We start from the raw sequence: 54,928 nt of genomic DNA on the forward strand, positions 1-54,928 counted from the left end.
ACCGGGCAAGCTGCTGGCCGAGATCGAACGCTACGTGGTTTACGTGCGCCCGGTACTGGCGGGCCGCCCGGCCAAAGCCACTAAGGCTGCCGCCAAAGTGGCAGACAAGACGGCCAGCGCCGACGCTGCAGTTGCCGCCACCCCAGCCAAAGCCGCCAAGACCTCGGCCAAGGCCAGCAAGATGAAGGCCGCCGCCAGCCAGGCCATCACCGAGCTGTCGGCACAGCTTAACGCGGCCGTAGCTCCGGAGGCGGCACCGGTTAAAAAGTAAACCGGCACCGCCCACCCCACCGCAGCCCGGCGCTGCGGTTTTTTTTTGCCTCGCCGGCCCGTGCGGCAGCAGGTACAGGAACCTGCGCCACCAGACGGAGTCTGTGCCCGCTGGGGCCGGCAGACGGCACCCGCACTTACCTACGGAAACATCATGTTCAAGAAACTGCTTGCCTCTATCGGCGTCGGTGGCGCCAAAGTCGATACCCAGCTGGACAACCCGCGCCTGCGCCCCGGTGACATGCTGACCGGCCGCGTGGTGGTACAGGGCGGCAATGCCGACCAGGACATCGACAAGATCGAGCTGGTCTTGATGGTGGAAGCCGAGCAAGAATCTGGCGACCACGAAGTACGCGGCGCGCTACCACTGGGCAGCATTCTGGTCAGCCAGCGCTTTACGGTAAAAGCCGGCGAAACCCGCCAGTTTCCGTTCCAGCTGCAGCTGCCGGCCGAAACGCCGATCAACGCGCTGGCGCACTACGGCCGCCCGCTGGCGGTGTGGATCCACACCGACCTGGCCATTGCCTCGGCTGTGGACGCCAGCGACCGCGACCTGCTGGAAGTGCACCCCACCGCGCAGGTCGCCGCGCTGTTGGCCGCATTCGAGCAGCTGGGCTGGGGGCTGTACAGCACCGATGTCGAAGTGGGCACCGCGCGTATCGGCAACGTGGCCAGCACCCTGGGCTGCTATCAGGAAATGGAGCTCAAACCGCGCGGCGGCAACTTCCGCATCCAGGAAATCGAGCTCACCTTCCTGCCGTGGGGCAACGAGACCCACGTACTGATCGAGGTGGACTCCCGCTTTGGCGGCGACTTCTACCGCTCGCTGGCCATGGGGCCGGACTTTGCCGGCCGCAACTGGGCCGACGAGCTGCGCCGCCAGCTGCCGCTGTAAATTTTTGCCAGCGCCAGCCCCTGTGCTCTCGCCAGCATTGATATAAAGAAGACATGCATCAGCACAGGGATTTGACAGGCTAGCGTAAAAAAACCAGCCCGCTGCGGGCAAGCGCGTACAATTAGCCCATTCGGCCGGAGCCCTGTGCTGCCGGCCGCCTTCTTTTGTCTGCGAGAACACCATGTCCACCCTGACCGAACTGCTTGTAGCCGCCGACGCGCACCGCGCCGCGCTACTTACCCGCCTGGCCAGCGAAGAAACCGATACCTACCGCCTGTTCCACGGCAGCGCCGAAGGCCGCCCGGGCCTGACCATCGACCGCTACGGCGATGTACTGCTGCTGCAAACCTTCCACACCCCGCTGAGCGAAGAAGAACACCAGGCCATCCTGGCGCACTACGCCCCGCTGGGCCTGACTGCGGTGTACAACGACCGCAGCGGCGCCAACTCGCGCATCGGCAACCGCCTGCCGGAAGACCAGCTGGAAGCCGCCCAGGCGCCGCGCACCATCCGCGAGCTGGGCGTGAAGTACCACTTCCAGGCACGCCACCAGGGCCAGGACCCGTGGCTGTTCCTCGACCTGCGCGCCGGCCGCCGCCGTGTGATGCAGCTGGCCGAAGGCAAGAGCGTACTGAACCTGTTCGCCTACACCGGTGGTGTGGGTGTGGCTGCCGCCAAGGCCGGCGCCAGCTTCGTGATGAACGTGGACTTTGCCGAATCCAGCCTGCAGGTAGCGCGCGCCAACGCCAAGATCAATAGCCTGGCGACCCGCCCGCGCTGTGTGGAAAGCGACTGCTTTGCCGCACTGCGCCAGCTGTCCGGCATCGGCCAGCCCAAAATGGTACGCGGCAAGAAAATGCCCCCGTTCCCGGTGCTGGAAGCGCGCCAGTTCGACCTGGTGTTCCTGGACCCGCCGCGCTACGCCAAGAGCCCGTTCGGCGTGGTAGACCTGATCAATGACTACCCGGCGCTGTTCAAGCCGGCGCTGCTGGCCACCGCGGAAGGCGGCATGCTGATCTGCTGCAACAACGTGGCGCAGGTAGACCGCGACACCTGGCTGGCCCAGCTCAAGCGCAGCGCCGAGAAAGCCGGCCGTACCGTACGCGACGCCGAGTGGATCACGCCGGAAGACGACTTCCCCACCTTTGACGGCAACCCGCCGCTGAAAATGGTACTGCTGCACGTATAAGCCACATCGCCGGGCAAAAGCCCGGCTGCCGCCAGCCGCAAGGTTGGCCGCAGCCGGGCTTTTTTGCTATGTTGCATGCAGTATCGATACAAAAATCCTTACTGGCAGTCGGTGCAGGCCGTACTGCCATGCGGCGAGTCCAGACGGCATACTGCCAGCCGGCCGCGCACCGCATCAGCCCGACCGCCCAGCCCTGGAGAGGCGCATGCACACACCCGACCCCCCGCCGCACGAGCAAGCCCGGCAGGCATTGCTGGCGCGTACCGCCTTGCTGGACACCCCGGCCGAGCAAGCGTTCGACCGCGTGGTACAGCTGGCCTCCGCGCTGTTTGGCGTGCCCGTGGCCCTGATCTCGCTGGTCGACAGCGAACGGCAGTGGTTCAAGGCCAAGGTCGGTGTCGATGTCTGCGAAACCCCGCGCGCCATCTCGTTCTGCAGCCACGTCGTGTCGCAGGGTGACATGCTGGTCGTCAGTAATGCCTTGCAGGATGAACGCTTTGCCGATAACCCGCTGGTAAACGGCAAGCTGGGCATCCGCTTTTACGCCGGGGCGCCACTACGCCTGGACGCGCAGCATGTCATCGGCACACTCTGCCTGCTGGACCACCGCCCGCGGCGCTTTGGCCCCCGCCAGCAGGCCCGGCTACAACAGCTGGCCGACACCCTGTGCGAGCTGATACGCCAGCGCATGCTGCTGCAGCTGGCCGAACAGCAAAGCAAGCTGCTGCTCACCGTCAATCAGGCGCAAAGCAGCTTTCTGCTGGACCGCGACCTGGGTGCCGCCAGCAGTACCATCCTGCACTCGCTGCTGGCCATGAGCCAGACCACACTGGCATTCATTGCCAGCTGCCAGGTAGACGACCGCGACAGCTGCTACCTGGACATCCCCAGCATTGCCCACCTGGACGCTGCAGCACTGCAATGGCTGATGCCGCAGCTCAGCCATGATAGCCGTGGCTACCGCCTGTACGGCTTCGACCATGTCTACGGACAAGCCATTGCCGAGGGGGAGCCGCTGGTCATCAACCAGCCCGCGCTGTACGACGACAGCGGTGCGCTAGCCGGCGTCCAGTCGCTACTGGTCATCCCGTGTTTCTTTCATCTGTCGGTCATGGGGGTACTGGTGCTGGCCAACCGGGCAGGGGGCTTTGACCAGGAGATCGTCGATCACCTCACCACGCTGTCGGACGGTATCGGTACCCTGCTACACGTGTGCGGGCTGGAAGTGGCGCGCCAGGCCGCCGAAGCCGAGCTGGCCCGCCAGGCGACGCTGGACCCGCTTACCGGCCTGCTCAACCGGCGGGCTTTTCTGGAGCACTGCCAGCAAAACCAGCAACGTTTCACCCGCTATCAGCAGCGCTTCAGCCTGCTGATGCTGGACCTGGACCACTTCAAGGTGCTGAACGACCGCCTGGGCCACCCGGCTGGCGACTACGTGCTCAAAGAAATCAGCCGCCAGCTGCGGCGCACGCTACGCGAAATCGATAGCCTGGCGCGCTGGGGTGGCGAAGAATTCTGCATCATGCTGCCGCAAGAGCAGGAACAGGACGCCATGCAGCTGGCGCAGCGGCTGTGCCATACCCTGGCCAGCCTGCCGCTGCAATGGCAAGGCGAGACGCTGCACATTACCGCCAGTATCGGCGTTGCCACACTCAATGCCTCGGGCGAAAGTACCGATAACCTCATCGCCCGTGCCGATGCCGCCATGTACCAGGCCAAGGCCGCCGGGCGCAACCGCACCTGGCTCGCCGCGCCGTGATCTTGCCGCACACTGGCAAGCATGCTGGTCGCCACGCCTGACGGAACAGCCTGTTGCCCAGCCGCATGGCAACGGACAACTGTAGGTGATGGCGCGCAGTACCGGCTGCCAGGAAAAGACACCACACCCGGGGCAGGAAAGCCATGCCCGTGCACCCTGCAGTACGCTGCGTCGCTACCGCGTATCCCGCCGGCGCACCTGCACCAGCGCAGCCTCATGCTACCGGTAGCGTGCTTTCTGGATGAGGCCCAGCGGCTGACCAGCGCAATTGCGGTATCATCCGGTGATTAACCCTGCCGGAATACCATGATGAGCGATACCACCAGCCTGAAACCCTGCAACAAGTGCGGCGCCCCGGCCGAAGTGGTCAAGGCAGGCTCGCGCCGCTTCTGGGTACAGTGCACCCGCTACGCAGGGCAAGGCACCTGCAGCGCCATCGGCCCGCAAGCCGACAACAAGAAAGACGCCATCGCCGGCTGGAACAAGACCCGCTAAAGCGGAAGAGTGATGCCATGGAGAAGTTTTCCAAACTGCTGACCAAGCTCAAGCACGTGCTACACGAAGACGCGCCCGAGCACGATGACGGCCAGACGGCCGCCCCCGACCAGCCCGAACCCGCCCCCGTGGCCATCACGCCGCGGCCGCCGCGCCGCACGCTGGGTGCCCCGGAAGAGGCGCCGCCCACGGTAAGCACTGGCGCAGCCACGCCAGCACCGCGCGTGCCCGGGGCCAAAGCGGCCGCACCCGCCGAGATCATCGACCAGCTGCCGCGCGCGCTGCCTCGCTACCAGCGCCAGCCCAAGGCGGCGCCCGCCAGCCACAAGGGCGCAACGCCCAAGCTGCCGGTCATCGGCCTGGACGACGTGCAGCGCAACCTGCGCCGCGACCTGACCCGCCGCGAAAAGATCGCCGCCTACGACGGCAAGCCCGTCCTCCAGCCGCGCGACCTGCCGCTGATCGACCCGCGCGAAGTGCGCGCCAACGTGCAACAGCTGCATAGCGGCCGCCAGCCGGCCAAGCCCGCGCCGCTGCCGCCCGTGATCCTGCAGCCCACCCCGGTGATGAAAAAAGCCAGCGCGTCCACACCGCTGCCGCTATCGCCGCTGGCCCAGCAAGAACGCGAACGCGCCGCCGCCGCGCTGTTTGGCGCGCAATCCAGTTTTGCCCAGGCCAAAGCCGACGCCCAGGCACCCCGGCCCACCAGTACCACACCTGTCGAGGTCCAGGCAGACTGGCGCGGCGCCAGCCACGCGGCAGAAGCCCGCGCCGCCGGCATGCCGCTGCCAGCGCAAGCGCCTGTCGAGCCAGTGTTCGAGCCGGCCAGCAGCGACACCGACACCCACGCCCCGCCAGACAGTGCCACCGCGTACCAGCAGCACGACGACTTCGTGCTGGACGACGACTTTGCCCTGCCCGGCGAGGCCACAGATGAAGCGGCCAGCCACGATGAACCCGCACCGGTAGCCGAGCCCGGCAGCGCCAGCACACCGCCAGGCGCGCGCTGGCAACAACTGCGCCAGCCCGTAGCCGTACCGGCCGCCCCGCCGGTATGGCAGGGCATTCGCCTGCGCCAGGCTATCGGCACACCCGCCAGCGCCGAGCCCGCCGCCATGCCGCAGCAGGCCGCCAGTGCGCCGGCAAGCGCGGCCAGCACCCCGGCGACACAGGCCAGTTACCACAGCACGCAGCACGGCGATATCGTGTGGCACCTGCTGGACGACGAAGCCGACAGCGCGCCCGACGTAGCGCCCGCTGCGGCCAACCCTGGCCTGGTATGGCAGCTGCTGGACGATGCCCCACAGGCCGCGCCAGCCCAGCCGGCCGCAGCGAGCCCCGTGCCTGCCGCGCAGATCAGCCAGGCACTGCACACCCTGGCCGCCGCCGCACAACCCAAGCCGCACGCCATCCCCGTGGTATACGGCGACGCCTGCCTGCCGTCGCTGGACCTGCTGCGCCCGCCCGAGGTACACAAGGCGGTGCAGAGCGAAGACTACCTGATCGAACGCGGCATTCTGATCGAAGAAAAGTGCGCCGAGTTCAAGGTAAAAGTGGCCGTAGTAGACGCCTACGCCGGCCCGGTAATTACCCGCTACGAAGTGGAACCCGCCGTCGGCGTGCGCGGCAGCCAGGTAGTGAACCTGGCCAAAGACCTGTCGCGCGCGCTGGGCCTGGCGTCCATCCGCGTGGTGGAAACCATCCCCGGCAAAACCTGCATGGGGCTGGAGCTGCCCAACCCGCAGCGCCAGATGATCCGCCTGTCGGAAATCTTCAGCGCCGACGTGTTCCAGCAAAACGCCTCCAAGCTCACGCTGGCACTGGGGCAGGACATCAGCGGCGCCCCCGTGGTGATGGACCTGGCCAAGGCACCGCACCTGCTGGTGGCCGGTACCACCGGCTCCGGCAAGTCGGTGGGCGTCAATGCCATGATCCTGTCCATGCTGTACAAGGCCACGCCGGACGAAGTGCGCTTCATCATGATTGACCCCAAGATGCTGGAGCTGTCGGTGTACAACGACATCCCGCACCTGTTGGCACCGGTGGTCACCGACATGAAGCTGGCCGCCAACGCGCTGAACTGGTGCGTAGGCGAGATGGAAAAGCGCTACCGCCTGATGAGCCACCTGGGCGTGCGCAACCTGGCCGGTTACAACGACAAGGTGCGCGCTGCCGAGGCGCGTGGCCAACGTTTGGTCAACCCGTTCAGCCTGACACCGGAAACGCCGGAGCCGCTGTCCACGCTGCCGTTCATCGTGGTGGTGGTCGACGAGTTTGCCGACCTGATGATGGTGGCCGGCAAGAAGATCGAGGAGCTGATCGCCCGCCTGGCGCAGAAGGCCCGCGCCGCCGGCATCCACTTGATTCTGGCCACGCAGCGGCCGTCGGTGGACGTGATTACCGGCCTGATCAAGGCCAACATTCCCACCCGCATCGCGTTCCAGGTATCCAGCAAGATCGACAGCCGTACCATCCTCGACCAGATGGGCGCCGAAAGCCTGCTGGGGCAGGGCGACATGCTGTTCCTGCCGCCGGGCACCGGCTACCCGCAGCGCGTGCACGGGGCGTTTGTCACCGACGAGGAAGTGCACGCCATCGTGGAAGACCTGAAGCAGTGGGGCGAGCCGGACTACGTGGAAGGCCTGCTCACCGGCGAATCGGTGGCCGACGACGACCAGGCCGACGCCAAGAGCCGTGCGGCAGCCGGCAGCGAAGCCGACCCGCTGTACGACGAGGCGGTGGCCATCGTGCTGAAAACGCGCAAGGCGTCCATTTCCTCGGTGCAGCGCCAGCTGCGCATCGGCTACAACCGCGCGGCGCGGCTGATCGAGGACATGGAAGCCGCCGGCATCGTGTCGTCCATGGAAAGCAACGGCAACCGCACGGTGCTGGTACCCGACCGCGAGTACTGAGCATCGCGGCTGTCAGCAAGCAAAAGGCCCCGCCAACTGGCGGGGCCTTGTGCTTTGTACCGTGTATGCAGCGGCGCTTACTTGCCCTGCAGCGCGTCGGCCGCCTGTTTCACCGCGTCCACCTGCTGTTTGGCCTCGTCGATCTGCTGGCCCAGCTCCGGGTTCAGGATAGCCGCCGCCGCGCCCACGCGTTTGGCCACGCCCAGTGCGGCGCTGGCTTGTTCTTTCAGCTTGCCGGCACTGCCCATTGCGGCGCTAGCCTGCTGTTTCAGCTCGCCCAGCGGCGCGCTGCTGTCCTGCACCACCTGGTGTGCGCCACCAATGGCCGCCGAGGCCTGCTGCTGCAGCTGGCTGGTCTGCTCGGCCGTGCACCCCGCCAGCGCGGCGGCGGACAACAGGGCGATCGTCAGCTTGTTCATGCCTTTCTCCTTGAGTATGCGGCCGGGCAGTGCCCATGCACCTTGCGGCCAACTTGTCGCGTTCAGCATAGAGTAAACCACGCTGCCGACAGTTCCATCACCCGTCTATGCTGAAAGCTCCCCACCTGCCGGAGACTTGCCCCATGGATACCAGCCTTCACACCCTGTGCACCCTGTTTGCCCAGCTGGGCCTGCCGGACAGCCCCACCGACATCCGCGCCTTCATCGCCAGCCACCCCTTGCCGGCCGATACCGCCATCGAGGACGCGCCGCTCTGGACCAGCGCCCAGGCCGCTTTCCTGAAACAGGCGCTGGACGACGACGCCGACTGGGCCGAGCTGGTAGACACGTTGGCCGCGCGCTTGCAGCAAGCCTGAGTGCATTTGCGCAAGTGACTGATTCCGCTATACTTCCGCCCCTTGCCACACCACCCACCGCAGGAAGTACCAGATGAGTCTGTTGCCGCACCAGGTCGAGCTGCTCTCGCCCGCCAAAAACATCGACATCGGCCGCGAAGCCATCCTGCACGGCGCCGACGCCGTGTACATCGGCGGCCCCAGCTTTGGCGCGCGGCACAACGCCTGTAACAGCGTGGCCGATATTGCCCAGCTGGTGCAGTTTGCCCACCGCTACCACGCGCGTATCTTCACCACGCTGAACACCATCCTGCACGACGCCGAGCTGGACGCCGCCCGCACGCTGATCTGGCAGCTGTACGACGCCGGCGTGGACGCGCTGATCGTGCAGGATATGGGCATCCTGCAGATGGACCTGCCGCCGATCCAGCTGCACGCGTCTACCCAGTGCGACATCCGCGACGCCGACAAGGCCCGCTTCCTGTCCGACGCCGGCTTTAGCCAGATCGTGCTGGCGCGCGAGCTGACCATTCCGCAGATCGCCAAGATCTCGCAAGTGGTGGCCGAAGGCGCCGACCCGGCCGCCATCGAATACTTCATCCACGGCGCGCTGTGCGTGGCGTTTTCCGGCCAGTGCTACATCAGCCACGCCGACACCGGCCGCAGCGCCAACCGTGGCGACTGCTCGCAGGCCTGCCGCCTGCCGTACACGCTGACCGACGAAAAAGGCGGCGTGGTGGCCTTCGACAAGCACCTGCTGTCGATGAAAGACAACAACCAGAGCGCCAACCTGGAAGCGCTGCTGGACGCCGGCGTGCGCTCGCTGAAGATCGAAGGCCGCTACAAGGACGTGAGCTACGTGAAGAACATCACCGCCCACTACCGCCTGCTGCTGGACGAAATCTTCGAGCGCCGCCCCGAGCTGGCCCCGGCCGCCAGCGGCAGCAGCGAAATCTTCTTCACGCCCGACCCGGACAAAACCTTCCACCGTGGCGCCACCGACTACTTTGCCACCGGCCGCAAGCAGGACATCGGCGCCTTTGACTCGCCCAAGTTCGTGGGCGTACAGCTGGGCACCGTGCACCAGGTAGGCGACGGCTGGGTGGACATTGCCACCGCCGAGCAGATGAGCAACGGCGACGGCATCAACTTCATGAAAAAGCGCGACGTGGTGGGCATGCAGCTCAACACCGTCAAGCAGATCGGCCACGTGCCGGGCGGCGACAAGCTGTGGCGCTGCGTACCCAACGACCCGGTGCTGCTGGCCGGCCTGAAACCCGGCACCGACATCAGCCGCAACCGCGACCACGCCTGGGAGCTGGCGCTGCTGAAAAAATCCGCCGAGCGCCGCATCGGCGTATGGGCCACGCTGGCCGACACCGCCAGCGGCCTGACGCTGACGCTGACCGACGCCGACGGCTGTAGCGCCACCGCTGCGGCCAACGTAGCGCTGGAGCCGGCCAAGGACCCCGCCCGCGCCGAAAGCAGCCTGCGCGACGCCGTGGCCAAACTGGGCAACACCCTGTTCTACGCCCACGACGTGGCGCTGCAGCTGGCACAGCCGTGGTTCGTGCCGGCCTCGGTCATCAACGGCCTGCGCCGCGACGCGGTAGACAAGCTGGAAGCCGCCAGGTTGGCCGCATGGGCGCGCCCGCAGCGCAAAGCCGAGCTGCACCCGGCACCGCGCTTCCCCGAGCAAAACCTGAGCTACCTGGCCAACGTATACAACGCGCTGGCGTGGGACTTCTACAAAAAGCACGGCGTGGAAGTCATCGAGCCGGCCTACGAAGCGCATCAGGAAGAAGGCGAAGTATCGCTGATGATTACCAAGCACTGCCTGCGCTTCTCGTACAACCTGTGCCCCAAGCAGGCCAAGGGCGTGAAAGGCGTGATGGGCCAGGTGCGCGCCGACCCCATGGTGCTGAAATCGGGCGACGAAACCTACACGCTGAAGTTCGAATGCCGCCCGTGCGAAATGCACGTGATGGGCAAGATGAAAAAGCACATCCTGAAAACCCCGCCGCCAAGCGATATCCCCGCCACCGCGCCGATTACCTTCTTCAAGCAGCGCCCGGCGTCGTAAACCGGGCCCGCGGCCAACCTTGGCCGCAGGGCAGGGAGCCAGCGCATCACCAAGGTACAAGGGCAAGCCGTCTGGCTTGCCCTTGTTGCAGGCGCCTATCCACTGAAGCGGCAGGGATAGGGCAGGCAAAGGCCACAGGCCGTGCCCACCAAACTGAGCGAGGCCTTGTGGGCACGCTGCGCTTTGCCCACCCTGCTTGCTGCTGGCACAATGCCATTTTCATTGCGCCCGGCCTGCCGGTGCGGCCAACCCGGAGCCCTGTCATGAAGCACCCGCTCGCCTGTCTGTTCGCGCTGCTGCCACCGCTGGTGCTCGCCAGCGAGATCGTCGTGACCGCCCCGGCGCCCGAGGCCGCAGCAGCGCGTACGCCGCAAACGTGCGCCTTTCCCGGCCTGCAGCTGCCGGCCAACACCGTGGTGTACGCCGCCGGCGGCTACAGCGGCAAAGCGCTGGATTACGAGATCGACCAGAGCGGCAACAGCGCCGGCATGATGGACGTCACCGTGCACAACCCCGAGCAACCGGTGGTGCTGATGCTGGGCGCCTACGACCCCACCGTGTGGCGGCTATACCGCAGCAGCAGCACCCGCATCCTGGCGGTATTACTCACCGGCTACCACCGCCAGGCCATGGTCGGCCTGCCGGCCGGTACCCCCACCCTGATCAGCTATTACGACAATAACGGCGCCTGTGGCTCACACTATGTGGATGCCGATAACCTGAAGCCGCTGAACCCGCTATCGCGCCAGCTATTCGGCCGCGCCGTCAGCCGCGTGTACCTGGCGCAGGAAGGCAGCATCAGCATCGGCGTGCCCATACCTGCCGGTACCGTGCTGCAAAGCGAAAACAGCCAGCAGTCACAACCGTTCCGCGACCGCAGCGCACCGCTGGCCGGCGCCGCCGGGTTGGTGCAAGCGCTGCAACGCGGCCAACTGCGCCGTGCCGGGCCCGCCGACGCCCAGGCCTGGGCCAAAGCTGTAGCCAGCAAACAGCCGCCTGCCGATGTGCCACCAATCGCCGGTAGCCGCGCCGGCAGGCTGAAAGTGCCCGAATTCCACGACGGCTACGTGGTGCTGCGCCGCTTTACCTACCCCGCCGGCCTATACGGCGCCCATGCCGTCACCTTCTTCATCCCGGCCGGCGTGCCCACCCCAAACGGCAACCCCGGCCACTCGGCGGTATACGACTTCAACACCCTGCAATGCCACGGCGGCCTGTGCGATGCACAGTAAGCGCCCCGCGAAAGAACACCCTATGGCACGCTGGCGCTCGCCCTGCTACCGGCCGGCGCCACGCAGTGGCCAAGCGGCCACTACCTGCACAAACATCAACGCTGAGCCCGCCATGCCCGACACCTTCTTCGATCGCGCCCATCACCACTGGCAACAACACGCGCAGCCGTGGCTGGCACAGCTGGACGCCGGCCACCATGCCGGGTGCTGGCACGGCGCCGCAGCCAGCCTGCAACACGCCATCACGCTGGCCGACTGGCAAGCCGCCCTGCAAGCGTTGCCACCGCGACAGCCACGGCAACGCTTGGCTTGCCAGCACTACCGGCAACCGCCCGCTGCCGCGCCGTGCTGGGTTTACCAATGCCTCAGCGGCAACGATGAGCACGCGCACTGGCAGGAAACCCTGACCCTGCAGCAGCAAGCCGACGGCCGCTGGCAAGTAGCCGGCTACTTTGTCCGCCCCGCAGACGGGCAGCAGGGTTGAACCCGGCAGTGCCCGGCCTTGGCCACAAGTGACATTGCCGGCACCGATGATGCTAACCCGGTTCAACGAGCTGCGCCTTTTCCGGGGCTAGACACTTATGCAATAACGCCCAGAATAGGGGTAATAGGTGATTTATGAAGAATGTGATGGCATTTTTTCTGTTACTTGCTTTTTAAGCAAATGGCTATGCAGTAAACATTTTGAAGCCGATTGTCAAATCCGCTGCGAATGATTGTGAAGTTGGATTTTCCCTAACAAAACCGATGCACGGCTATTTGTTAAGTTTAGAATCCGCATCAAAGGATGGTTTTGGTTTGCGGTACCAATTGTCTTTTTCGCACGATGACGATTTGCCTAAAGGTACGACGTTACTGTTCAAGTTAAAGGGGCTCTATCTAGCATACGGGCGCTACGCAATGACCCTGTCAAAATTCGGCGTCTCGGGTTATATGGAGTTCAACTTTTATAGACAGGGTTCTATGGGGGTAGTAGATGTTTTTGACTTTCAACCCGGCTCTTCTGGCTATGGCGATTTTTCGAAAAAAATAGCGACTTGCAAGTTTGCCCTGTAAACCGTTCCGGCTCGGATAAGCCCTCGGCGTACCCGGAAAGCTGTTATCGATAGCGTGACGCACGCGCCATACAGCTGCGCCGCACCCTTATCAGCACAGCGTTTTACCCCACTGTGCATGTTTTGCACCACGGCGTGTGAACTGTCATCTTGCAGTCATGTTGCCGCCGTAGCCTGCGCTCAGGTGGTGCCGCAGGCACGGCCTGAGCTGGCTGGGCAGCCTGCATCACCCCGCCATCAGCCCTTTGCCCCCGGCACCGGTAGCACCCGCAGAGGTGCATGCTGAAGGGGAAATCGTCATGCTCACATTTGTCTTGCTGTCTGTCCTGCTCACACTGGCTTGGGGTTGGAGGCTGTACCGCAGTTATCGCCATATCCGCCTGCAATCGCGGCTGGCTTTTCTGGCCTACACTCCGTTACCGGATGGCGTTCGCCAGCGCTGGCGCGCCCGTTACCCTGCGCTCAGCCCGCAAGAGGCAGCGCGGGTAGAGCAGGGCTTGCAGCAGTTTTTCCGGCTGTTTGCCCGTAACAACAAGCAGGCACTGGCCATGCCGTCGCACACGGTAGATGCACTGTGGCACGAGTTCATCCTGGATACCCGAGCCTACCAGGCATTCTGCCAAGAGGCGTTTGGTCGCTTCCTGCACCACACCCCTACCGACAGCAGCAACCGCAAGCAGCAGCAAGCCATGCTGCGCCAAAGCTGGTACGGCGCCTGCCACGACGAAGGCTTGGCCTGGCAGCAGCCTGTGCAGCTGCCATTGCTGTTTGCCCTCGACTACGAGCTGGGCCTGGCTGACGCCTTCGATCCTGGCCTGCTGTTCCCGCCTGCCGCCCCCGCCAGCGATAGCCTGTATGGCGGCACAGAGAGCAGTGGCGATAGCGGCAGCGACAGCAGTTGCAGCAGCTGTAGCGGTTGTGGCGGCGACTAGGTACCACGCACGGTGTGGACCCCACACCCATTTTTATCGCCAGCACGGTTCCCGCAATGATGACCCTTTACCGTTATCCGGCCAGCTGCGCTGTCGTCCTCTGCGCAGGTTGCTAACCACAGAGCCTCGCCATCATGCAACCACGCTTCCTCCGCCAAGCCACTATCCGCAGCAGCCCGCGGCTGCAACAGCTGGCCACCGCCTACGATCTGCCGCTTTACCTTACCGACTGGACCCTGCCATTCACCCAGCCGGTTACCTGCCTGATCGGCGATAACGGTGTCGGCAAATCCGTGCTGCTGGAAGGGCTGGCCCGATGCCTGGGTTTTGACGCCGCCGGCGGGCCGCTATCGGTGAACCCGCAGCGTACGCTACCGCAGGATGTCTTCTTCGAAGACGAATTGCGCGTTATCCGCCATTTCCGTCGCCCCAAAGCAGGCTATTTTTTCCGGGCGGAAACCTTCCACCAGCTAGCAAGCTACATTGACGACACCGGCTATCTGGGCGGCTATGGCGGCGTACCCTTGCACCGGCTATCGCATGGCCAGGCCTTCATGACCCTGTTGCAGCACAAATTCAACGCAGACGGCCTGTACCTGCTGGATGAACCCGAAGCCGCCTTGTCACCCATGCTGCAGCTAGCTGCCGCCAGGCTGATTTACGAGTTAGCCTGCCAAGGGGCACAGTTCCTCATCGTGACCCACTCACCCGTACTGATGGCCATCCCCGACGCCAGCCTGCTGCAACTGCAGCGCGACAGTATCCAGCCGGTTGCCTATCAGGACACCGAGCACTACATCGTGATGAAGCGCTTTTACGGCGATACCGACGCCTACCTGCGCCACAACCTGGGGTGGTAACCCACCGCCTGCCCCTGCGGCCAACCTTGGCCGCGCGGCAAGCTGCTACCATGCCGCGTCGCGTTCCCCATCACACCACACCGCATGACACCTATCGATCGCCTGATTGCGCTGGCCGACGGCCAGGTTTTTGTCCGCCACTGGCCGGTAGCCGGCAGCACGCTGGCGCCGATTGTGCTGCTGCACGATTCGCTGGGCTGCGTGGCGCTGTGGCGGGATTTCCCCGCGCAGCTGGCGGCGGCCAGCGGGCGCGACGTCATCGCTTACGACCGGCTGGGCTACGGCCAGTCCAGCCCGCGCCTGGCGCCGGCGCAGCCGGACTTCATCGAGCAGGAGGCAATCACGCTGCTGCCGGCGCTGTTGGCCGCGCTGGGGCTGACGCGCTACGTGCTGTTTGGCCACAGCGTGGGCGGCGGCATGGCGCTGACGCACGCGGCGCAGGCGGCGGGCTGTGTGGCGGTGGTGTCGGAATCGGCGCAGGCGTTTGTGGAGGCGCGCACGCGCGAGGGCATTGTGGCGGCCAAGACGGGCTTTGCCGAGGCGGCGCAGTTTGCGCGGCTGACGCGCTGGCACGGCGAGCGGGCGCGCTGGGTGCTGGACGCGTGGACGGAAACCTGGCTGCTACCGCTGTTTGACGACTGGTCGCTGTCACCGTGGCTGGCACGGGTGCACTGCCCGGTGCTGGCGATACACGGCGACCTGGACGAGTTCGGCTCGCACGCCTTCCCGCGCCGCATCGCGGCCGAGGTGGCCGGGCCGTCGCAGCTGCTGTTGCTGGATAACTGCGGCCACGTGCCGCACCGCGAGCTGCCGCAGGCGGTGCTGGCCGGGATATGCGGCTTCCTGCAGCAGCATGGCGTCTGCTGACACCGCGTCACCGCGCTTTACTACCGCCAGGCCAGGCGGGGGCAAGGCCAATGCGCCACGCCGCGGGTAAAACTGATGCGCCACCCACGGTGACAGCCCGCGTACTACCAGCCGGCACCGTCGGCAAAGTGCTCGCCCAGAAAATCGACAAAACAGCGCACCTTGGCCGACAGCCCCAGCCGCTGCGGGTACAGCGCCCAGATATCGGCCGGCGCGCCGTGCCAGGCAGGCAGCAGGCGCTGCAGGCGGCCGCTGTGCAGGTAGGGCGTAACGTCCCACAGCGAGCGCAACAGCACGCCGTGGCCATCCAGCGCCCAGTTCACTGCCGTTTCGCCATCGTTACTGGATAGTGCGCCAGCCACTTTCACGGTCTGCGCCTGGCTGCCGCTATGCAGCACCCAGTTGCCCCAGATGTCGTCGTTTTCGCGCACCACGATGCACTGGTGCTGGCGCAAATCGGCAGGGTCCTGCGGGGTAGGGTGCTGCGCCAGGTACAGCGGCGAGGCGCACAGGATGCGGCGGTTGGCCGCAATGCGCCGCGCGTGGATGCGGGCGTCGGGTGGCGGGCCAAAGCGGATGCTCACGTCAAAGCTGCCCTCGCTCAGCGCCGGCATGCGGTCGCTCAGGTGCAGCTGCAACTCTACCTGCGGATAACGGCGCACAAAAGCCGACACCAGCGGCGCGATGTGGCGGCGGCCAAACCCCAGCGTGGCGTTCACGCGCAGCAGGCCTTGCGGCGCACCGCTGCTGGCCATCAGCTCGCCTTCCAGCTCGCCCAGCTCCGCCAGCAAAGGTTGGCCGCGCGCCAGATAGCGCTCGCCCTCCGGCGTCAGCGCCAGGCTGCGCGTGGTGCGGTTCAGCAGGCGCACGCCCAGGCGGCGCTCCAGGGCGGCCAGGCGGCGGCTGGCCGCCGGCGGGGTTATGCCCAGCTGCTGCGCGGTGGCGGTGAGGCTGCCGCACTGCATCAGGCGGCAAAAAAACGCCAAGTCGGCGATGGGGTCCATTCGTGCGCTCGGTTTAATAATGGCTTGTTGGTGGCGGAATTATAGCCAGCCATGGCGGGTATACACTGCCTGCTTTCGGGCTATCGGGTGGCGTTGTCATGCATATGGATGTCTTTACCCTGCTGGGGGCACTGGCAGAAGGGGTGCTGCTGGGCGCCATACTGGGCGGCCTGGGTGGCCTGCTGGGTATCGGTGGCGGCATTCTGGCCATACCGCTGCTGGGCGGGCTGTTCGGCATGAACCAGACGCTGGCACAGGGCACGGCACTGGTGATGATGGTGCCCAATGTGATGCTGGGTTTCTGGCGCTACCGCCAGCGCAGCCCGTTTCCGCTGCTGCTGGCAGTGCGCATTGGCGCGCTGTCCATTGTGGCTACCTGGTTGGCCGCACAGCTGGCGCTGGGGCTGGACAAAGCGCTGCTACGCCAGGTATTTGCCGCTTTCATGCTGGCGCTGGGTGTGTACTTCTGGCGGGCGGCGGGGCAGGCGGCAGCGGCCAACAGCACACCGTGGCCGGCGCGCTTTCTGCCGGGGGTGGGGCTGGTCGGCGGCGCGTGCGGCGGCTTTTTTGGCGTGGGTTCGGGCATTGTCGCCGCGCCCATTCTGGTACGCGGCTTTGGCAAGAGCCAGGCCGAGGCCCAGGGCCTGGCGCTGGCGCTGGTGGTGCCGGCGGCGCTGGTGGCGCTAGGCAGCTATGGCCAGGCCGGGCAGGTAGACTGGCCACTGGGCCTGGCGCTGGCACTGGGCGGCGTGATGACGGTATCGCCCGGCGTGGCGCTGGCCTACCGCCTGCCAGCGGCGCTGCTGCGCCGGCTGTTTGCGCTGATGCTGTGGCTCACGGCGGGGCTGACGCTGTGGCTGGCCTAAGCCGCTAGCGCAGCGGCAGCCTGCTGCCGTGGTCTTTCAGCGTTTTCATGATGATGTAGGAACACATCTCGCGCATGCCGGGCAGCTTGTTGAGGCGGTTCACCATAAAGTCGGAAAACGCCGTCAGGTTGGCCGCACGGATATGCAGGATATAGTTGCAGCTCCCGGTAACCACGTGGGCGATGCTCACTTCGTCAAAAGCCATGACTTCGGCCTGGAAGGTTTCGTGCCAGCCCGGCTGGCTGTGGTCCAGCGTGACGTGCACGATGGCATTCAGCTCGAAACCCAGCCGTGCTGCGTCCAGCTGCGCGTGGTAGCCGGCAATCAGGCCGGCGTCTTCCAGCGCGCGCACGCGGCGCAGGCAGGCCGACGGCGACAGCGCCACGCGCTCGGCCAGGTCCTGGTTGCTCAGGCGGCCGTTGTCTTGCAGCGCAGCCAGAATGCGCCAGTCCAGGGTATCCAGTTGCATGGTGAATTTCCTGCGAAAAAGAGTGCCATATACACACTATCCTGCGGAAACCCGGGCGGCAAGTACCGGTGTTTGCCATTTTCTGTACCGCCGTGCGGGCTAGCATAAACAGGTCTTCCACCCACGCCGGCCCTGCCGGCAAGCGAGTACCCGCATGATTACCCGAGCACACTGCCAGGCGGCCGACGCCCTGGATACGCTGGCCGGTTTTCGCCAGCAGTTCGCCCTGCCACCGGGCGTGATCTACCTGGATGGCAATTCTCTGGGCGCCCGCCCGCACAGTGCCCTGCTACGCAGCCAGCAGGTAGTGGCGCAGGAATGGGGCGACGGCCTGATACGCAGCTGGAACGACGCCGGCTGGTTCGACCTGCCCGCCCGCCTGGGCGACAAGCTGGGCCAGCTGATCGGCGCCGCCCCGGGTGAAACGGTGGTAACCGACACCACCTCGCTCAACCTGTTCAAGGCGCTGGCCGCCGCGCTGCGCATCCAGCAGCAAGACCGCCCCGCGCGACGCGTGATCGTGTCCGAGCGCGATAATTTCCCCACCGATCTGTACATGATCGAAGGCCTGATGGACTTGTTGCAGCAAGGCTACAGCCTGCGTCTGGTCGACGAGCAGCTGCCGCTGGACGTCGCGCTGGATGGCGACGTGGCCGTACTGTTGCTGTCGCACGTGAACTACCGCACCGGTGCCATGTACGACATGGCCGCCGTCAGCGCCCGCGCCCGCGCCAACGGCACGCTCACCCTGTGGGACCTGGCCCACGCCGCCGGGGCGGTGCCGGTGACGCTGAACGCCAGCGGTGCCGACTTCGCCGTAGGCTGTACCTACAAATACCTGAACGGCGGCCCCGGCTCGCCAGCCTTTATCTGGGTAGCGCCAGCGCACCAGGACCGCTTCTGGCAGCCGCTGTCGGGCTGGTGGGGTCACCAGCAACCGTTTGCCATGCAGCCGGCGTATCAGGCGGCCAGCGGCATACGCCGTTTCCTGTGCGGTACCCAGCCGATTAGCGCCATGGCCATGGTGGAGTGCGGGCTGGACATCGCGCTGCAGGCCGACATGCACGCCATCCGCGCCAAATCGCTGGCGCTGGGCGACTTGTTCATTACCCTGGTGGCGCAGCAGTGCGGCCAGCATCCGCTCACGCTAATCACCCCGCGCGAGCACGCGGCGCGCGGCAGCCACGTCAGCTTCTGCCACCCGCACGGCTACGAGGTGATGCAAACGCTGATCGCCCGTGGTGTTATCGGCGACTACCGCGAGCCGGCCGTGCTGCGCTTTGGCCTGACGCCGCTGTACCTGAGCCACACCGATATCTGGGACGCAGTCGCCACTCTGCAAGACATCCTGGACAGCGAAAGCTGGCGCCAGCCGCAGTACCAGCAACGTACGGCCGTGACCTGAGCCCGCGCGTGCGGCCAACCCTGGCACCCGGCCCAGGGTTGGCCGCAATAATCTACAAGCGAACGGCGGCGATTTACGCTATCAGTAAGGCATGAGCGCCGCCTCCACCATCCGCTACTGGCAAACCCCGCTGTTACCCGGCGTGGAGCTGTGCCGTGCGCGCCATCTGGATTTCAGCTACGGCCGCCACGTGCACCTGGACTACCACATCGGCCTGGTGCAGTACGGCGGCCAGCGCTTCATCCACAAGGGCAGCAGCCACGCGCTGGTAGCCGGCACGCTGTCCACGGTAAATCCGGACGAAGTACACGACGGCCTGAGCCTGCTGCCGGAAGGCTACGAAGTGCGTGTGTTCTCGCTGCCACCGGCACAATTGGCCGCACTGCTGCCGCAGGCCGACGGCCGTTTCTTTGCCACGCCGCTGCTGGCGCGCCCCGACCTGTACGCCGGCTTTGCCCGCCTGCACGCCTGGCTGGAACAGCCGGCCATCGACCCGCTACTGATAGAGCAAGAAACGCTACGCCTGCTGGCCACGCTATTCAGCCTGCCGGGCCAGCCACACAGCCTGTCTGCGCCGCAGCTGCAACACCTGCGCGACTACCTGATGGCGCAGCTGGACGCCCGCCACACGCTGGAAGACCTCGCCGCCCAGCTGGGGCTGGGGCGCTTCGCCTTCCTGCGCCAGTTCAAGCAGCGCACCGGCATCACCCCCTACGCCTGGCTCAAACGCCTGCGGCTGGAGCAGGGCAAGAAATTGCTGGCCAGCGGCCTGGCTGTCAGCGAAGTGGCACTGGCGGTGGGCTTTTTCGACCAGAGCCATTTTCACCATGGTTTTCGCCAGGCCTACGGCCTGACCCCGGCGCAGTTCCGCCAGCAGATGGCGGGCTAAACACAGCAAAGCAACACCCCTGCTAGCGTGTCGGCAAGGGGGTTATGGAAGTGCCGCGATCAGTGCGGCGGGTGGCCCGGGCCGCCGGGCCAGACCGGCACCAGCACCCAGGCCGGTTCGCGGTCGGTATGCCAGGCCGGGGGTTGGCCGCTGCGCCAGGCTGCACTGGATGCAGTTTCGGCACTATGGCCCTTGGCCACCATGCACTGCTGGTAAGCCAGGTTGTAGCGGTACTGGCGCTGTGCCTGGGTAGCCTGTGCCGATTGCTGGCCACCCAATACCCCCGCCAGCAAGCCGATGCCGGCGCCCTGGGCGGCGGCGTGGCGGTTACCGCCCAGCAGGGCGCCAGCTGCTGCCCCGGTGGCCACACCGGCGAGCACGCTGTTGGCCGCGACTTCGTCTGCACTATTCCCCGTATCCAGGCTGGCCGCGTGACGTCGGCAGCGCTGCTCGTCCAGCAAGAACTGTTCGAAGGTGGTTTTCTTGCCCGGCATCACGCTCACCGTGGGCCCGGTGACGGCAGGCGGCGGCAGGGGCGTGGTGCAGGCGGCAAGTAGCAGGCAAAGCAGGGGACAGACGGCTTTCATGACGCGTTCCGGCAACAGCTGACGATAGCCAGTGTGGCAGCGGAACTTATCCACACCATGTCCGGCTGGTACGCCTATCGCTATAAAACCGTACACGCATCGCGTGCAATCGTTTACAAGCCAGCGCGCTACCCTGCGGTCACACTGGGCACTTCCTTATCTGCGTGAAGGTTTTGCCATGCCGACCGAACTGTTTCTTACCCTGGGCCTGCTGCACGTGGTGATGCTGGCCAGCCCCGGCCCCGACTTTGCACTGGTACTGCGCAGCAGCCACCACCGCCCGCTGGCGCTGGGCGCAGCGTTGGGCATTGCGCTGGCCATCTTGCTGCACAGCCTGCTCAGCCTCACCGGCATCAGCGTGCTGCTGTCTGCCGCACCGGGCTTGTTTGCCGCGCTGAAACTGCTGGGTGCGCTGTATCTGGGCTGGCTGGCACTAGGCGCACTGCGCGCTGCCCGCCAACCCGCCGCCGCGGCCAACCCTGCTGCCGGCAGCACGCGCGGCAGCGTGGGGCAGGGCATCCGTCAGGGGCTGGCCACCAATCTGCTGAACCCCAAGGCGCTGCTGTACTTTGTCGGCCTGCTGGCCGCCATGGTGTCGCCGCAGGTCGGGCTGGCCGCGCGCACCCTGCTGGCAGGCGAGTTGTTCGTGCTGTCGCTGCTGTGGTTCGGTGCGCTGGCGTGGTGCCTGTCGTCGCCGCGGGTACAGGCGCGGCTGGCCGGCAGCCAGCCGCTGGTGAACCTGGCCAGTGGCGTGCTGTTTGGCCTGGTAAGCCTGACGATTCTGCTGGAGCTGGCCGGCGGGCTGCCAGCACTGGGTTAGCGCCTGTTAACACTATTTCTGGCGGAGGTGCAGGCTCGAGCCGTTTTCCAAGGCGGCCAACCTTTAGCAGTGTGGCCTGCCATAATCAGCGGCGGTTATCGAACCGTGGCACCGGCTTGCCGTCTGGCCATGCAAGGCAAATAATGGGTGCCCACCATCACGCGGCCACGCCGCCCGGGCCCCACCATGTATAGCGATGACGACCTGAACGCCGCGGTAAACGCCGGCATCTTCAGCCAGGAGGCCGTACACGACTTCCGCAGCCTGGTAGAACAGCGCCAGCACACTGCGCTGGCGGATGAAGAACACTTCCGCCTGCTGTCCGGCTTTAACGATATTTTTGTGGTCATCGCCTGCACCCTGCTGCTGGGCTCGGTAGCGTGGCTGGGCAGCCTGCTGGCACCGGCGGCCGGTGCCGCGGCGGTGGCCGCCGGTGCCTGGGGGCTGGCCGAGTACTTTGTCCGCCGCCGCCGCATGGCGCTGCCGGCCATTGCGCTGCTGGGGGCGTTTGTCGTGGCCTGCCCGGTAAGCATCCTCGCACTGCTGGGGCAAGACAACCGGCCGGACGAGCTGATGGTGCTGGCCGGCGGCGGCAGTGCCGCGCTGGCTGCCTGGCTGCACTGGCGGCGCTTCCGCGTGCCGCTAACCGTGGCGGCAGGTACCGGCGCGCTGCTGCTCACGATCATCGGCTTGCTGTTCAGTGCCATACCCGCCCTGCGGCAATACACCGCGCCCATGCTACTTGCCGGTGGTATGGCGACCTTTGCGCTGGCCATGTTCTGGGACAAACAAGACCCGGCGCGCCTGCAGCGCCAGTCCGACGTGGCCTTCTGGCTGCACCTGCTGGCCGCGCCGCTGATGGTGCACTCGTTTTTTGACATGCTGGGCATTTTGCAAGGCACTGCCAGCCTGCCGGCGCTGATCGCCGTGCTGGGGCTATACGGGCTGTTTGCCGTGGTATCACTGGCCATAGACCGGCGTGCGCTGATGGTGTCGGCGCTGGCTTATGTGCTGTACGCCTTCAGCCACCTGCTGCAAACCGCCGGCCTGGCTGCCGATGGGTTTGCCGTGGCCGGCCTGCTGATCGGCGGTGGCCTGCTGACCTTGTCCGCCTTCTGGCAACACTGCCGCCGCGCCTTGCTGCCGCGTTTGCCGGCGCGCTGGCTGGCTAGCCTGCCGCCACTGCAATAGGCCACATCATGCGCAAACTTTGGCTACGACTGTGGCGCGACCCGGCCACGCGCTGGCCACTGCAGATGCTGATCGTGCTGTTGTTGTTGATGCTGGCGGTGTGGCTGTTCGAGCTGGACGCACCGCTGGGCTACCAGCTGCCACTACCGACCGGTGGCAGTGTGGCGGCCTGAGCCTGCCCACCCGGGCAAGCCACGCGACAAAGCCGGCGCGCAGGCGTAAGGTAGCGTCTTGCCCATGACAGGAGCTTGCCATGACAGGTCCCGCCCGCGCTGGTGCCTTGATCTACGCCCGCCACCTCGCCAGGTTGGCCGCCTTCTACCAGCAGCTGCTCGGCATGCAGCTGCTGCACGGCGACGCCGAACACCAGGTGCTGGCCAACGCCGATTTCCAGCTGATCGTGCACGCCATGCCGCCGCACCTTGCGGCCAACGTGCACATCGACACCCCGCCACAACCGCGTAGCGAACAAGCCATCAAGCTGTTCTTTACCGTGCCCAGCCTGGCCGACGCCGCCCAGCTGATTGCCGCGCAGGGCGGGGCGCTGTACCGCGAACGCTACCAGGGGCCGGGCTTTACCGTGTGTAACGGGCACGACCCGGAAGGCAATATCTTCCACCTGCGCGAAAACCACGCCGCACAAGCCAGCCAGGAGCCAACATGCAACTGAACGACATTCCGTTTGGCACCACCGACTGGGCCACCATCCCGCGTACCGAACACCCTGGCGATAGCGGCACCGCCTGGTGGCGTACCTGCCAGTTCGGCACCGTTCGCGTGCGCATGGTGGAATACAGCCCTGGCTACCTGGCCGACCACTGGTGCCACAAAGGCCACATCCTGCTGTGCCTCAGCGGCGAGCTGCATACCGAGCTGGCCGACGGCCGCCGCTTTGTGCTGACGCCGGGCACCAGCTACCAGGTAGCCGACCACGCCGAGCCGCATCGTTCGTCCACCCCGGTGGGCGCCACGCTGTTTATTGTCGATTAGGCGCAGCACATGGACGCCCGTACTACAAGCAACGCCGACGGCGCCTGTGAGCCGTTTGCCGCCGACAGCGTACCCTGGGAAAGTTATCAACAGGGCAGCCGCTTCGGCGTGCGTTATCAACAGCTGGGCAGCTTTGGCGGCGCGCAGCACGTCGGCGTCTGCCGCGAAGAACTGGCGCCGGGCAAACAGGCTTGCCCGCTGCACTACCACATGCAGGAAGAAGAACACCTGCTGATTCTGGATGGCGAGCTCACCCTGCTGCTGGGCGAACAGCGCTACCGCATGCAAAGCGGCGACTACGTGTGCTTTCCAGCCGGCCAGCAGGTAGGCCACGCGCTGTACAACCACAGCGATACGCCTTGCCGCTACCTGATCATCGGCGAGCGCAACCCGCACGACGTGGTGGTGTACCCGGAAAGCGGCCGCGTCGGTGTGCGTAGCCTGGGGCAGGGCTTCGACAGCAAAGCCACCATGGCCTACTGGGACGGCCAGGCCGGCAGCGACGGCACCACCGCCTGAGCCACTCCGCCGCCCGCTGCGGCCAACCTTTCACGGAGCACATATGGCTAGCACCCACGACCTGATCACCCGCCACTGGGCGCTGGCCAATGCCCGCGACTGGGCAGCGTTTGCCAGCACGCTGCACCCGGGCCTCGAATACCGCGTACCGCAAACCCGCGAGCTGATTCGCGGCATCGACGCCTTCGTCGCCTTTTACGCCACCTACCCGGGCGACTGGACGGTCACCATCACGCGGCTGATCGCCGACGGCGACAGCGCCGTCACCAGCACCGCGTTCCACGTGGAACAACACACGCTGACCGGCATCGCCTTCTTCACGCTGAAAGACAGCCTGATCTGGCGCATCGACGACTGGTGGCCGGAAGACTACAGCCCGCCACCACGGCAGGTGGCGGTGGAACGCTACTAGGGCTTGCTGGCAGGGATCGCCCTGCTGCGCCCGGTTTCTCGCGCATTGCCGCCGCCTGACAAGCGCCGCAGCATCAAAAATAGCGTTAACAGGCCCGAAAGCGCCGCATGAAAAAACCGCCCAGAAAGGGCGGTTTTGTGTTGCATACGCAGCGCGCACTCAAGCCACGTTGCGCACCCGCACGATGATGTCCACCCGCTCCAGCGCGGTGCCGGGCGGCAGCTCGGGCAGGGGGCCGGCCAGTTGCAGCGGCTGGTGCACGTCGGTCAGCTCGCCGGTATCGGCGTTGTAGCAGTGCGGATGCGGCGCGGTGTTGGAGTCGTACACGCGCTTGCCGTTATCCACCACCAGCTCCTGCACCAGGCCTTTCTGGCTGAACAGCTTCAGCGTGTTGTACACCGTGGCGCGCGAGATGTCCGGCGTGAGGCTACCCACACGCAGCAGCAGCTCGTCGGCGCTCAGGTGGCAGTGCTCGGCAAACAGCTCGCAGGCAATCAGCAGGCGCTGGCTGGTGAGCGGAATACCGGCTTCGGCCAGCTTGCGGGCAATATCGTGGTGCAGGGTCATGGTGTATCAGGCCGGGCTTGCACCCGGCCTGCCGCTGGGGAAAGGGTTAGTTGAACGGCTTCGGTGCCGGGGTCTTGTCGCTGGATGGCGGCAGGATAGGCAGCTTGAAGTCGGGCTGCTTGCCGGTGAGCGTATGCAGGAAAGACACCACATCGTCCAGCTCCTGTTTGCTGAACTCGCGGCCCAGCTGCAGCTTGCCCATGGTATCCACCGCCTGGTGCAGGGTGGCAGCCTCGCCGTCGTGGAAGTACGGATAAGTCAGCGCCACGTTACGCAGCGTGGGCACCTTGAAATTCATGCGGTCGGCGTCCTTGCCGGTTACCGCTACCCGACCCTCGGCGGTATTGGTGGTGATGTACGGTTTGACCAGGCCCATTTTCTGGAACGAGTTGCCGCCCACCGCCGGGCCGTTGTGGCAGGCCACACAGCCAGCAGTCTTGAAGGTCTGGTAGCCGCGCAGCTCTTGCGCGCTCAGCGCCTTCTTGTTGCCCTTCAGCCATTGGTCAAAGCGCGAATCGGGCGTGACCAGCGTGTCTTCAAAGGCGGCAATGGACTGCGTCACGCGGTCGATATTGACCTTGCCATCGCCAAATACCTGCTTGAACTCGGTGACGTATTGCGGAATCGACGCCAGCACGTCTACCGCCAGCTCGTGGGTAAACGCCATCTCGCCAGGGTTGGCAATGGGGCCACCCGCCTGTTCTTTCAGGTCTTTGGCGCGGCCATCCCAGAACTGCGCCAGATTAAGGCTGGAGTTCAGCACCGTTGGCGAGTTGATCGGGCCTTTTTGCCAGTTATGGCCGATGGACGTTTTCAGGTTGTCGGTGCCACCCATGGACAGGTTGTGGCAGGAGTTACAGGAAATGAAACCCGAGCGCGACAGCCGCACATCAAAGTACAGTTTCTTGCCCAGCTCGGCCATGGCCGGGTTTTTCACCTTGGCCGCCTTGATGGGCTGGATAGGCTCATTGGCCGGCGCAGCAGCCTGAACCAGGGCAATACCCCCACCCAGGGCGAAACAGGCACTGATAGCCAGTACGATCTTTTTCATGATGACGCTCCTTCATGCAGACGAGAGAGAAAGGGCGGAAGGGTGGGGCTTCCGGTTTAGACTGTGTCTAAAAACTGAACCCAGTCTAAAGCGGCAGAAAAAGGCGGGCTTGATCAGGGTCAAGTATCGAAGCGGTAGCCTTATAACGCAGGAATTGCATGAAACAACGTGACGCTCAGGCCGCACGGCGGCCATTACGCTACCTGTGGGCCGCCCCCGCCAGCACCATCGGCCTGCTGCTGGCGCTGCCCTTATGGCTGGCCGGTGGCCGTGCGCAGCGCTGCGACGGCGTGCTGGAGGTGGCCGCCCCGCCGTGGCGCCAGCTGGCACGGCTGCCGTTTTGTGCCATCACGCTGGGCCACGTGGTGCTGGGTATCAGCCCGGCCGTGCTGGTGCACTGGCGGCAGCACGAACACATCCATGTACGGCAGTACGAGCGCTGGGGCGGGCTGATGCTGCTGGCTTACCCGGCGGCCAGCCTGTGGCAGTGGCTACGCGGGCGGCGGCCGTATCTCGACAACCCGTTCGAGCGCGAAGCGCGTGGCGAAGCGGCAAACCGCAGGTGAAAGTGCGGCCAACTACGGCTAAAATGCCGCCTTCACTTAGCGGGAGGCCGCCATGAGCGACAGCGTAACAATCGAAGACATCATCGTGGGCGAGGGCAAGGCCGCCGAGCGCGGCGCCCTGATCACCGCGCACTACACCGGCTGGCTGGAAGACGGCACCGAATTCGACAGCTCGCAGCGCAAGGGTCAGCCGTTCGAGTGCATTCTCAGCAACAAGCGCGTGATCCAGGGCTGGATCCAGGGCCTGGCCGGCATGCGCGTGGGCGGCAAACGCAAGCTGTGGGTGCCGGCGGCGCTGGCCTACGGCGAGCGCCAGGTGGGCGACATGATCCCGCCCAACAGCAACCTGCTGTTCGAGATCGAACTGCTCAGCGTGCTGACGCGCGACGACTAAAGCCGCAGCCAAACGCCCGGCAGGCGCAACAGGCCACGCAGGGCGTTGATTTTAGGGGCCAGGCGTACTTGAAACCCGCCAACCCGGCAGCATCTGTCCGGCATCCCCCACCGAAAGGTTGCCATGCCCGCTTACCAGCTCGCCCAACTCAATATCGCCACCTTGCTGGCACCACTCGATTCGCCGCAGCTGCACGACTTTACGGCCAACCTTGAGCGCATCAACGCGCTGGGCGAAGCCTCGCCCGGCTTTGTGTGGCGGCTGAAAGACGAAGCCGGCGACGCCACCGCCTTTCGCCCGTTTGGCGACGACGTCATCGTCAACATGTCGGTATGGCAAGACATCGACACCCTGGCCGACTTTGCCTACCGCAGCGAGCACGTGGACTTTTTCCGCCGCCGCCGCGAGTGGTTTGCCCGCATGGAGACCCCCGGCCAGGTGCTGTGGTGGGTGCCGCACGGCCATCGCCCCACGCTGGCAGAGGCTGCCGACCGCCTGGCGCAGCTGGCACAACACGGCCCCGGCCCCGGCGCGTTTACCTTTGCCCGCCGCTTCGACGCACCGGCAGGCTAAGGTTGGCCGCAGGTACCGGCACGTGCCATGATGTCGTATCGATAGTGCAGGAAAACGCTCATGCAGATACGCCCGTTTACCGAAACCGATACTGACGCCGTGATTGCGCTGTGGCAGGCCTGCGGCCTGACGCGGCCGTGGAACGACCCGCTGCGCGACATCCAGCGCAAACTCGGCGTGCAGCGCGAGCTGTTTCTGGTGGGCGAGGCAGATGGCCAGCTGGTAGCCAGCGCCATGGCCGGCTACGACGGCCACCGTGGCTGGGTAAACTACCTGGCGGTACAGCCCGGCGCGCAGGGCCTGGGCTACGGGCGCGCCATGATGGCGCATATCGAAGCTGCACTGCTGGCGCGTGGCTGCCCCAAACTCAACCTGCAGGTTCGTAGCAGCAACACGGCGGTATTGGCCTTTTACCGCCAGCTGGGCTACGCGCAGGACGAGGCGGTGAGCCTGGGCAAACGGCTGATTGTGGACGGCCCCCAGCCCTAGACCACGCGCACAAAAAAGCCGGCATCCCGTGCCGGCTTTTTCGTTTGCCCCCCGCTTACACCCGGTAAGCACTCACCTCCTGCTGCATGCCCGCCGCCACACGCTGCAGGCCGGTGGCAATGTTGGCCGCCTGGCCTGCCGCACTGCTATTGGCCTCGGCACCCTGCGCCACGGTTTCTACCTGCTGCGCAATGCTGTTGGTAGCCATGCTTTGTTCGCGGATCGCCTCGGAGATCTCTTGCACTACGCGGGCGCTGGCGTGCGCCCCGGCCAGTAGCTGGGCGATATTCTGCTGCGCCGAGCCGACCCCTTTCTGGCCACGCTCCACCTGGCCTACCGCCTGTTCCATGCGGCTGACCACATTGCCCGTCACCTGCTGGATGGCGGTAATGATCTTGCCGATTTCCTGTGTCGAGGCGGCGGTACGTTCGGCCAGCTTGCGCACTTCGTCGGCCACCACAGCAAAGCCGCGGCCGCTTTCGCCGGCGCGCGCCGCCTCGATGGCAGCGTTCAGCGCCAGCAGGTTGGTCTGCTCGGCCACATCGCGAATCACATTGACTACCGACTCGATGCTCTGGCTACGCTCGGCCAGCTGGCCGATCTCGTGCGCGGTATCCGACACCGTGCTGGCAATCACCTCGATGTCTGCCACCACCTGCCCGATAGCCTGTTGCCCCAGGCTGGCCTGGCCGGCACCTTCGGCCGACAGGCTATGCGCCTCGCGCGCGCGGTCGGCCACGTGGCTCAGGCTCACCGTCATCTGCTCGACCGCTGCCGCCATATGGGCAGAGGCATTGCTCTGCTGGGCCGAGCTGCCTGCCACGCTGCCAGAGGCCTGCTGCAGCTGCTGGGCGGTGGACGACACCTCGACAATACCGCGCGTCATGTCTTGCAGGCTGTGCTGCAGCTTGTCCAGCAGGGCATTGAAGGCGGTAGCCGTCACGCCGATTTCATCCTGCTGCGTGGCCGCTACACGGCGGGTAAAGTCCAGGTCGCTACTGATCACGGTCATGGCCTGCTGCATGCGGCGCAAGCCTTGCGAAATGGTGCGGCACAGCAGCGTGCCACCGGCTGCCATTGCCAGCAGCACCACGGCCAGCACCACCAGCAGCTGGGTCAGCGCGCTATGGGCCGCCTCGCTATTGGCGTGCTGCAGGTTCTCGGCCAGCTTGCGGTTGTACAGCACGTGCTCGTCCATGGCCGCTATCAATGCATTGCCACGGCCTTGCAGTGCGCGTTGTACGGCACCAACCTGGTCGCCATTGCGCGACATCGCCAGCGTATCGACCAGCCCGGCGCGATACTCGCGCAGGCGCTGCCTGGATTGCGCCAGCAGGCGCTTTTCTTCGGCATCCACCACCATGGGCTCGTAAGCCTGCAGCGACTTTTCCACCTCGTCCAGCCGCTTGCTGATGGCTTGCTCGGCAGCCTGCTTGCCAGCAGCGTCTGGCTGCGCCAGATGCTTCCACACTTCGTTGCGGGCAGCCCAGGTCTGGTTCTGCGTTTTGGCCAGCAGTTCTACGCTGGGCAGAATATTGCCGGTAAAGGCATCGAAACGCTGGTCAGCCTGGTTTAGCTTGATGACGCCAGCCAGGCCTACCAACACCACCACCACAGCACTACAGACAAAAGCCACGATCAGTTTTGAAACAATCTTCATGGAACAACCTTTGGAGATATCGACAGGAGAGAATGAAGCCGTGTTGTCACGCTCTTGGTTGGCGTGCTGTGATTCACCACAATGCAGCACAAAGGCATTGGCAACCGTTGCGCTCAAGAACAAAAGAATATATCACAAGCAAAAGTGTTCATTTTCCCGTGTCAAACCGGGTTTCCCCCGCCACGCTTGCCACCCCAATGCCCAGCCCGTAGAATGCGCAGCTTTCGCCGCCTGGCGGATTGTTTTTTGAATTCAATGCTTTAAGGGTGATGTGTGTCTGATATCGAGCGCCTGGATACCTGGGTGAAATACAAGAACGGGCTGTGCAGCGACTGCATGGCGTCCTGTTGCAGCATGCCGGTAGAAGTCAAGCTGCCCGACCTGGTACGCATGGGCATTGTGGACGAGTTCGAGCTGCAGGAGCCGGTAAAAAACATCGCCAAACGTCTGGAAAAACAGCGCATCATCCAGCATTTCAACTTCAAGTACGAGGTGTTCACCCTGAGCCGCCGCGCCAACGGCGACTGCATGTACCTGGACCAGAAAACGCGGCTGTGTACCATCTACGAACAGCGCCCCAATACCTGCCGCAACCACCCCAAGGTGGGCCCGCGCCCGGGCTACTGCGCCTACTCCAAGAACCCCAACCACGGCCGCCGGAGCACCTGATGAGCGACAAACCCGCCCCCAAAGACCCGCTGCAAGGCGTGACCCTGGAAGCGCTGCTGAACGAGCTGGTAGCCCACTATGGTTGGCCGCAGCTGGGCCGCCTGGTGAAAATACGCTGCTTCAACAGCGACCCCAGCATCAAGTCCAGCCTGACCTTCCTGCGCCGCACGCCGTGGGCACGCGCCGAGGTCGAGGCGCTGTACATCCAGCTGAAAACCCCGAAACCGGCGCGCCCGCCGCGTGCACAAGCCCGCCAGGGCGACGCCCCGCGCGTGCTGTTTGCCCGCAAGCCGGACGCCAGCTAGATACCCTGCTGGCCGGCACCATGCCACGCGCGGTCGGTGCCCGCCAGCGCCGGGTTGCCGTCTGCGCAAAGCAGATTGCCTTTTTCGCAAAGGCCCGCGATGGCTGGCAATGAAATACTGCGTTCTTGTTGCAAGTCATTCTCAGGAACGCACCATGATTATCCCCTTGCCCCGCTCCGCCCGCCTCGGGCTTTCCCTGCTGGCCTTGCTGGCTAGCCAGCACGCCGCCGCCGTGGTGGTAAAAGACATCGCCGGCCGCAGCGTCAACGTGCCGGACAAGGTAGAGCGCGTGCTGCTGGGCGAAGGGCGGCTGTTCTACGCGCTGTCGCTGCTGGAAGGCAAACAGCCACTGGCGCGCATTGCCGGCTGGCAGGGCGACTTCCGCATGCTGGACCCGCAAGGCTACGCCGAGTACCGCCAGCACTTTCCCGAGATCGACAAGATCCCGCTGATCGGCAAAACCAGCGAAGCCAGCATCAGCCCGGAAAAAGTGCTGACCCTGCGCCCGGACCTGGCCATTTTCAGCACCTCCGGCCACGGCCCCAGCCTGGACAACCCCATCGTGCAGCAGCTCACCCAGGCCGGCGTGGCGGTGATTTTTGTCGATTTCCGCGACAAACCGCTGGAACACACCGTGCCCAGCCTGCGCCTGATGGGCAAGGCGCTGGGGCGCAGCCAGCAGGCGGAAAGCTTCATCCGCTTCTATGAAGACAAGCGCAACACCATCCAGCGCCGCCTGGCGGCGGTACCGGCCGCGCAGCGCCCGCTAGTGTTTGCCGACGTGCGCGCCGGCACCATCGAGGCGCTCACCACCGCCGGCAAGGGCAGCTTTGGCGAGCTGGTGGAGCTGGCCGGCGGCCGCAACCTGGGCAGCGCGCTGCTGGACGCGCCGCTGGGCCAGGTGAACCCCGAACATGTGCTGGTGCAGAAGCCCACGCATTACTTTGCCTCCGGCGCGGCCGGCCCCGGCGACAAGACCGGCGTGAAGTTCGGCGCCGCCGTCAGCCGCGCCGACGCGCTGGCGTCGCTGGCCGCCATGGGCCAGCGCGAACAGCTCAAGGGCCTGCCTGCCGCGCGTGGCGGCAACACCTTTGCCGGCTGGCACATGTTCTACATCATGCCGCAGCACATCATCCTGGCCGAGGCGATGGCCAAGTGGCTGCACCCGGCGCAGTTCAAGGACGTAGACCCGGCGCGCAGCTGGCAGGACATGCACCAGCGCTTTGCCGCCTTCACGCCGGCCGGCACCTACTGGGTGGGCAGCCGATGAGGGCAGGGCAGGCAAGCCTGGCAGGACACGCACCGGCCTACCAGGCGCTGCAGTGGCAGCGCCTGCTGTGGCTGGCGCTCTGGGCCGGCGTCATCGTGCTGTCGCTGCTGGCCGACTTTACGCTAGGGCCGGCAGCACTGAGCCCGGGCGAGCTGTGGCAGGCGCTGTGGCACCAGGGCGACGCCACCAACCAGATCATCGTGTGGGACATCCGCCTGCCGTACGCGCTGATGGCGGTGCTGGTGGGCATGGCGCTGGGCCTGGCCGGCGCCGAAACGCAGACCGTGCTGCATAACCCGCTGGCCAGCCCGTTCACGCTGGGGCTGGACCAGGCGGCCGCGCTGGGCGCGTCGCTGGCCATCGTGCTGCAGGCCAGCCTGCCCGGCGTGAGCGGGCCGTGGATGGTGTCGGCCAACGCCTTCGTGTTTGCCATGGGCAGCGCGCTGCTGCTGGACGCGGTGGCGCGCCGCGCGCGGCTGTCCGGCAACGGCGTGGTGCTGCTGGGCATTGCCATGCTGTTCAGCTTCAACGCGCTGGTATCGCTGCTGCAGTTCGTGGCCAGCCCGGAGGCGCTGCAAAGCATGGTGTTCTGGACCATGGGCAGCCTGTCGCGCGCCAACTGGCCGGTACTGGGCCTGGTGGCCGCCGCGCTGCTGCTGGTGCTGCCGCTGTCGCTGCGCAGCGCCTGGCGCCTGACCGCGCTGCGGCTGGGCGAAGACCGGGCGCAGAGTTTCGGCATCGACGTGCGCCGCCTGCGCCTGGCCAGCCTGCTACGCGTTAGCCTGCTCACCGGCCTGGCGGTGGCCTTTGCCGGTACCATCGGCTTTATCGGCCTGATCGCCCCGCACATCGCCCGCCGCCTGTTCGGCGAAGATCACCGCTTTTACCTGCCAGCGTCGATGCTGATCGGCGGCGCGGTGCTGTCGTGGGCGTCGCTGGCGTCGAAAAACCTGCTGCCCGGCATCATCATCCCGGTAGGCGTGGTCACCGCGCTGGTGGGCATTCCCTTTTTCGTATCGGTGGTGTTCCGCCACGGAGAACGCGCATGAACGACGGCCTGTTACTGCAAGGCGTGGCCGCCAGCTACGGCCGCCGCCAGATCCTGGCCGACATCAGCTGCCCGCCGCTGCCGCGCGGCGAAGTGGCCGCCGTGCTCGGCCCCAACGGCTGTGGCAAGTCCACGCTGCTGAAAACACTGGCCGGCCTCTTGCCGCTGCACGGCAGCGTAACGCTGGATGGCCGCGCGCTGGGGGCGCTGCCGCTGGAAGCGCGCGCGCGCCACGTGGTGTACCTGCCGCAAAGCCTGCCACCGGCGCTGCACCTGCGGGTGGTGGAATCGGTGATGGTGGCGGCCAACGCCACCGGCCTGGGGCTGGCCAGCCGCCACGCCGCCGCCGACATCGACACCCTGCTGGCGCGGCTGGGCATTGCCGGGCTGGGCATGCGCTACCTGGACGAGCTGTCCGGTGGCCAGAAGCAGCTGGTGGGCCTGGCGCAGGCGCTGATCCGCCAGCCCGACGTGCTGCTGCTGGACGAGCCGCTGTCGGCACTGGACCTCAACCACCAGTGCCACGTGATGCAGCTGGTGGCCGAGGAAACCCGCCGCCGCCGCATGGTGACGCTGGTGGTGCTGCACGACCTCAACATTGCCCTGCACCACTGCCACCGTGCGCTATTACTGAAACACGGCGCCGTGCTGGCCTGCGGCCAACCTGCCAACGTGATTACCCCGGCCACGCTGGCCAGCGTCTACGGCGTGCAAAGCCGCGTCGAAGCCTGCTCGCGCGGCCGCCTCAATGTACTGATCGACGGCGTCCTCGCCTGAACCACCCTGCCCAGAACGCACCAGGAGCCCGCCATGAGCCGCCCCACCGACCGCCTGTACCACTTCGACACCCACGTGGTACGCGCCACCCAGCTCACCCCGCGCATGCGCCGCATCACGGTGAGCTGCCCCGAACTGGCCGTGTTCCACGTGGAAAACGGCCCCAATATCAAGCTGTACTTTCCGCTGCCGGACGGTAGCCGCGCCTCGCGCGCCTACACCGTGCGCCACTTCCGCCGCGACGCGCTGGAGCTGGACATCGACTTCCTGCTGCACGAGCCGGACGGCGCCGCCTCGCTGTGGGCGCGCCACGCCCAGCCCGGCGACCCGCTGGCGGTAATGGGCCCGCGTGCACCGCTGGATGTGGCCGGCGAACGACAAGTGCTGCTGCTGGCCGACCTGTGCGCGCTGCCCGCCGCCAGCGCACTGCTGGAAAGCCTGCCCGCCGATACCTGCGGCCACGCGCTGCTGGCGGTGCCGGCGGCCGACGAAATCATCGCGCTGCAGCACCCGGCCGGCGTCAACGTGCAATGGGTGGTGGCCGATGCCGTGGACGCCTTGCTGCCGGCGCTGGACGCGCTGCCGGCCAGCCAATGGCAAGACGCCTACCTGTGGGCAGCGGCCGAGTCCGGCGTGGTAAAAGCCATCCGCGCGCGCTTCATCGCCGCCGGCCGCGCCAGCCGCGCGCGTACCCGGCTGGTGGGCTACTGGAAGCAGGGCCTGGCCGAGCACGAGTACCACGACCTGCGCCACGTTGAAATGGACGAGGCTTGAAATCCGTCGCGGCCATCACCATGATGGGTTAGGGCCTGTTAACGCTATTTTTGATGCGGCGGCGCTTGTCAGGCGGCGGCAATGCACGAAAAACCGGGCGCAGCAGGGTGATCCCTGCCAGCACGGTTTGACAAAGCAGTGCCCCGCATGGCGCGCGCCCCGAAGGGCAGGCCCGATAAGCTTCCCACTGCGGCGTTGTCAGGCTTGCGCTGGGAACCACCCAGCGCATCGCCCTCCGCCTGGCATTGGAAAACTTCTCGAGCCTGCGCCGCAGCAATAAATAGTGTTAACAGGCCCTAGTCCATCGCCAGCCCGACCTGGCTGGCAATACGGCCCCCTTCGTTGAGGATACAAGATGAAACTGTTCTACTCCCCCGGTGCCTGCTCGCTGTCCCCGCACATTGCCCTGGCCGAAAGCGGCCTGCCGTACCAGTTCGAAAAAGTGAACCTGCGCGCCGAGCCACGCCTCACCGAAAGCGGCGCCGACTTCCGCGCCATCAACAGCAAGGGCTACGTACCGGCGCTGCAGCTGGATAACGGCGAGATCCTCACCGAAGGCCCGGCGCTGGTGCAGTACATTGCCGACCAGGCACCCGAGAAAAACCTGGCGCCGGCCAACGGCACGCTGGCACGCTACCGCCTGCAAGAAGCGCTGAACTTCATTTCCACCGAAGTACACAAGGGCTTCTCGCCGCTGTTCCACAGCCAGGACGAGGCGGTAAAAGACGCCGCCTGGCAGCGCCTGAGCACGCGCTTTGACGCGCTCAACGCCACGCTGGGCCAGCAAGACTACCTGCTGGGCGATAGCTACACCGTGGCCGACGGCTACCTGTTCGTGTGCCTGTCGTGGAGCAAATACCTTGGCCGCAGCCTGGACGCCTGGCCGGCACTGCAGGCCTTTAGCGCCCGCATCTTTGCCCGCCCGGCAGTACAGCAGGCGATGAAGGAAGAAGGCCTGCTGTAAGCGGCCAACTTGCCCGCTACCACCACGCCCTGCCTGTGCAGGGCGTTTTGCCTTGTACCCGCCCGATAAAGGACACCGCATGAGCACCCTCGTCAACGTAGACGGCCTGATCGCCGCCCAGCGCGAATTTGCCGCCGCCCGCCACTGGCAACCGTTTCACACCCCGCGCAACCTGATGCTGGCGCTCACCGGCGAAGTGGGCGAGCTGGCCGAGATCTTCCAGTGGAAGACCGACGCCGAGGCCGCCAATCTTGCGGCCAACCCGGCCGAGTACACCCACTTGCAGGAAGAGCTGGCCGACGTGCTGATGTATCTGGTGCGACTGGCCGATGTGACAGGCGTGGACCTGAACGCCGCCGTGGCCGACAAGCTGCAGAAGAACGCCCGCAAGTACCCGGCCGACGGCAGCCGCGCCCTGGGCTGAGCGCGCATTGTCAGGCGGGCGGCATGTATTGCACACTCGCGCCATCAGCCGGCACCCGACCGGCTACCAACACGAGTAAGCACACCATGACACGCCAACTGTTTGCCGCCAGCCTGCTGGCCGTTGCCGTTAGCAGCACCTGGGCCGCCCCGGTGAAGCTGCGCCTGCTGGAAACCAGCGACATCCACATGAACCTGGTGAACTACGACTACTACCAGGACAAAGCCACCGATGATTTTGGCCTGGCCAAGACCATCAGCCTGATCAAGACCGCACGCGCCGAAGCCAGAAACAGCGTGCTGATCGATAACGGCGACCTGCTGCAAGGCAGCCCGATGGGCGACCTGGTCGCCAAGGTGAAACCGCTGAAAAAGGGTGAAACCCACCCGGCCTACACCGTGATGAACGCGCTGCGCTACGACGCCGGCAATATCGGCAACCACGAGTTCAACTTCGGCCTGCCGTTCCTGAAGCAGGCGCTGCAAGGCGCCGCCTTCCCGTACGTGTCGGCCAACGTGACCGACGCCAAAACCGGCAAGCCGCTGCTACAGCCCTACACCCTGCTCAAGCGCAAGGTGCAGGACGAAGACGGCAAGACGCACACGCTGACCGTGGGCGTGATCGGCTTTGTGCCACCGCAAATCCTGATGTGGGATAAAGCCAACCTGGAAGGCCGCGTGCAGGCGCAGGACATCCTGGAAAGCGCCCGCCGCTACGTGCCGGAAATGAAGAAAAAAGGCGCCGACATCGTGGTGGCGGTAGCGCACTCCGGCTTCGAGAAGGGCGAACAGCCACGCTTTGCCGAAAACTCGGTCGCCGGCCTGGCCGAGGTGGCGGGCATTGACGCCATCCTGTTTGGCCACGCCCACGCCGAGTTTCCGTCCAAGGCGTTTGCCGACTACCCGAAAGTGAATATCGACAAGGGCACCATCAACGGTGTGGCCGCCACCATGCCCGGCCGCTGGGGCGACCACCTGGGCGTGATCGACCTGACGCTGGACAAGGTTGGCCGCAGCTGGAAAGTCATCGACCAGCAAGCCAGCCTGCGCCCGATCTTCGACAAGAAAGCCAAAAAACCTACCGTGGACGCCGACCCGATGGTGCGCGAGCTGATCGGCCACGTACACGACGACACGCTGAGCTACGTGCGCGGCCAGGTAGCGCAAAGCACGGCGCCGATCTACAGCTACTTTGCCCAGGTGGCTGACGACCCGTCGGTACAGATCGTGTCGCAAGCGCAGCTGTGGTACGTGCAAAACGCCGTGCGCGGCACCGAATACGAGAAGCTGCCGCTGCTGTCTGCCGCCGCGCCGTTCAAGGCCGGTGGCCGCCAGGGCTGGGGCTACTACACCGATATTCCGGCCGGCCCGCTGGCCATCAAGCACCTGGCCGACCTGTACATCTACCCCAACACCCTGAAAGTGGTGAAAGTAAAAGGCAGCGACGTGCGCGAATGGCTGGAACGCTCGGCCGGCCAGTTCAACCGCATCGACCCGCAAGGCCCGGCGGCGCAAGAGCTGATCAACCCCGACTTCCGCTCCTACAACTTCGACACCATCGATGGCGTCAGCTACGACATCGACGTGACGCAGCCCTCGCGCTACGACATGGACGGCAAGCTGGCCAACGCAGCCGCGCACCGCATCGTGAACCTGCGTTACGACGGCAAACCGCTGGACGATAGCCAGACCTTCCTGGTGGCCACCAACAACTACCGCGCCAGCGGCGGCGGCAACTTTGCCGGGCTTAACGGCAAGCAGATCGTCATCGATGCCCCGGACGAAAACCGCGAGGCGCTGGCGCGCTACCTGGCCAGCAAAGGCTCGGTCAACCCAAGCCGCGACAACAACTGGCGCATTTTGCCGGTGGCCGGTGTCGGCCTGCGCTTCAGCACGGGTAGCGGAGCCCGCTCCGTACTGGCTCGCCACCCGGAATTTACCCTGGTTAGCGATAACGGCGACGGTTCGCTCAGCATCGAGCTGATCAAATAGCAGTGTTGCATAAATGACAAAAGGCTGATCTATTGATCAGCCTTTTGTATAGAATTAGTTTAATATTTGTTAGTTTTCATTGCTAATTGCCATTTAATTTCAAACATAATTCATGACGATTTCAAGCAACTGTTAACCTATTTCTTTTTGTAGACAGCCACTTGAGCGGACATGACGCTATCTGACCACTCGCTTACCCCGCCAACAGGCCATCGCCATCCGGATGCCGCACGACTGCAGCAAATCCTGGATTTGCTGCCTCACCCCGTCATGCTGTTCCGGCCAGACCATACCGTGGAATACGCCAACGCCGAAGCGCGGCGCCAGTATGGCGAGCCACAACACGGGCCTTGCCACCAGTACATCCACGGCAGCAGCCAGCCTTGTGACGATGACAAACCCTGCCCGCGACAGCAGGTTATCGAGTGGCGCAAGCCTGTCACCAGCGAACAGACCTGTACCGACAGCTTTGGCCAGCAACGTTTTTTTGAAATTACCCTGGCGCCGCTGTTCAACGCCCAGGGCGAGCTGGATGGCCTGCTGGAAACCCACCACGATGTCACCACCCGGCGCCAGGAAGCGCAACGCCTGCAGCTGCTGCAAGGCCACCTGACCGAGCTGGCCCATCGCGACTCGCTGACCGGCCTGGCCAACCGCCGCTATCTGGAGCTAAAACTGGACACGCTGGCCAAAGACAACACAGCCCGGCTGTGCGCCTTGCTGTTTCTGGATCTGGACCGCTTCAAGGCCATTAATGACGTACACGGCCATGTGATTGGCGACCGCGTACTGTCTACCATGGCGGCGCGCCTGCGCGGCGTGGTACGCACCAGCGACCTGTTGATCCGCGTGGGCGGTGACGAGTTTGCCGTACTGCTGGAAAACACCAATGAAAGTGGTGCCCGTGCCGTGGCCAACAAGATCATCACCACGCTGGCCAGCCCGGTTGACGGGCTGAGCCTGCCCAACAGCGTCAGCGCTTCGGTGGGCATTACGCTGTTTACCAGCGGCAGCGTGATGCCGCGCGACATCCTGACCCAGGCCGATAGCGCCATGTACCGCGCCAAACGCCGTGGCGGCAACGACCGCGAGCTGATCCGGCTGTAAGCCGGCCACCAAGACAATGCGGCCAACCCTGGTAGCAGGGTTGGCCGCATTGTCTTGGCAAACGTGTCTGCGCACCTACAGGAAGCGCAGCGGGTTGACCTTCCACTTTGCCGGGTCTTCATGGCTGACAATCTTGTCGCCACCGCCAAAACCCAGCGGCTTGGCCAGGTTGACCAGCTCGGGGGTCTGGTACACGCCGCTACGGGTACTGAAAAAGGTCTTCACCGTGGGCTGTAGCAGGTTGCCTTCGTTCTGCTCTACTACCACGCCCAGCTTGCCAGACTCCAGCAACACCAGCGTACCCACCGGGTAAATGCCGACACAGCGCATGAAGGCCTGCACCAGCTTGGGGTCAAAATGGTACTTGCTCCACTCGTACAGCTTGCGCAGGCCATCAGTAGCCGACATGCCCTTGTGGTAGCAACGGTCGGCGGTAATGGCGTCGTACACATCGACAATGGCCGCCATTTTGGCCATGGTGGTAATTTGCTCGCCCGGCAGCTTGTGCGGGTAACCGCTGCCATCCACCCGTTCGTGGTGGTGCAGGGTGATATCCAGCGGAATCTCGCCGATACCCGGCGTTTTCAGCAGGATGGCGTGGCCGTCGCCGGGGTGGCGGCGGATGATGTCGAACTCTTCGTCAGTCAGCCGGCCCGGCTTGTTCAGGATCTCGTCCGGCACCAGCGCCTTGCCGGTATCGTGCAGCAGGCCACCCAGGCCGGCCTGGCGGATCGCCTCGCGGTCCATGCCTACCGAACGGCAAAAGGCAATCATCAGCGTACCTACGCTAACCGAATGCAAAAAAGTGTAATCGTCCTTGTTCTTGATGCGCAGCAGCGTGGTCAGCGCGCCGCCATTGCGCAGCACCGACTCGGTGATCGACTCGATCATCGGGTCCACCTGCTCCAGCTCCACCGCCTTGCCCAGGCGCGCATCCTGCATCACCGTTTTGACCAGTGTCTGCGCCTGTGTCTTGATGCGCGCGGCCCGGCCCATTTCATCGGCAAACGATACCTGGATGATGGGCGACGGCTCTTTGCTGGCAATCTCCAGCATCTCTTGCTGCAGCGTATCTTTCACTTCCTGTTCGGTACGGGCGTGCCGAACGTCCAGCCCCTTCTGGGTGTCGATATACACCTCATGGATGCCGGCCTCGACAATCTTGGCAATCTCGCTGTCTTGCTTCAGCAAAAAACTCTTGCGAAAGAAAGGGTGAGAAGCCCAGTCGCAATTCAGGTCATGCACGAACATGCCGACTTTAAGATCTGAGACGTCTATACACTTAATCATTTAATTACTGACAGCTATAAAAGGAAGGGGTGCCGTATAAAACGGATGAGCAAGGCTACAGGCATTAAACCGAAACGGACACCCGTGTTGTAGCAATTCATTATCGAAGCCATCCACACGCAATGCCAAGCCCCATTTACCAGCAAGCGTAAACCCGTTTTCCCCACTGCGGGGTCTGTTGTATTTCTTGTGCACCGCACCGCCAAACGCGGCACAGGTTTGATCATTTTCTATCCAATAGCCCCTGCCGGGCGTAATGTCTTTGATAAAAGCGTACGTAGAAATACTGATGGCGGGCTTCTATCCTTCAAGCGAAGCACCGCCCAGACTCAGCACAAGGAATGCAAAATGGGAAAAACAGCCAAGTGGGGACACCTGGGTAACCGCATCATTGTGGTGGCTGGCGTCGCCATCGCAGTAGGTTTCAGCAGCATGATCGGCCTGATCGCCAAGCAAAGCTACGACTCGGCCAAAGAACAAGGCTACCAGCTGGCATCCGAACAAGCCGGGCGTTTTGCCGATGCGGTAACGGGTGATCTCAGCCGTGGCTTTGCCACGCCCAAGCATCTGGCAGACGCGGTGGCAGGCATGCAGCGTGCCGGCCTGGTAGATCGCAAGGTCATCGACAACACCATTCTTAGCCTGCTGGACGCCGAACCCCAGGTCATCGGCATGTGGATGCTGTACGAACCCAATGCACTGGACGGCAAAGACGACGCCTTCCGCCTGGACTGGCCGCGGCACGACCCATCCGGCCGCTACAGCCCGTACATGACGCGCGGCGCCAACGGCAAATCGACACAAGACGTGATGATGTCCAAGGACCGGGTGGAAAAATTCCCGGAATGGAAAGACAAGCTCACCGAATACGTGCCCGACTACGACAAGCCGGGCTGGGGCGACTTCTACTATGTGCCCAAAACCCGCGGCCGCGACACCATTACCGAGCCCTTCTTTTACGAAGTACAGGGCAAACAGGTACTGGAAAGCTCGCTGGCAGTCGCCATCAAGGATGGTAGCGGCAAATTCATTGGCGTAGCCGCTGCCGACCTGGCACTGGACACGCTGCAGAAAAAATACGGCAGCGTCAAACTGTATGAAACCGGCTTTGTGCGCATGGTGTCCGAAGGCGGGCTGTACGTGGTGAACCCCGAGGCCGGCCTGGTGGGTAAACCGCTGGCCAAGGAAGACGTGCTGAGCGGCCACATCGAACAAGTGAAAAAAGGCGAAAGCTTTGTCTACGAGGACGGCGGCTTTACCCACTTTTTCTACCCGATCAAGGTAGGTGAAACCGGCCAGTTCTGGTCGGCCGGCGTCGCCATTCCCACTGCAGCCATTACCGAGTCGGCCGCCAGCCAGCGCAATGTAGCCATCGTCATTGGCGTGGTGGCCCTGGTCATCATCCTCTTGGTACTGGCTGCCGTCGTGCGTGCGCTGACCCGTCCGCTGAATACCCTGGCCAACACCATGGAGCAGCTGGCCAGCGGCAAGGGCGACCTGACCGTACGCATCAATGTGAGCAACCGCGATGAAATCGGCCACACCGCCGACGCCTTCAACCGCTTTATCGACAGCCTGCGCGAGATGTTCATCGACGTGCGCGAGCAGAGCCTGGCCGTGAGCCGCAGCGCCGGCCAGCTGGCCGACAGTGCCATCAAGGTGGAACAGGCCTCGGCACAACAATCCGACGCTGCCAGCGCCACCGCCGCCGGGGTAGAGGAGGTCACCGTCAGCGTACAGCACATCGCCAACTCGGCCAGCGACGCCGAAGGCATCGTGCGCGAAACCGGCCAGCTTACCGAAAAGAGCGTCGCCACCGTGGGCCAGGTTACCGACGAAATCCAGCGCATGACCAGCAGCATGCAGGCGCTGGCAGACCGCATGGGTGCACTGGGCGAGCGCTCGCAAGAGGTCAATACCATCGTCAACGTGATCAAGGACATTGCCGACCAGACCAACCTGCTGGCACTGAACGCCGCCATCGAAGCCGCCCGTGCCGGCGAACAGGGCCGCGGCTTTGCCGTGGTGGCCGACGAAGTACGCAACCTGGCCGGCCGCACCGCCGAAGCCACCGTACAGATCAGCCGCATCGTGAACGCCATCGGCAGCGAAACCAGCGACGCCGTGGCCGACGTGAAACACAGCCGCGATCTGGTGGCGGTGAGCGTAGACATTGCCCAGGCGGCCAACCAGGCCATGCAAACCGTGCAGCAAAAGAGCCACACCCTGGTGATGTCGATTGGCGACATTGCCTCGTCCACCCGCGAGCAATCCAGCGCCACCACCGAAATCGCCCAGAACGTGGAGCGCATCAGCAATATGGCGCATACCAACAGCGATATCGCACGCGAGGTGCGCAGCGAGGTAGAACAGCTGCGCGAGCTGTCTGGCAACCTGGAGCGGCTGGTGAGCAACTTCCGGCTGTAAGCGCAAGCAGCAGGGTTTCACCCCGATCAAAAGCCACCCGGCAACGGGTGGCTTTTTTCATAACCTCGGCATGCATGGTCATACGGCGCCCACCGGGAGAAAGCTGCCATGGACTGACCCGCCCACCTGACTGCTGCTCGGCGCGCCGGCCACACTGCCGGGGCCGCGCTGGCGGCCATGGTTGGCCGCAGGCTTCGAGCTGTTGGCCGCACAGCTGATCGCCGGCGGACCCCTACCCACACTGCGGCGGATTTCGTATAATCCCGCAGTTTTGTTCGCGAGCCGCGCCATGATTCCTTCCTGCCTACGTACTGCCGCTTTTGTCGCCCTGGCGCGAGGCGTTGCCGTTGCCGGCCGTGATCGACATGCCGCCGGGCCCGACCGTTTTTGCAAAAAAAGCTCCTGATTGCTCAGGGGCTTTTTTTTTCAGCCTTGTTTTGTCATCTGCCGGAGCGACCCGCCATGCCCAACCCGCTTTATCGCAAGCACATTATCTCCATCCCGGACTTCAGCCGGGCTGAAATGGAGCTGGTGGTGGAAACCGCCGCGCGCCTGAAAGCCAAGCCACGCGCCGACCTGCTGCAGGACCGCCTGATCGCCACCTGCTTTTTCGAGCCATCCACCCGCACCCGTCTGTCATTCGAAACCGCCGTACAGCGCCTGGGCGGCACCGTGATCGGCTTCTCCGATGCTGCCAGTACCTCCACCAAAAAAGGTGAAACCCTGGCCGACACCGTACGCATCATCAGCAGCTATACCGACGCCATCGTAATGCGCCACCCGAAAGAAGGCGCCGCCCGCGTGGCCAGCGAGTTTTCCGCCGTGCCCATCATTAACGGCGGTGACGGTGCCAACCAGCACCCGTCGCAAACCCTGCTGGACCTGTTTACCCTGCATGAAACCCAGGGCCGGCTGGATAACCTGACCGTGGCCTTTGTCGGCGACCTGAAATACGGCCGTACCGTGCACTCGCTGGCGCAGGCGCTGTCGCTGTTCGGCGCCAAGTTCTACTTTGTCGGCCCCGAAGCGCTGGCCATGCCGGACTACCTGTGCGAAGAGCTGGACGAGCGCGGCATCAGCTACACCATTGCCAGCACCATCGAAGAAGTGATCCCGCACATCGACATCCTGTACATGACCCGCGTGCAGCGCGAACGCTTCGACGAGGCCGAGTACCAGAAAATCAAGGGCCAGTTCGTGCTGCGCGCCGACATGCTGCGCCACGCCCGCCCCAATATGAAGATCCTGCACCCGCTGCCGCGCGTGGACGAAATTGCCACCGATGTGGATGCTACCCCGCACGCCTACTACTTCGAACAGGCGAAAAACGGCGTGTACGCCCGCCAGGCGCTGCTATCGCTGGTACTGAACGAAACGGTGTGAAAGGAAAAACCATGAGCGAAAAAGTCTACGCCCGTAATGTCGAGGCACTGAAAAACGGCACCGTGATCGACCATATCCCCGCTGGCCTGGGCCTGCGCATTCTGGACCTGTTCGAGCTGACCAGCTACGGCGAGCGCGTCACCGTGGGCCTGAACCTGTCCAGCGGCCACATGGGCAACAAAGACCTGATCAAGGTGGAAAACCTGGTGCTGACCGAAGGCCAGGCCAACGAACTGGCGCTGCTGGCCCCCAAGTGTACGGTGAGCGTGATCGAGAACTTCGAGGTGGTGCGCAAGCAGAAGCTGGCGATACCGGCCGAGGTCACCGACCTGTTTGCCTGCCCCAATTCCAACTGCGTGTCGCACGTGGAGCCGGTACAAAGCCATTTCAGCGTGCGCGTGACCGAACACGACACCAAAATGAAGTGCAAGTATTGCGAAAAGGTGTTCAGCAAGGATATTGTTGTCGCCGTGCGCTAAGTCGTACAGAGGGAAATAGATAACCAGCTACCGCCACGATGCGCTAGCGGTGACAAAATGACGAACGCCACTGCCGGCAGGCAGTGGCGTTTTGTTTTGCGGCCAACCCTAGCCTGGCAGCGTTCAGCCTTGCAGCATGGCGTGGCATTCTGCCGATGCCGGCCACGCCGCTGCCCAGCCGGGCAAATCGGCCGCGGGCATCGGCCGGGCAATACCGTAGCCCTGGCCCAGGTGGCAGCCCTGGCTGCGCAGCGCATGGGCATGGGCGATGGTTTCCACCCCTTCGGCAATCACGTCGCGGCCAAAGGCATGCGCCAGGCTGATCACGCCTGCTACCAATGCACGGTCTTCGTTGTTGTCCAGCATGTCGTGCACAAAAGACTGGTCTATCTTCAGCAGCGATGCCGGCAGGCGTTTGCAGTAGGTGAGGGAAGAATAGCCGGTGCCGAAATCATCCAGCGCAAAGCTCACGCCCAGCGCCTGACAGGCCTGCATCACGCCTGATACCTGGTCCATATCGTGCAAGGCCGCACTTTCCAGGATTTCCAGCTCCAGATACTGCGGCGACAGCGCCGGGTAGCGTGCCAGACTGTGCGCCAGCTGGGCGGCAAAGTCGGGCTGCTGTAGCTGGCTGGCGGCCACATTCACGCTGACGGTCAGCTGCAAGCCTTCGCGCTGCCACATGGCCAGCTGGGCCAGCGCAGTATCGATCACCCATTGCCCCACACTGACAATCAGGGGGCTGTCCTCGATCAGTGGCAAAAATGCGCCTGGCAGCAACACCCCCAGCGCCGGGTGCTGCCAGCGCAGCAGGGCCTCGGCACCCACGATGCGGCCATCCAGCAGGTTGACCTTGGGCTGGTAATACAGGCATAGCTCACCCCCGGCCAGCGCCTCGCCTACACGGGCTTGCTGCTCGCTATGGTTGCGCTGCTGGCGCGCCTGCTGGCTGTCAAACAGCTGGTAACGGTGCCGCCCTTGCTGCTTGGCCTGGTACATGGCCTGATCGGCGTGGCGCAGCAGGGTATCGGCGTCGCAGTCATCGTAAGGAAATAGCGTGGCGCCGATGCTGGCAGTCAGTTGCAGCCGCAGCTCGCCCAGCTGCAAGGGGCGGGCCATTTCGTGCAGCAGGCTTTGCAAGGCGTGCTCGCATTGCGCCGGGCTGGCCAGCTCGGTGAGCAGAATCACGAACTCGTCCCCGCCTAGCCGCGCCACGGTATCGCCGCCGTGTACCAGCTGGCGCAAGCGTTCGGCCAGCGCCACCAGCACCTGGTCGCCCACCTGGTGGCCGTAGCGGTCGTTTACCGGCTTGAAACCATCCAGATCCATATAACAGACGCCCAGGAGGCGCTGGCTACGCCGCGTGTGCGCCAGCGCCTGCTGCATGCGATCGGCCAACAGTACGCGGTTGGGCAGCTCGGTCAACGCGTCGTAGTAGGCCATTTTCTGCAGGCGGGCTTCTTGCTGCTTCAACAGGGAAATATCGGAGAACACGCCCAGATAATGGCTAAGTTGGCCGCTGCTGTCGTACACCGCCGACACGGTCAGCAGCTCGGGGTAGCTGTTACCGTCGCGGCGGCGGTTCCAGATCTCGCCTTGCCACAAACCCTGTTTGCGCAGGGTTTGCCACATTTGCCGGTAAAAGTCCTCATCGTGCCGGCCTGATGACAGCAGGCTCGGGTTTTGCCCCAGCACCTCTTCCCGCGGGTAGCCGGTAATGCGCGAGAACGCCGGGTTCACATCCACGATCTGCCCCTGCGGGGTGGTCAGCATGATGCCTTCGCTGGAGTGGCTGAACACGCTGGCAGCCAACTGCAACCGTGTCACCGCCTGCTTGCGCTCGATGGCCAGTGCTACCAGATGGCATACGCTGTGCAGCAGGTGCTCGTCGTGCGGGTCCAGCGTTTCGTCGGCCTGGCCCTCGATATACAGCTCGGCCAGCAAGTGCCCGTCCAGTGCGTTAACGGGCAAGCATAAACAGCCTGCCGGCAGCGCTGCCGTATCGTCTGGCAGGTGGAAAGTACAACGACGCTGCAACAGGGCTTGCAGATAGCTGGCCACCCGTTGCAGGCCCTGCCGTAGCGGCGGGTCACTGCTCATGCACTCCAGCAAAAAGACGCGGGTCTCTTCCAGCCGCCGGCTGCGCACCTGCTCTTGCTGCATGGCGATACGGTCCAGCGCGTAGCCGATATCGCTGGCCATTTCGCTGAACAGCTCTACCAGCGCTTGGTCAAACTCGAAATCGGCGCCGTAGTACACCGCCAGCACCAGCTGTGCGTCGCCACCGTGGCGGATGGGAAAAGCCGCAGTCGCACCCCAGCCAAAACGTTCGATACGCTGTACCCACTGCTCGGCCAGATCCGGCTGTCCGGCCAGTAGCTGGCGCGCCAGCGCGCGAAAGCTGGGGATGACCACCGGCTGCTGCTCCATCACCGCGCGCGAAGCCGCACCGTGGCTTTCGGTTTTATCCGGCCGTGTCCATACGGTGATTTCCTCCAGATAGCCGGCACCACTGCCGTACACGGCCAGCGGCTGCAGGTATTGCCCGTCGGCATCGTGCCGGCCTATCCACGCCATGCGCTGGCCGCCATGCTGCACGGCAATCTCGCAGATACGCTGGAACAGGCGCTGCGGGTCCTGCTCGCGCACGATGGTCTGGTTGGTAAACGACAGCGCCGCGTAGGCCTGGTTCAGGCGGTGAATCTGCTGGGTAGCCGCTTTCTGGGCGCGGATGTTCTTGAAGGTGGTCACCACACCGGTTTGCCGGCCGTCCTCGCACAGCGCCGTTACCGTCAGCCACACCGGCAGGAAGCTGCCGTCCTTGCAGATCAGGTACTCGTCGCAAGAGCGCGGCTGGCCGTCCTGCATGGTTTGCGTTACCGGGCAATCGGCCTCCGGGTAGGGGCGGCCATCCGGGTAATGGTGATGTACCAGCTCGTGGGCGTTGCGCTGCGCCAGTTCCTCGCGGGTATAGCCCAGCATGGACAGTGTCGCGTCGTTAACGAAAATGCAGCGCCCCTGCATATCCGAGCCCCACACCCCCTCGCCCAGGCTTTGCAGCAAGGTGGCCTGCTGGTTTTGCATGCGCCGGTGCTGGGCCTGCAGGGCTTGGGCATGGAGGTGGCGGCGCCAGGCCAGCCACAGCAAAGCGCCCGCCAGCAGCGCCAGCGCGGCACTGAGCAGCCACGGCCCCGGCAAGTGCACGCCGCGCTCTGCCGCCAGGCCGGTGCGCGCCAGCAAGGGCAGGGTGGCAAGCAGGTATCGTGGGCGCAGGCGCATGGTGTCTGTGTGTTCCGTAGTTCAGTGCAGGCCGGAGTGTAACGCGTCAGCGGGCGGCGGCGGTGGCTGGCGTGGCAAGGTAATGACGATGCGCAAACCACCCACGCTGCCAGACTCCAGCCTTATTTGTCCGGCATGGCCACGCACGATCTCGCGCACGATGGCCAGCCCCAGGCCGCAGCCGTCGCCCCCCGCCTGCTGGCCACGGTAAAAGCGCTCGAACACCAGCGATTGCTCTTCTGGCGGAATGCCGGGGCCGCTATCGCTGATGACCAGCTCGACTTCGCCACCGCGCTGCCAGGCCGATACGGTAATTTCGCCACCGGCCGGGGTGTAGCGCACGGCGTTGTCGATCAGGTTGGACAGCATTTCGCGCAGCAGCAAAGGTTGGCCGCACAGCAGGGCGCTATCGTCGCCCTCGTAGCCCAGGTCCAGCGCCTTGTCCAGCGCCACCATGACAAAGTCCATGGTCACTTCGCGCGCCAGCTCGGCCACGTCCAGCTCGCGGGTGTCGTGCTGCGCCGGGCCGGGCTCGGCACGCGACAGCGCCAGCAGCTGGTTGGCCAGGCGAATCACCTGGTCGGTAGAGTGCACCAGCGCCGCCAGGCCGGCTTGCTGCTCGGCGGGCTCGGGCTGGCGCTGGGTGTATTCGGCCTGGGTTTTCAGCAGGGTAAGCGGGGTGCGTAGCTGGTGGGCGGCGTCGGCAATAAAGCGCTGGCGGATGGACAGCTGGTTTTCCAGCTCGGACAGCGCGGTGTTCAGCGCCATCACCAGCGGCTGCAGCTCTTTTTGCACGCTGCCAACGTCCAGCTGCAGCGACGGGTCGCCGGCGCGCGCCTTGAGCGTACTGCGCAGGCGGCCCAGCGGGCGCAGCGCGCGGTTGATGCCGATGGCCACCAACAGTGCAGCTACCGCACCGATCAGCCATTGCTGTGCCAGTGATTCGGTAAACAGCCGCCGCGCCAGCGAGGCGCGCGACAGCGTGGTCTCGCCCACCTGCACCAGCAGCAGGCGCTGGCTGCCGGCGTAGTACAGCGGTACCGCCAGCGCCACGCTGCGGATGGCTTCATCACGGAAGGTGGCATCGTAAAAACGCAGCTCGCCCGCGCCCGGCAGGGTGGCGGGCAGCGGCAGGTCGGCGTCGCCGGTAATGGTGGAACCGCCGGCAAAGCCGATGCGGTAGAACACGCGATCCTGGAAGTGCGGGTCGAACATTTCCAGCGCCGCCACCGGGATATCCACCACCAGCTCGCCGTCCTGCACCACGATGCGCTCGGCAATGCTGCGCGCCGAGGCCTGCAAGGTGCGGTCGAACGCGGCGTTGGCCGCCTCGCGCGCGTTGTCCTGCGCCAGCCAGGCCGTTGCTGCCGCCAGCGGGATCAGCGGGATCACCACCCATTGCACCAGCTGGCGCCGCAGCGAGAGTGTCATTTGGCCACGTCCAGCATATAACCCAGCCCGCGCAGGGTAAGGATGGCCACACCGCTACCGGCCAGCTTCTTGCGCAGGCGGTGCACGTAGATTTCCATGGCGTCCGGGCTCAGGTCCTGGTCCAGCCGCACGATTTGGTCGGCCAGTACCTCTTTGCTCACCGGCTTGCCCTGGCGGTATAGCAGCACTTCCAGCACCGCCATCTCGCGCGGCGTCAGCGCCAAGGGTTGGCCGCACACGGCAAAGCGCTTGTGCGCTGGCTCGAACACCAGCTCGCCACACTGCAGCACGCCCCCCTCACTACCCTGGGCGCGGCGCAGCAGGGCGCGCACGCGTGCTTCCAGCTCGGCCAGCTCGAAGGGCTTGCCCAGGTAGTCGTCCGCGCCCAGGTCCAGGCCGTGGACGCGGGCGTCGATGCCGGACTGCGCGGTCAGCACCAGCACCGGCACACGGTTGCCACGGCGGCGCAGGCGCTTCAGTACCTCGAAGCCATCCATACGCGGCAGGCCGATGTCCAGAATCACCAGCGAATAGGGCTCGTAGGCCAGCAGCTGGTCGGCCTGCACGCCATCCGGTGCAATATCCACCGCGTGGCCGGCAGCACTCAGGGCTTTTTGCAGCCAGGTGGCAATGTCGTGGTTATCTTCTACTAGCAGCAGTCTCATCGTGCTCTCTGTCTGTGGGCTGTGGCCTTGCCCGCGGTACCGGCCCGCAGTTGGCCGCATTTATTGCTGTGTTGTCTTTTCATCGTATCACCCGATCGCCGCCTGCCAAGCACCTGTCAGGGGCAGATTGCGGCTTTCTTGCACCACTGCTGCCCGGCTGTCAGACAGTGAAAGGGAAATGAAAGCTAGCCCTGCCTAGACTTGGTGCAACTGTAAGGAGTTGTGCATGCACCGTTTTCTGCTCACCTGGCTTTGCCTGGCCATCAGCCCGCTGTTGCTGGCGGGGAATGGCATGCAAAGCGGTTTGAGCGAGGCGGCACGGCGCGAAGGCACCTTGCTGGTGCACGCCACCATAGACCGCGAGCAAGTGGCGCCGCTGCTGCAGGCGTTCCAGCAGCGTTACCCGTTTATCCGCGTGCAGTACCAGGAGCTGAACAGCGCCGACATTTACCGCCGCGCGCTGGGGAATAACGCCGCCAGCGGCGACGTGCTGTGGAGCTCGGCCATGGATCTGCAGATCAAGCTGGTGAACGATGGCTACGCCTTGCGCTACAGCTCGCCGCAAAAAGACGCGTTGCCCGACTGGGCCTCGTGGCGGGATGAAGTGTACGGCACCACCTTCGAGCCGGTGGTGTTTGCCTACCACAGCCAGCGGGTAGCCCACATGCCGCGCACGCATACCGACCTGCGCCGCATGCTGCGGGCGCAGCCCGGCCAGCTGCGGGTTGCCACCTACGACGTGGAGGCCTCCGGTGCCGGTTACCTGTTTTTCAGCCAGGACTCGCGCCACAACGCCGAGTTCTGGGACCTGGCCGCCGCGCTGGGCCGCAATGTGCGCTTTCAGGAAGGCAACAGCCTGACCCTGTTGCGCCGGCTGCAGCAAGGCGAGGCGGATATTGCCTATAACGTGCTGGGGCCGTACGCGGTGAGTTTTACCCGCCACCAGCCCCAGGTGCGCTGGGTTTTGCCGCAAGACTACGCGCTGGTGGTGACCCGGCTGATGCTGATACACAAGGCCGCGCGCCATACCGCAGCGGCCAAACTGTGGACCGATTTTGTGCTGTCGCGCGACGGCCAGCACGTGCTGTCGCAAGGCAGCGGGCTGCCGCCCATACGCGAAGACCTGCCGCGGCAGCTGGGCCATATCGACCTGAAACGCAATGCGGCCAACCTGCGGCCGATTCAGGTAGGCAGCGGGCTGCTGGTGTACCTGGATACGGCCAAAAAGAGCCTGTTCCTGAAACGCTGGCGCGACCAGCTGCCGGCGGCCACCCGCCCGACACACTGAACAAGATGAAACATCGTCCCGCCCCGAGGACGTATTACTCGCTGTACCACAACACTGGAGAGATTCATGAAACTGAAAACCCTGCTGGTTTCCTGCCTGGTAGCCCTGGCGCCGATGGCCGCACAGGCACAAGTTGAACAATTCAAGATCATGGCTCCGGCCAACCCGGGCGGCGGCTTTGACACCATCGCCCGTACCCTGGGCGAAGCGCTGCAAGCGTCCGGCCAGGTCAAAAGCGTGGTCGTGGAAAACAAGGCCGGTGCCGGTGGTGCCATCGGCATGGCGCAGTTCGTGAATAACGAAAAGGGCAACCCTAACGCCCTGCTGGTAGCCGGTGCCGTGACCGTGGGCGCGCTGGAAACCAACAAGTCGCCAGTGAACTTTGGCATGGTGACGCCGATTTCCCGCCTGATGGGCGAGTTCAACGTGATCGTGGTGCCGACTGCGTCGCCGTACAAATCCATCAAGGACCTGATGGCCGCCTACAAAGCCAACCCGGGTGCCGTGAGCATCGGTGGCGGCTCGGCCGGCGGCATTGACCACATCATGGCCAGCCTGATGTCGGAAAAAGCCGGCGTGGACCCGGACAAGCTGAACTACATCCCGTTTGCCGGTGGTGGCGAGGGTAAAGCCGCCGTGCTGGGTAACCAGATTGCCGCCTACATCAGCGGCTACGGCGAGCTGGCCGACCTGATCAAGGCAGGCAAGGTACGTGCACTGGGTATTTCCGCCGCTACCCGTAACCCGGATATCCCGGTACCGACCATCCGCGAGCAGGGCACCGACGTGGTGGTGTACAACTGGCGTGGCGTGTTTGCGCCCCCGGGCATCAACGCCGCACAGAAGGCCCAGCTGATCAAGATGGTGGAAACCGCAGCCAAATCGCCTACCTGGAAAGCCAAGGCCGAGAAATTCGAGTGGCTGGACATGCTGCAAAGCGGTGACAGCTTCCAGACTTTCCTGAACGAAGACATCAAGCGTACCGCTGTAACCGTCAAGAAACTGAAGCTGGGTAACTAAACCATGATCAAGCGCGTAACTGGCGAGCAGTGGCTCGCCTTCGGGGTGATCCTGCTGGGTTTGTTTATGGCCTGGCAGCTACAAGACATCTCGAACGATGCCGGCTATGCCGGCATCGGGCCGCGCTTCTTTCCTTCGCTGGTGGTAACCGGTCTGATCGTTGCCGGTGGCGCGTTGCTGATGCAGCGTCGCCACCGTAACGGGCCGGATACCATCCTCAGCGACGGCGAGAACGACGCGGAACAACTGGAAGCCGAAGAAGACGCCGAACGCGGCGAAGCCGACTGGCGCATGTTTGCCATCGCCAGCGGCAGCCTGATCGCCCACATGGCCTTGATCAGCCTGATCGGTTTCACACTGGCCGGCACCTTGCTGTGTTTCGGTGTCTGTCGTGCGCTGGAAACGCGCCGCCCGATGCTGGACCTGCTGCTCTCCTTCCTGCTGGCCCTGGGCCTGTTCCACCTCTTCAAATGGCTAGGTCTGAACCTGCCAGCCCTGTTGACCGGGGGAGTACTGTAAATGGAATCATTGAACGCACTGTTTTCGCTGGGCTTTGCCACCGCACTGACCCCGGCCAACCTGCTGTGGGCCCTGCTGGGCTGCACGCTGGGTACCGCCATTGGCGTACTGCCCGGCATCGGCCCGGCGGTCACCGTAGCCCTGCTGCTGCCGGTAACACAAAGCGTAGACCCAACCGGCGCGCTGATCATGCTGGCTGGCGTGTACTACGGCGCCATGTTTGGCGGCTCTACCACCTCTATCTTGCTGAATACCCCGGGTGAAGCCGGCTCCATCGTGTCGGCACTGGAAGGCAACAAGATGGCCAAGGCCGGCCGTGCCGGCCCGGCACTGTCTACCGCGGCCATCGGCTCCTTCATTGCCGGCTCCATCGCGACCGTGCTGCTCACCCTGCTGGCACCCATCATTGCCGGTTTCGCGCTGCAACTGGGCCCGGTAGAAACCTTCTCGCTGATGATGATGACTTTTGCCGCCGTGTCTGCCGTGCTGGGCAACTCGCCGTTGAAAGGCTTCATCGCGCTGATGCTGGGCCTGGCCATCGGGCTGATCGGCATCGAGCCGCAATCCGGCCAGAGCCGCTTCACCTTCGGCCTGATGCCGCTGATCGACGGTATCGATATTGTCGTGATTGCCATGGGCCTGTTTGCCGTGGGTGAAACGCTGTACACCGCCACCTACGAAAACAAGATGAAAGCCGGCCTGGAAACGCTAACCGGCCGTTTCTGGATGACCAAGGAAGACTGGAAGCGCTCGTGGAAACCATGGCTGCGCGGTACCGCCATCGGCTTCCCGTTTGGCACCTTGCCAGCCGGCGGCACCGAAATGCCGACCTTCCTGTCGTACTCGGCCGAGCGCAAGCTGGCCAGCCCGGAAGCGCAAAAAGAGTTTGGCAAAGGCGCCATCGAAGGCGTAGCCGGCCCGGAAGCGGCCAACAACGCCGCCGTTACCGGCACACTGGTACCACTGCTGACGCTGGGTATTCCGACCTCGGCCACTGCCGCCATCATGCTGTCTGCCTTCCAGCAGTACAACATCGTGCCCGGCCCGCTGCTGTTTGATACCAACCCCGAGCTGGTATGGGGCCTGATCGCCTCGCTGTATATCGGCAACGTGATGCTGCTGGTGCTGAACCTGCCGCTGGTCGGCCTGTGGGTACAGTTCCTGAAAGTACCACGCCCGCTGCTGTACGGCGGCATCCTGCTACTGGCGACCATGGGTGCTTATGCGCTGCGCCAAAGCTGGTTCGACCTGATGCTGCTGTACATCATTGGTGTACTGGGCTTCCTGATGCGTCGCTACGACTTCCCGGTGGTTCCGCTGATCGTGGGTCTGATCGTGGGCCCGATGGCAGAAAAGCACTTCCGCCGCGCCATGTCCATCCACCAGGGCGACCTGACCGTATTCCTGACGCACCCGATCTCGCTGGCCATCCTGGTGGTGACTGCCGCCATCCTGATCGTGCCGCCGCTGATGAAGCGCCGCCAGAAAATGCTGCAAGCCGCCTGACCCGAATGTTGATGGCCGCCGTCAGAAGCGGCCGCTCACCCCGTACTCCCGGTACAAGCGATGTTGTACTTCTCACACGCCAGTGGACTCGTCATCAGTCTAGCTGGCGTTTTTTTTTGGCACGCTGCCGGCGGGCCGCTGCCCTGGCTGCTGGGGCCCTTGCTGGCCATGCTGGGCGGCCGCCTGCTGGGCATGCCGCTGGCCAGCATCCGCCATAGCCGCGAGCTGGGCCAGGCCATTGTCGGGCTGGCGCTGGGGCTGACCTTCAGCCACGACGCCCTGCTGCGTACCGTCACGCTGGCACCCTGGATAGCCGTGGCGGTGGCGTTTGCCTTCCTGCTGGCGTGGCTGGCCATGCAGCTGCTGCGCCGGCTGTGCCCGGGGCTGGACCCACTCACCGCCTGGCTGGTGGCGCTGCCCGGTGGCGCCTCGGAAATGACCGCCATCGGCGCCCGCCGTGGTGCCAGAAGCGAATGGATCGTGCTGGGCCAGAGCCTGCGCGTGCTGATTGTGGTGCTGTTGTACCCCGGTGCCTT

At 64.7% G+C, this 54,928-nt stretch carries 57 protein-coding genes (2 of these 57 only partly in view); 46 read left to right on the forward strand and 11 right to left on the reverse strand.

Translation table 11 applies throughout. The features are described 5' to 3' along the window. The 6 genes from PQU95_RS01085 to PQU95_RS01110 form a co-directional block, all read left to right on the forward strand. Positions 1–271, forward strand: the 3' end of a protein-coding gene (locus PQU95_RS01085; RefSeq protein WP_272750296.1) for a tetratricopeptide repeat protein. Its footprint begins 1,793 nt before the window's first position; only the last 271 of its 2,064 coding nucleotides appear in the window; its start codon lies beyond the left edge, outside the window; it ends in the stop codon at positions 269–271. Between the two features lie 153 nt (positions 272–424). Next, positions 425–1,165, forward strand: coding sequence for a sporulation protein (locus tag PQU95_RS01090; RefSeq protein WP_272750297.1), 741 nt, complete (start codon positions 425–427; stop codon positions 1,163–1,165). 181 nt (positions 1,166–1,346) lie between these two features. Further along, positions 1,347–2,354: a class I SAM-dependent rRNA methyltransferase gene (locus PQU95_RS01095; RefSeq protein ID WP_272750298.1), complete on the forward strand. Its 1,008-nt coding sequence runs from the start codon at positions 1,347–1,349 to the stop codon at positions 2,352–2,354. Positions 2,355–2,559: 205 nt separating this feature from the next. Next, positions 2,560–4,113 carry a sensor domain-containing diguanylate cyclase gene (locus PQU95_RS01100; RefSeq protein ID WP_272750299.1) on the forward strand — a complete coding sequence of 518 codons (1,554 nt, stop codon included), beginning with the start codon at positions 2,560–2,562 and terminating at the stop codon, positions 4,111–4,113. Between the two features lie 309 nt (positions 4,114–4,422). After that, the gene (locus tag PQU95_RS01105) at positions 4,423–4,608 is read left to right on the forward strand and encodes a Lar family restriction alleviation protein (protein WP_026107748.1); all 186 of its coding nucleotides are present in this window, start codon (positions 4,423–4,425) and stop codon (positions 4,606–4,608) included. Between the two features lie 17 nt (positions 4,609–4,625). Beyond that, complete coding sequence (locus tag PQU95_RS01110; RefSeq protein ID WP_272750300.1) at positions 4,626–7,520, forward strand: DNA translocase FtsK; 2,895 nt, start codon at positions 4,626–4,628, stop codon at positions 7,518–7,520. A gap of 77 nt (positions 7,521–7,597) precedes the next feature. On the opposite strand, the gene PQU95_RS01115 is transcribed toward PQU95_RS01110, so the two are convergent. Beyond that, entirely contained in the window at positions 7,598–7,939 is a 342-nt protein-coding gene (locus PQU95_RS01115) for a hypothetical protein (RefSeq protein ID WP_272750301.1), read from the reverse strand. A gap of 143 nt (positions 7,940–8,082) precedes the next feature. On the opposite strand from PQU95_RS01115, the gene PQU95_RS01120 reads away from it, so the two are divergent. The 8 genes from PQU95_RS01120 to PQU95_RS01155 all read left to right on the forward strand — a co-directional run bounded on the left by PQU95_RS01120 (position 8,083) and on the right by PQU95_RS01155 (position 15,324). After that, on the forward strand, positions 8,083–8,316 hold the full coding sequence (locus PQU95_RS01120) for a DUF2789 domain-containing protein (protein ID WP_272750302.1): 234 nt from the start codon (positions 8,083–8,085) through the stop codon (positions 8,314–8,316). A 73-nt stretch (positions 8,317–8,389) separates the two neighbouring features. Then, entirely contained in the window at positions 8,390–10,378 is a 1,989-nt protein-coding gene (locus PQU95_RS01125) for a peptidase U32 family protein (RefSeq protein WP_272750304.1), read from the forward strand. A gap of 263 nt (positions 10,379–10,641) precedes the next feature. Continuing rightward, a complete protein-coding gene (locus PQU95_RS01130; protein ID WP_272750305.1) occupies positions 10,642–11,610 on the forward strand; it encodes a hypothetical protein in 969 nt (322 codons plus the stop codon). Between the two features lie 112 nt (positions 11,611–11,722). Beyond that, positions 11,723–12,094, forward strand: a complete 372-nt coding sequence (locus PQU95_RS01135) for a DUF4019 domain-containing protein (protein WP_272750306.1) — start codon at positions 11,723–11,725, stop codon at positions 12,092–12,094. A gap of 200 nt (positions 12,095–12,294) precedes the next feature. Beyond that, entirely contained in the window at positions 12,295–12,666 is a 372-nt protein-coding gene (locus tag PQU95_RS01140) for a hypothetical protein (protein WP_272750307.1), read from the forward strand. Between the two features lie 298 nt (positions 12,667–12,964). Beyond that, entirely contained in the window at positions 12,965–13,597 is a 633-nt protein-coding gene (locus PQU95_RS01145; protein ID WP_272750308.1) for a glycine-rich domain-containing protein, read from the forward strand. Positions 13,598–13,731: 134 nt separating this feature from the next. Then, positions 13,732–14,457 (forward strand): AAA family ATPase, encoded by a 726-nt coding sequence (locus PQU95_RS01150; protein ID WP_272750309.1) that lies wholly within the window; start codon positions 13,732–13,734, stop codon positions 14,455–14,457. Positions 14,458–14,541: 84 nt separating this feature from the next. Beyond that, positions 14,542–15,324 (forward strand): alpha/beta fold hydrolase, encoded by a 783-nt coding sequence (locus PQU95_RS01155; RefSeq protein ID WP_272750310.1) that lies wholly within the window; start codon positions 14,542–14,544, stop codon positions 15,322–15,324. Between the two features lie 104 nt (positions 15,325–15,428). Here PQU95_RS01155 and PQU95_RS01160 read toward each other — a convergent pair whose 3' ends face one another. Continuing rightward, positions 15,429–16,328 carry a LysR family transcriptional regulator gene (locus PQU95_RS01160; protein ID WP_272750311.1) on the reverse strand — a complete coding sequence of 300 codons (900 nt, stop codon included), beginning with the start codon at positions 16,326–16,328 and terminating at the stop codon, positions 15,429–15,431. Positions 16,329–16,426: 98 nt separating this feature from the next. Here PQU95_RS01160 and PQU95_RS01165 point away from each other — a divergent pair, with 98 nt between their 5' ends. Further along, positions 16,427–17,194, forward strand: coding sequence for a sulfite exporter TauE/SafE family protein (locus PQU95_RS01165; RefSeq protein ID WP_272750312.1), 768 nt, complete (start codon positions 16,427–16,429; stop codon positions 17,192–17,194). 4 nt (positions 17,195–17,198) lie between these two features. Here the strand turns inward: PQU95_RS01165 and PQU95_RS01170 are convergent, their stop codons facing one another. Beyond that, a complete protein-coding gene (locus tag PQU95_RS01170; RefSeq protein WP_272750313.1) occupies positions 17,199–17,663 on the reverse strand; it encodes an Lrp/AsnC family transcriptional regulator in 465 nt (154 codons plus the stop codon). 154 nt (positions 17,664–17,817) lie between these two features. On the opposite strand from PQU95_RS01170, the gene kynU reads away from it, so the two are divergent. After that, the gene (kynU, locus tag PQU95_RS01175) at positions 17,818–19,068 is read left to right on the forward strand and encodes a kynureninase (RefSeq protein ID WP_272750314.1); all 1,251 of its coding nucleotides are present in this window, start codon (positions 17,818–17,820) and stop codon (positions 19,066–19,068) included. Positions 19,069–19,159: 91 nt separating this feature from the next. Continuing rightward, positions 19,160–19,957: a helix-turn-helix transcriptional regulator gene (locus tag PQU95_RS01180; protein WP_272750315.1), complete on the forward strand. Its 798-nt coding sequence runs from the start codon at positions 19,160–19,162 to the stop codon at positions 19,955–19,957. Positions 19,958–20,016: 59 nt separating this feature from the next. Here the strand turns inward: PQU95_RS01180 and PQU95_RS01185 are convergent, their stop codons facing one another. After that, positions 20,017–20,544 (reverse strand): glycine zipper family protein, encoded by a 528-nt coding sequence (locus PQU95_RS01185; protein ID WP_272750316.1) that lies wholly within the window; start codon positions 20,542–20,544, stop codon positions 20,017–20,019. 178 nt (positions 20,545–20,722) lie between these two features. On the opposite strand from PQU95_RS01185, the gene PQU95_RS01190 reads away from it, so the two are divergent. From PQU95_RS01190 to PQU95_RS01220, 7 genes are all read left to right on the forward strand, one after another. Beyond that, positions 20,723–21,364, forward strand: coding sequence for a LysE family transporter (locus PQU95_RS01190; RefSeq protein WP_272750317.1), 642 nt, complete (start codon positions 20,723–20,725; stop codon positions 21,362–21,364). 186 nt (positions 21,365–21,550) lie between these two features. Continuing rightward, positions 21,551–22,555 carry a hypothetical protein gene (locus tag PQU95_RS01195; RefSeq protein WP_272750318.1) on the forward strand — a complete coding sequence of 335 codons (1,005 nt, stop codon included), beginning with the start codon at positions 21,551–21,553 and terminating at the stop codon, positions 22,553–22,555. An 8-nt stretch (positions 22,556–22,563) separates the two neighbouring features. Further along, positions 22,564–22,728: a hypothetical protein gene (locus PQU95_RS01200; protein ID WP_272750319.1), complete on the forward strand. Its 165-nt coding sequence runs from the start codon at positions 22,564–22,566 to the stop codon at positions 22,726–22,728. Between the two features lie 80 nt (positions 22,729–22,808). After that, a complete protein-coding gene (locus tag PQU95_RS01205) occupies positions 22,809–23,225 on the forward strand; it encodes a VOC family protein (RefSeq protein WP_272750320.1) in 417 nt (138 codons plus the stop codon). Then, a complete protein-coding gene (locus PQU95_RS01210; RefSeq protein WP_272750321.1) occupies positions 23,216–23,545 on the forward strand; it encodes a DHCW motif cupin fold protein in 330 nt (109 codons plus the stop codon). Before PQU95_RS01205 ends, PQU95_RS01210 begins: the two co-directional genes overlap by 10 nt. Positions 23,546–23,554: 9 nt before the next feature. Continuing rightward, complete coding sequence (locus PQU95_RS01215; protein WP_272750322.1) at positions 23,555–24,064, forward strand: cupin domain-containing protein; 510 nt, start codon at positions 23,555–23,557, stop codon at positions 24,062–24,064. Positions 24,065–24,107: 43 nt separating this feature from the next. Further along, positions 24,108–24,476 (forward strand): nuclear transport factor 2 family protein, encoded by a 369-nt coding sequence (locus tag PQU95_RS01220; protein ID WP_272750323.1) that lies wholly within the window; start codon positions 24,108–24,110, stop codon positions 24,474–24,476. A gap of 159 nt (positions 24,477–24,635) precedes the next feature. Here the strand turns inward: PQU95_RS01220 and PQU95_RS01225 are convergent, their stop codons facing one another. Both PQU95_RS01225 and PQU95_RS01230 read right to left on the reverse strand, forming a co-directional pair. Then, positions 24,636–25,043, reverse strand: coding sequence for a Fur family transcriptional regulator (locus PQU95_RS01225; RefSeq protein ID WP_272750324.1), 408 nt, complete (start codon positions 25,041–25,043; stop codon positions 24,636–24,638). 46 nt (positions 25,044–25,089) lie between these two features. Then, positions 25,090–26,094, reverse strand: a complete 1,005-nt coding sequence (locus PQU95_RS01230) for a cytochrome-c peroxidase (protein WP_227302033.1) — start codon at positions 26,092–26,094, stop codon at positions 25,090–25,092. 158 nt (positions 26,095–26,252) lie between these two features. Between PQU95_RS01230 and PQU95_RS01235 the strand changes: the two genes are divergently transcribed. The 4 genes from PQU95_RS01235 (at position 26,253) to PQU95_RS01250 (ending at position 28,116) form a co-directional block, all read left to right on the forward strand. After that, positions 26,253–26,660, forward strand: coding sequence for a hypothetical protein (locus PQU95_RS01235; RefSeq protein ID WP_272750326.1), 408 nt, complete (start codon positions 26,253–26,255; stop codon positions 26,658–26,660). A 52-nt stretch (positions 26,661–26,712) separates the two neighbouring features. Continuing rightward, on the forward strand, positions 26,713–27,054 hold the full coding sequence (locus PQU95_RS01240; protein WP_272750327.1) for an FKBP-type peptidyl-prolyl cis-trans isomerase: 342 nt from the start codon (positions 26,713–26,715) through the stop codon (positions 27,052–27,054). A gap of 123 nt (positions 27,055–27,177) precedes the next feature. After that, positions 27,178–27,627, forward strand: coding sequence for a DUF3291 domain-containing protein (locus tag PQU95_RS01245; protein ID WP_272750328.1), 450 nt, complete (start codon positions 27,178–27,180; stop codon positions 27,625–27,627). 60 nt (positions 27,628–27,687) lie between these two features. Next, positions 27,688–28,116: a GNAT family acetyltransferase gene (locus PQU95_RS01250; RefSeq protein WP_272750329.1), complete on the forward strand. Its 429-nt coding sequence runs from the start codon at positions 27,688–27,690 to the stop codon at positions 28,114–28,116. Positions 28,117–28,171: 55 nt separating this feature from the next. On the opposite strand, the gene PQU95_RS01255 is transcribed toward PQU95_RS01250, so the two are convergent. Further along, complete coding sequence (locus PQU95_RS01255) at positions 28,172–29,776, reverse strand: methyl-accepting chemotaxis protein (RefSeq protein WP_272750330.1); 1,605 nt, start codon at positions 29,774–29,776, stop codon at positions 28,172–28,174. 273 nt (positions 29,777–30,049) lie between these two features. Between PQU95_RS01255 and PQU95_RS01260 the strand changes: the two genes are divergently transcribed. The 10 genes from PQU95_RS01260 to PQU95_RS01305 all read left to right on the forward strand — a co-directional run bounded on the left by PQU95_RS01260 (position 30,050) and on the right by PQU95_RS01305 (position 39,105). Next, the gene (locus PQU95_RS01260; protein WP_272750331.1) at positions 30,050–30,445 is read left to right on the forward strand and encodes a YkgJ family cysteine cluster protein; all 396 of its coding nucleotides are present in this window, start codon (positions 30,050–30,052) and stop codon (positions 30,443–30,445) included. Then, a complete protein-coding gene (locus PQU95_RS01265; RefSeq protein ID WP_272750332.1) occupies positions 30,445–30,750 on the forward strand; it encodes a VF530 family protein in 306 nt (101 codons plus the stop codon). Before PQU95_RS01260 ends, PQU95_RS01265 begins: the two co-directional genes overlap by 1 nt. Positions 30,751–30,904: 154 nt before the next feature. Continuing rightward, positions 30,905–32,020: an ABC transporter substrate-binding protein gene (locus tag PQU95_RS01270; RefSeq protein ID WP_272750333.1), complete on the forward strand. Its 1,116-nt coding sequence runs from the start codon at positions 30,905–30,907 to the stop codon at positions 32,018–32,020. Next, entirely contained in the window at positions 32,017–33,069 is a 1,053-nt protein-coding gene (locus PQU95_RS01275) for a FecCD family ABC transporter permease (RefSeq protein ID WP_272750334.1), read from the forward strand. Before PQU95_RS01270 ends, PQU95_RS01275 begins: the two co-directional genes overlap by 4 nt. Beyond that, entirely contained in the window at positions 33,066–33,845 is a 780-nt protein-coding gene (locus PQU95_RS01280; protein WP_272750335.1) for an ABC transporter ATP-binding protein, read from the forward strand. The genes PQU95_RS01275 and PQU95_RS01280 overlap by 4 nt, the downstream gene beginning before the upstream one ends. 33 nt (positions 33,846–33,878) lie before the next feature. After that, positions 33,879–34,619 carry a siderophore-interacting protein gene (locus PQU95_RS01285; RefSeq protein WP_272750336.1) on the forward strand — a complete coding sequence of 247 codons (741 nt, stop codon included), beginning with the start codon at positions 33,879–33,881 and terminating at the stop codon, positions 34,617–34,619. A gap of 355 nt (positions 34,620–34,974) precedes the next feature. Then, positions 34,975–35,583: a glutathione transferase GstA gene (gene gstA / locus PQU95_RS01290; RefSeq protein WP_272750337.1), complete on the forward strand. Its 609-nt coding sequence runs from the start codon at positions 34,975–34,977 to the stop codon at positions 35,581–35,583. 79 nt (positions 35,584–35,662) lie between these two features. Beyond that, complete coding sequence (locus PQU95_RS01295; protein ID WP_272750338.1) at positions 35,663–36,007, forward strand: nucleotide pyrophosphohydrolase; 345 nt, start codon at positions 35,663–35,665, stop codon at positions 36,005–36,007. 86 nt (positions 36,008–36,093) lie between these two features. Next, complete coding sequence (locus tag PQU95_RS01300; protein WP_272750339.1) at positions 36,094–37,998, forward strand: bifunctional 2',3'-cyclic-nucleotide 2'-phosphodiesterase/3'-nucleotidase; 1,905 nt, start codon at positions 36,094–36,096, stop codon at positions 37,996–37,998. A 171-nt stretch (positions 37,999–38,169) separates the two neighbouring features. Then, positions 38,170–39,105: a sensor domain-containing diguanylate cyclase gene (locus PQU95_RS01305; RefSeq protein ID WP_272750340.1), complete on the forward strand. Its 936-nt coding sequence runs from the start codon at positions 38,170–38,172 to the stop codon at positions 39,103–39,105. A gap of 75 nt (positions 39,106–39,180) precedes the next feature. Here PQU95_RS01305 and PQU95_RS01310 read toward each other — a convergent pair whose 3' ends face one another. After that, complete coding sequence (locus tag PQU95_RS01310) at positions 39,181–40,395, reverse strand: HD-GYP domain-containing protein (RefSeq protein ID WP_272750341.1); 1,215 nt, start codon at positions 40,393–40,395, stop codon at positions 39,181–39,183. 348 nt (positions 40,396–40,743) lie between these two features. Between PQU95_RS01310 and PQU95_RS01315 the strand changes: the two genes are divergently transcribed. The 3 genes from PQU95_RS01315 (at position 40,744) to pyrI (ending at position 44,684) form a co-directional block, all read left to right on the forward strand. After that, positions 40,744–42,822, forward strand: coding sequence for a methyl-accepting chemotaxis protein (locus PQU95_RS01315; RefSeq protein ID WP_272750342.1), 2,079 nt, complete (start codon positions 40,744–40,746; stop codon positions 42,820–42,822). A 462-nt stretch (positions 42,823–43,284) separates the two neighbouring features. After that, positions 43,285–44,205, forward strand: coding sequence for an aspartate carbamoyltransferase (pyrB, locus tag PQU95_RS01320; protein ID WP_272750343.1), 921 nt, complete (start codon positions 43,285–43,287; stop codon positions 44,203–44,205). 11 nt (positions 44,206–44,216) lie between these two features. Then, positions 44,217–44,684, forward strand: coding sequence for an aspartate carbamoyltransferase regulatory subunit (gene pyrI / locus PQU95_RS01325; protein WP_017507672.1), 468 nt, complete (start codon positions 44,217–44,219; stop codon positions 44,682–44,684). Between the two features lie 123 nt (positions 44,685–44,807). Here the strand turns inward: pyrI and PQU95_RS01330 are convergent, their stop codons facing one another. From PQU95_RS01330 to PQU95_RS01340, 3 genes are read right to left on the reverse strand one after another with little or no spacing between them, the layout of a single operon-like run. Then, the gene (locus PQU95_RS01330; protein WP_272750344.1) at positions 44,808–47,963 is read right to left on the reverse strand and encodes a bifunctional diguanylate cyclase/phosphodiesterase; all 3,156 of its coding nucleotides are present in this window, start codon (positions 47,961–47,963) and stop codon (positions 44,808–44,810) included. 21 nt (positions 47,964–47,984) lie between these two features. Then, positions 47,985–49,394, reverse strand: coding sequence for a sensor histidine kinase (locus PQU95_RS01335; RefSeq protein ID WP_272750345.1), 1,410 nt, complete (start codon positions 49,392–49,394; stop codon positions 47,985–47,987). Further along, positions 49,391–50,059 (reverse strand): response regulator, encoded by a 669-nt coding sequence (locus PQU95_RS01340; RefSeq protein ID WP_227302012.1) that lies wholly within the window; start codon positions 50,057–50,059, stop codon positions 49,391–49,393. The genes PQU95_RS01335 and PQU95_RS01340 overlap by 4 nt, the downstream gene beginning before the upstream one ends. Before the next feature lie 226 nt (positions 50,060–50,285). Here PQU95_RS01340 and PQU95_RS01345 point away from each other — a divergent pair, with 226 nt between their 5' ends. The 5 genes from PQU95_RS01345 to PQU95_RS01365 all read left to right on the forward strand — a co-directional run. Further along, positions 50,286–51,347, forward strand: a complete 1,062-nt coding sequence (locus PQU95_RS01345) for an ABC transporter substrate-binding protein (protein WP_272750346.1) — start codon at positions 50,286–50,288, stop codon at positions 51,345–51,347. 66 nt (positions 51,348–51,413) lie between these two features. Then, positions 51,414–52,367: a Bug family tripartite tricarboxylate transporter substrate binding protein gene (locus tag PQU95_RS01350; RefSeq protein WP_272750347.1), complete on the forward strand. Its 954-nt coding sequence runs from the start codon at positions 51,414–51,416 to the stop codon at positions 52,365–52,367. 3 nt (positions 52,368–52,370) lie between these two features. Continuing rightward, positions 52,371–52,886, forward strand: coding sequence for a tripartite tricarboxylate transporter TctB family protein (locus PQU95_RS01355; protein ID WP_272750348.1), 516 nt, complete (start codon positions 52,371–52,373; stop codon positions 52,884–52,886). Next, positions 52,887–54,392, forward strand: a complete 1,506-nt coding sequence (locus PQU95_RS01360) for a tripartite tricarboxylate transporter permease (protein ID WP_272750349.1) — start codon at positions 52,887–52,889, stop codon at positions 54,390–54,392. A gap of 60 nt (positions 54,393–54,452) precedes the next feature. Further along, a protein-coding gene (locus PQU95_RS01365) for an AbrB family transcriptional regulator (RefSeq protein WP_272750350.1) crosses the window boundary here: on the forward strand, positions 54,453–54,928 show its start. It continues 556 nt past the right edge of the window; only the first 476 of its 1,032 coding nucleotides appear in the window; its start codon is at positions 54,453–54,455; the stop codon falls past the right edge of the window.

Origin of the sequence: Vogesella aquatica (assembly GCF_028548455.1) — a bacterium.
GTDB classification, from domain to species: Bacteria; Pseudomonadota; Gammaproteobacteria; order Burkholderiales; family Chromobacteriaceae; genus Vogesella; species Vogesella aquatica.

What these genes read in the sequence shown, in the direction of transcription:
- PQU95_RS01090 (WP_272750297.1), top strand. Translation starts at nt 425, where the DNA reads ATGTTCAAGAAACTGCTTGCCTCTATCGGCGTCGGTGGCGCCAAAGTC.
- PQU95_RS01095 (WP_272750298.1), top strand. Translation starts at nt 1,347, where the DNA reads ATGTCCACCCTGACCGAACTGCTTGTAGCCGCCGACGCGCACCGCGCC.
- PQU95_RS01100 (WP_272750299.1), top strand. Translation starts at nt 2,560, where the DNA reads ATGCACACACCCGACCCCCCGCCGCACGAGCAAGCCCGGCAGGCATTG.
- PQU95_RS01105 (WP_026107748.1), top strand. Translation starts at nt 4,423, where the DNA reads ATGAGCGATACCACCAGCCTGAAACCCTGCAACAAGTGCGGCGCCCCG.
- PQU95_RS01110 (WP_272750300.1), top strand. Translation starts at nt 4,626, where the DNA reads ATGGAGAAGTTTTCCAAACTGCTGACCAAGCTCAAGCACGTGCTACAC.
- PQU95_RS01115 (WP_272750301.1), bottom strand. Translation starts at nt 7,939, where the DNA reads ATGAACAAGCTGACGATCGCCCTGTTGTCCGCCGCCGCGCTGGCGGGG.
- PQU95_RS01120 (WP_272750302.1), top strand. Translation starts at nt 8,083, where the DNA reads ATGGATACCAGCCTTCACACCCTGTGCACCCTGTTTGCCCAGCTGGGC.
- PQU95_RS01125 (WP_272750304.1), top strand. Translation starts at nt 8,390, where the DNA reads ATGAGTCTGTTGCCGCACCAGGTCGAGCTGCTCTCGCCCGCCAAAAAC.
- PQU95_RS01130 (WP_272750305.1), top strand. Translation starts at nt 10,642, where the DNA reads ATGAAGCACCCGCTCGCCTGTCTGTTCGCGCTGCTGCCACCGCTGGTG.
- PQU95_RS01135 (WP_272750306.1), top strand. Translation starts at nt 11,723, where the DNA reads ATGCCCGACACCTTCTTCGATCGCGCCCATCACCACTGGCAACAACAC.
- PQU95_RS01145 (WP_272750308.1), top strand. Translation starts at nt 12,965, where the DNA reads ATGCTCACATTTGTCTTGCTGTCTGTCCTGCTCACACTGGCTTGGGGT.
- PQU95_RS01150 (WP_272750309.1), top strand. Translation starts at nt 13,732, where the DNA reads ATGCAACCACGCTTCCTCCGCCAAGCCACTATCCGCAGCAGCCCGCGG.
- PQU95_RS01155 (WP_272750310.1), top strand. Translation starts at nt 14,542, where the DNA reads ATGACACCTATCGATCGCCTGATTGCGCTGGCCGACGGCCAGGTTTTT.
- PQU95_RS01160 (WP_272750311.1), bottom strand. Translation starts at nt 16,328, where the DNA reads ATGGACCCCATCGCCGACTTGGCGTTTTTTTGCCGCCTGATGCAGTGC.
- PQU95_RS01165 (WP_272750312.1), top strand. Translation starts at nt 16,427, where the DNA reads ATGCATATGGATGTCTTTACCCTGCTGGGGGCACTGGCAGAAGGGGTG.
- PQU95_RS01170 (WP_272750313.1), bottom strand. Translation starts at nt 17,663, where the DNA reads ATGCAACTGGATACCCTGGACTGGCGCATTCTGGCTGCGCTGCAAGAC.
- kynU (WP_272750314.1), top strand. Translation starts at nt 17,818, where the DNA reads ATGATTACCCGAGCACACTGCCAGGCGGCCGACGCCCTGGATACGCTG.
- PQU95_RS01180 (WP_272750315.1), top strand. Translation starts at nt 19,160, where the DNA reads ATGAGCGCCGCCTCCACCATCCGCTACTGGCAAACCCCGCTGTTACCC.
- PQU95_RS01185 (WP_272750316.1), bottom strand. Translation starts at nt 20,544, where the DNA reads ATGAAAGCCGTCTGTCCCCTGCTTTGCCTGCTACTTGCCGCCTGCACC.
- PQU95_RS01190 (WP_272750317.1), top strand. Translation starts at nt 20,723, where the DNA reads ATGCCGACCGAACTGTTTCTTACCCTGGGCCTGCTGCACGTGGTGATG.
- PQU95_RS01195 (WP_272750318.1), top strand. Translation starts at nt 21,551, where the DNA reads ATGTATAGCGATGACGACCTGAACGCCGCGGTAAACGCCGGCATCTTC.
- PQU95_RS01200 (WP_272750319.1), top strand. Translation starts at nt 22,564, where the DNA reads ATGCGCAAACTTTGGCTACGACTGTGGCGCGACCCGGCCACGCGCTGG.
- PQU95_RS01205 (WP_272750320.1), top strand. Translation starts at nt 22,809, where the DNA reads ATGACAGGTCCCGCCCGCGCTGGTGCCTTGATCTACGCCCGCCACCTC.
- PQU95_RS01210 (WP_272750321.1), top strand. Translation starts at nt 23,216, where the DNA reads ATGCAACTGAACGACATTCCGTTTGGCACCACCGACTGGGCCACCATC.
- PQU95_RS01215 (WP_272750322.1), top strand. Translation starts at nt 23,555, where the DNA reads ATGGACGCCCGTACTACAAGCAACGCCGACGGCGCCTGTGAGCCGTTT.
- PQU95_RS01220 (WP_272750323.1), top strand. Translation starts at nt 24,108, where the DNA reads ATGGCTAGCACCCACGACCTGATCACCCGCCACTGGGCGCTGGCCAAT.
- PQU95_RS01225 (WP_272750324.1), bottom strand. Translation starts at nt 25,043, where the DNA reads ATGACCCTGCACCACGATATTGCCCGCAAGCTGGCCGAAGCCGGTATT.
- PQU95_RS01230 (WP_227302033.1), bottom strand. Translation starts at nt 26,094, where the DNA reads ATGAAAAAGATCGTACTGGCTATCAGTGCCTGTTTCGCCCTGGGTGGG.
- PQU95_RS01235 (WP_272750326.1), top strand. Translation starts at nt 26,253, where the DNA reads ATGAAACAACGTGACGCTCAGGCCGCACGGCGGCCATTACGCTACCTG.
- PQU95_RS01240 (WP_272750327.1), top strand. Translation starts at nt 26,713, where the DNA reads ATGAGCGACAGCGTAACAATCGAAGACATCATCGTGGGCGAGGGCAAG.
- PQU95_RS01245 (WP_272750328.1), top strand. Translation starts at nt 27,178, where the DNA reads ATGCCCGCTTACCAGCTCGCCCAACTCAATATCGCCACCTTGCTGGCA.
- PQU95_RS01250 (WP_272750329.1), top strand. Translation starts at nt 27,688, where the DNA reads ATGCAGATACGCCCGTTTACCGAAACCGATACTGACGCCGTGATTGCG.
- PQU95_RS01255 (WP_272750330.1), bottom strand. Translation starts at nt 29,776, where the DNA reads ATGAAGATTGTTTCAAAACTGATCGTGGCTTTTGTCTGTAGTGCTGTG.
- PQU95_RS01265 (WP_272750332.1), top strand. Translation starts at nt 30,445, where the DNA reads ATGAGCGACAAACCCGCCCCCAAAGACCCGCTGCAAGGCGTGACCCTG.
- PQU95_RS01270 (WP_272750333.1), top strand. Translation starts at nt 30,905, where the DNA reads ATGATTATCCCCTTGCCCCGCTCCGCCCGCCTCGGGCTTTCCCTGCTG.
- PQU95_RS01275 (WP_272750334.1), top strand. Translation starts at nt 32,017, where the DNA reads ATGAGGGCAGGGCAGGCAAGCCTGGCAGGACACGCACCGGCCTACCAG.
- PQU95_RS01280 (WP_272750335.1), top strand. Translation starts at nt 33,066, where the DNA reads ATGAACGACGGCCTGTTACTGCAAGGCGTGGCCGCCAGCTACGGCCGC.
- PQU95_RS01285 (WP_272750336.1), top strand. Translation starts at nt 33,879, where the DNA reads ATGAGCCGCCCCACCGACCGCCTGTACCACTTCGACACCCACGTGGTA.
- gstA (WP_272750337.1), top strand. Translation starts at nt 34,975, where the DNA reads ATGAAACTGTTCTACTCCCCCGGTGCCTGCTCGCTGTCCCCGCACATT.
- PQU95_RS01295 (WP_272750338.1), top strand. Translation starts at nt 35,663, where the DNA reads ATGAGCACCCTCGTCAACGTAGACGGCCTGATCGCCGCCCAGCGCGAA.
- PQU95_RS01300 (WP_272750339.1), top strand. Translation starts at nt 36,094, where the DNA reads ATGACACGCCAACTGTTTGCCGCCAGCCTGCTGGCCGTTGCCGTTAGC.
- PQU95_RS01305 (WP_272750340.1), top strand. Translation starts at nt 38,170, where the DNA reads ATGACGCTATCTGACCACTCGCTTACCCCGCCAACAGGCCATCGCCAT.
- PQU95_RS01310 (WP_272750341.1), bottom strand. Translation starts at nt 40,395, where the DNA reads ATGATTAAGTGTATAGACGTCTCAGATCTTAAAGTCGGCATGTTCGTG.
- PQU95_RS01315 (WP_272750342.1), top strand. Translation starts at nt 40,744, where the DNA reads ATGGGAAAAACAGCCAAGTGGGGACACCTGGGTAACCGCATCATTGTG.
- pyrB (WP_272750343.1), top strand. Translation starts at nt 43,285, where the DNA reads ATGCCCAACCCGCTTTATCGCAAGCACATTATCTCCATCCCGGACTTC.
- pyrI (WP_017507672.1), top strand. Translation starts at nt 44,217, where the DNA reads ATGAGCGAAAAAGTCTACGCCCGTAATGTCGAGGCACTGAAAAACGGC.
- PQU95_RS01330 (WP_272750344.1), bottom strand. Translation starts at nt 47,963, where the DNA reads ATGCGCCTGCGCCCACGATACCTGCTTGCCACCCTGCCCTTGCTGGCG.
- PQU95_RS01335 (WP_272750345.1), bottom strand. Translation starts at nt 49,394, where the DNA reads ATGACACTCTCGCTGCGGCGCCAGCTGGTGCAATGGGTGGTGATCCCG.
- PQU95_RS01340 (WP_227302012.1), bottom strand. Translation starts at nt 50,059, where the DNA reads ATGAGACTGCTGCTAGTAGAAGATAACCACGACATTGCCACCTGGCTG.
- PQU95_RS01345 (WP_272750346.1), top strand. Translation starts at nt 50,286, where the DNA reads ATGCACCGTTTTCTGCTCACCTGGCTTTGCCTGGCCATCAGCCCGCTG.
- PQU95_RS01350 (WP_272750347.1), top strand. Translation starts at nt 51,414, where the DNA reads ATGAAACTGAAAACCCTGCTGGTTTCCTGCCTGGTAGCCCTGGCGCCG.
- PQU95_RS01355 (WP_272750348.1), top strand. Translation starts at nt 52,371, where the DNA reads ATGATCAAGCGCGTAACTGGCGAGCAGTGGCTCGCCTTCGGGGTGATC.
- PQU95_RS01360 (WP_272750349.1), top strand. Translation starts at nt 52,887, where the DNA reads ATGGAATCATTGAACGCACTGTTTTCGCTGGGCTTTGCCACCGCACTG.